The sequence below is a fragment of the Variovorax sp. GW821-FHT09D05 genome (genome assembly GCF_059416325.1).
In genome coordinates this window covers 166533-220461 of the sequence record NZ_JBWKOZ010000002.1, presented here as the reverse complement: position 1 = coordinate 220461, position 53929 = coordinate 166533, and the positions used below count along the sequence as shown (strand labels likewise).

The following is a 53929-nucleotide window of genomic DNA, read 5'->3' as shown; positions in this document are numbered from 1 at the left end:
CCCGTTCGGACGCCCCGGCACCCAGCCCCAGCGCGGACCCACGCGAGCCCAACGGCCGTAGTGGAAGGGCGCGAAGCCCCACGGCGCGGCGTCGACCCAGGTCAGCCCCCAAGGCGCGACATTGACCCACTGGCCGTCGCGGTACGGCGCCCAGTCGGCATCGACGTTGCGCGGGAACCAGACGTCGCCATAGGTGGCGTCGCTTTGCCAGTCGCCGTAGTTGTCGAGCTGCTGGTAGCCGACCACCTCGCGCGACACATAGCGCGCGGAGACCGACTGGTCTTCGAGGCGGTTGCGCTCGACCACCCAGGCTTCAAAACCGCCGGTCTGCTGCGGCGCCCCGCCCACGGCCGAAAGGTCGCGGCCCGACACGGTGAGCTGCTGCCGCGCGCCCAGCGATTGAGATTGGCCGTTGTCGCCGTAGAGCGTGACGCGGCCCGAGGCCACGGCCACCCAGGTGGTGCCGGCGGCTGGATCGGATGCGATGCGGTATTCGCCCGGCTCGTCGATCACCACCGCGAGGTTGCCAGTGTCGACCTCGACGCGCTGGCCCGCCAGCTCGTCGCGCACGCGCAGCTGGAGGTTGCCCTGGTTCGAGGTGATGCGCGCCGTGTCGTCGTCGAGTTCGGAAAACTCCACATGCGTCTGCCCGTCGAGCCGCAGTGCCGCCGAGCCGATGTACAGCTCGGCCCGCGCGTTGCGGTCGGTCCAGAGGCGGTCACCGGTGGTGATGGGGCGGTTGGGCTGCGCGTCGTACCAGCTGTCTTCGCCGGCAGGCGCGAAGCTCACCGTGCCCTGCTGGAAGTTGAGGCGGGCGACGCGGCCCGGCGGGTCTTGCTGCGCGCTGGCCGCGAGGCCGACGCACAGCAGCGCCAGGCCGAGCAGCCATCGGCGCGGGGCGGAAAGCATGGAAATGGCGGGTTGGCTCATGGCGTTGTTCTCTGATCCTCGGGACGATGCGAAAGCGCTGTGTTTGTAACGCGCGAGAATCCGCTGCCGCTGTCACCGCCTGCCCACTGCTTGGTGAAGCGCGCGTGCAATCGGCAACCGGCTGTAAGGAGGGATACCCATGAAAAACCAGAAAAACGCATGCCCCACGAGCGTCGCGCGCTCCCGAAACAATAGCGTGACTGCGCTGTGCCTGGTGGCCGTAGCAACCCTTGCGGCCATTCCCGCGACCGCCATTGCCCAGCTGGCGCGCAAGCCGTCTTACTACCAGCAGCAGAACCAGCCGCAGCCCGAAGGCCCGGCCGCGCAGCTCGTGCCGCGCCCTTCGGTGCCCTCGTCGCTGCCCGCGCTGCGCAGCCAGGGCGACTTCGACCAGATGGCGCGCGTCTATGACGCCGGCACGCCCATGCAGCTCGCGCACGTTCTGTTCGCCATCGACCGGCAGGCCAGGCCGGCGCGCATGTACTACATCGACACGCCGCGCTATCAACTGCACGTGCGCTTCCTGCGCGACACCCGGCTGGTGCCGAGCACCGCCAAGCGCGAGATCGACCGCAACTACCTCGTGCCCGACCGCCGCTTCCTGTTCGGCACGCTGAGCTGGCAGCAGAACATCGGCACCTTCACCTACGAGTTCTGGGAAGGCGACCGGCTCACCGCGCCGCTGCTGCGGCAGGCCGACGCGCAGGTCAAGGCCAGCTTCTTCGCGCCCGTGAAGTTCAAGACCAACTCCACGCTGCACGAGCGCGTGGCGAAGGAAGCCGGCATCGACTCCGTGAGTCAGGAGGCGCTGATCCGCGAGCAGCCTTTTCTGCCGATGAACCTGGGCACCGCCACCGGCCGCGTGCGCATCGTGGATGATGAATCGGGCATCAACGCGCTGCTGCCCGACGACATCGCCGTGTTGCGCCAGGTGCCGATCAGCCTGCCGCCGGTGGCGGGCGTGCTGACCGAGCGGCCCTCGACTGCGCTCTCGCACGTCAACCTGCTGGCCAAGGGCTGGGGCATTCCGAACGCCTATGTGCGCGACGCCGCCACGGTGCTGAAGGCGCACGCGGGCCAATGGGTCGCGTTGAAGGTGGCTGCCTCGGGCTACCAGGTGCGCCGCCTCACGCCTGAAGAGATCGCGGCGCTGCCACCGCGCGCCGTGCGCACAGCGTCCACCGGCGCCACGCCCGGCAGTGCGCGCGCCGTCAAGCCCGACCTGCGCGAAACCCGCCTGCTGCCGCTGGCGTCACTGCGCGCGCGCAACAACGCGCAGTGCGGCACCAAGGCCGCGAACCTCGGTGCCATGCTGGCCGCGCACATTCCGGGCACCTCGGTGCCCGACGGCTTCTGCATTCCGTTCGCGTACTACGACCGCTTCATGCGCGCCAACGGCCTGGCCGAGCGCATCGCGCGCATGCAGCGGCAGCCCGGCTTCGCGAGCGATCCGAAGCTGCGCCAGAAGGCGCTGGCGCAGTTGCGCGACGAGATCGTGCAATGGCCCGTCGATGCCGCCATCGCGGCGGCATGGCGCGCCGCGTGGCAGTCGCAACTCGGCGGTAGTGGCGTGTTCGTGCGCAGCTCGTCCAACTCCGAAGACCTGCCCGGCTTCAGCGGCGCGGGGCTCTACACCACGGTGCCCAACGTCAAGACCGGCGACGCGCTCGAAGTTGCGGTGAAGAAGGTCTGGGCCTCGGTCTTCAACCCCGAAGCCTGGGAAGCCCGCAGCGCCGCGGGTTTCGGCGCAGAGTCGGTGCTGATGGGCGTGTTCGTGCAGACCGCCATCGACTCGACCAACGCCGGCGTGATGATCACGCGCGACCCATTCGACGCGGGGCATCCGCACGTCACCTACATCTCGGCCAAGCGCGGCATCGGCATCCGCGTGGTCGAAGGGCAGCGCGTGGCGGAGCAGGTGATGTATTCGAGCTGGTCGAAGGCGATCCAGGTGCTGAGCCGCTCGGCCGAAGAAACCTCGTTACAGCTCGACAAGGAAGGCGGCGTGAAGGAAGTGCCGGTGGAAGCTGGACGCAACGTGCTGACGGATGAGCTGGTGGTGCGCCTGGCGAACGTGGGCGCTGCGGTGAAGCGAACGTTCAACGCGGTCGATCAGGACATCGAGTGGGCCACCGTGGGCGACCGCATCGTGCTGCTGCAGGCGCGGCCGTATGTGGAGCGGCGGCGCTGAGCCAGCGTCGCGCAGGCTCTGGTCGCCGCCGCCCACCGGCGTCGGCCTTCAACCGTACAGATACTGCGGCAGCCAAAGCGTCAGCCCCGGCCAGATGTACATGAACACCATGCACAGGATCACGATCAGCATGTACGGCATCATCCCCGCGAAGATCTGGTTGATCGTCACGTGCGGTGGCGACACTCCCTTCAGGTAGAAGGCCGACATCGCCACCGGCGGCGAGAGGAATGCCGCCTGCAGGTTCACGAACACCAGCACGCCGAACAGCAACGGGTCGATCTGGAAGTGCGCGAGCAGCGGCAGGAAGATGGGCACGAAGATCACGATGATCTCGGTCCACTCCAGCGGCCAGCCCAGCACGAAGATGATCGCCTGCGACAGCAGCAGAAACTGCAGCGGCGTGAGGTTCATGCCCATCACCCACTCTTCGATGATGCGCTGGCCGCCCAGCAGCGCGAACACCGCCGAGAACAGCGCCGAGCCCACGAACAGCCAGCAGACCATCGAGGTGGTCTTGAGCGTGAGGAACACGGCCTCCTTGGTCTTCTTGAAGTCGAGCGTGCCGGCTTGCCAGGCCATGAGAAAGGCGCCGGCCGCGCCGACCGCGGCCGACTCGGTGGCGGTGGTGATGCCGAACAAGATCACGCCCAGCACCACCAGCGTCAGCGTGGCCAGCGGCATTACCGACGACACCAGCATGCGCAGGATCTCGAATTGCTCCGCGTCCATGCGCCAGTAGTACCAGGAGAGCAGTGCGAGCGTGAAGAGGCTGGCCAGCAGGAAGCCTGTGTAGAAGGCTTCGGGCACTGCGGCGGTCTTCGGTGCATCGACGGCTTCGCCTAGTTGTTGCAGGCCACCTTCCGCAGCAGGCGGCGCTGAAGGGGCTTCGCTGCCGGGTGGTTCTTCGACGCCGCCGGGAGGCTCCTGCAGGCCGCCTTCCGATGCGGACTCTTTCGGCTCGTCGGACGTGGGGGGCTCGGCGAGCCCGGTACCGGAGGCCTCGGGCGATGCAGCAGCGGCCGGGGCTTCGGCCTTCTGTGTCGCCTGTTGCTCCGCGACCGTCGGTGCGTTGTTGTCCTTCTGCGAGTAGATCGTCACGTACCACCACACCGAGCCCAGCGTCGCAACTGCGAGCGCCAGCGGCACCAGCGCATTCAGCAGGCTGCGCAGCAGCAGCCACCAGGTGATGCGCACGCTTTCCGCCGCGCCGCGCATGGCACGCGCGGGCGACACCACGGCCGCGAACAGCGCCGGCAGCATGCGCGGCGAATAGCTCGCCGCAATGTGCGCAACCCACGGCGTGACCGGCGCGCGCTGCTGGTCTGGCGGCAGCTTGGGCGCCACCTTCGGCTGCAGCACGGCCCAGCCGATCACGTAGAGCAGGTAGAGAAATGCGAGGAAGAAGCCCGGGAACATGGCGGCCGCATAGAGCTTGACCACCGACTGCCCGGCCACTGCCGCGTACACGATGATCATCACCGAGGGCGGAATGAGAATGCCGAGCGTGCCGCCGGCGGTGATCACGCCAGCCGCGAGCCGCGTGTCGTAGCCCGCGTTGAGCATCGGCCGCATCGCGATCACGCCCATCAGCACCACCACCGCGCCGACCAGGCCGCTGGCGATGCCCCAGAAGGTGCAGACGATCAGCGTGGTCACCGCGAGAGAGCCGGGTACGCGACGGAATGCGAGCTGCACGCTGTGGAACATCTTGTCCACCAGCGCGCCGCGCTCCATCACGTAGCCCATCAGCACGAACAGCGGTATCGAGAGCAGCGTCTCGTTGGTCATGGCGCCGAAGGCGCGCTGCACCATCAGGTCGAAGACCTTGTTGTCGAGCCAGGGCGAGGCGGGGTCGTAGAAGGCGATGAAGCCGAAGAACATGCCCAGCCCCATCAGCGTGAACGCCGTGGGAAAGCCGAGCATGATCACGACCACGATCAGCCCAAGCATCAGGAGGCCGAGTGCGGGTTCGCTCATGCCGCACCTCCAGTCGTGTCGCTCTTGCGCTGCTGCGCGGCCTGCTCGATGGCCTTGGCCTTGTCGATCACCTCGCGCTTGTCGGCTTCATCGACGTAGCTGCTGCCGGCGAGCTGCTCGCCGACCACGTCCATTTCTTCCGCGTCTTTCAGGCGGGGTGTCCACACGCCGGTCTTCAGGCACAGCGCGCAGCGCACCATCTCCGCGATGCCCTGCAGCAGCAGCACCGCGCCGGCCACGGGAATCACGAACTTGAACGGGTACACCGGGATCGGGTCGGCGTTGAAGGTCTGCTCATGCATTGCCAGCGATTCGCCGAAGTAGGTCCAGCCCGACCATGTGAGCGCCACCACGCCGGGCAGGAAGAAGAGCGCGAACAGCACGAGATCGAGCGCGGCCTGCGTGCGCGGCTTCATGCTGCCGTAGAAGAAGTCGCCGCGCACATGGCCGGCCTGTGAGAGCGTGTAGGCGCCGCCCATCATGAAGAGCGTGCCGTAGAGCATGTTGTTGGCGTCGAAGATCCAGGCGGTGGGCGCGTTGAGCGCATAGCGCTTGAACACCTCGCCGCACACCAGCAGCATCAGCGCCACGATGAGCCACGAGAAGGTCTTGCCCACGACCATGCTGAACCGGTCGACGGTGTGGAGGAAGCGTTGGATGGTCATGAAGGCACGGGAAAACAGCAAAGCACGCATCGGAAAGCCAGCCATCCGGAGCGTTCCGTATGGCCGGCGCGAACTGTCACCGAGAGATTCTTCAGGCCTTCTTTTTACTGAAGTAGTGGTTGTAGGCCATCTTGAAATCGACGCCGTAGTCGTTCTGCCACTGCAGCGCACGCTCTGCGAACACGCGCTGCGACTCCAGCACCTTCTTGAACAGCGGGTTCTCCTCGGCCTTCTTCGTCACGGTCTTGTCCCAGGCCGCGAGCTGCGCGCGCAGCACCGCGTCGGGCGTCTTGTAGAACTTGATGCCGGCCTTCTTCATGTCGGCGTAGTCCTGCGAGTTGCGCTGCACCGCCTTCCAACTCATGTCGGCGCTCGCGGCCTGCACCGCGTAGTCGATGATCGAGCGCAGCTCCTGCGACAGCGCGCTGTACTTGCCCTTGTTGAACAGCACCTCGAACTGCTCGCCCGACTGGTGGAAGCTCTGCAGCATGCAGTTCTTCACCACGTCGGGGAAGCCCAGCGTGCGGTCGCTCGACGCGTTGTTGAACTCGGCCGCGTCGATCAGCCCGCGGTCCAGCGCGGGCACGATCTCGCCGCCGGGCAGCGGGTTCACCGCCGTGCCCATCTCGGTGAACATGTCGACCGCCAGCCCGACGGTGCGGAACTTCAGGCCCTTCATGTCCTCGACCTTGGCCACCGGCTTCTTGAACCAGCCCAGCGGCTGCGTGGGCATCGGGCCGTAGAGGTACGACACCACTTCCATGTTCAGGCTCTTGTAGATCTCGTCGAGCAGCGCCTTGCCGCCGCCGTAGTTGTGCCAGGCCAGCACGGTGTTGGCATCCATGCCGAAGCCCGGGCCCGAGCCCCACAGCGCGAGCGCCGAGTTCTTGCCGTAGTGGTAGGCCACCACGCCATGGCCGCCGTCGAGCGTGCCCTTGTTCACCGCCTCCAGCAGCTGGAAGGCGGGCACCACGGCGCCCGAGGGCAGCACTTCGATCTTGAGGCGCCCGCCAGCCATGTCATTGACCTTCTTGGCGAAGTCGTTGGCGTACTCGTGGAAGATGTCCTTGGCGGGCCAGGTGCTCTGGAAGCGCAAGGATGTGGTCTGGGCCACGCTGACCATCGGCACCGACATGGCGCCTGCGGCCACGGCTGCACCCTTGAGGAGGTTGCGGCGGCGGGGTGATTTGCTGTCTGTCATGTTGTCTCTCTCCAAAACAAGTTCTGATGACGAAGAAACCCTGCCCGCCCCTTGGAGTTATGTTTGGCAGGTCCAAGCCGCATCTTTGGCGCGCAGGAAAACGTGACAAACAGGGTTTTCACGAACTGGTGAAAAATTCCACCATCCGGCGAGGGCATCGGGCAACGTAAAGACGGCCGCTGCCTGGGAAGTAACCCTATTCATTTGAAGGACGCAGAGAAATGACTGAACCAGTTGGGGAAAAAGGCTATGCCGGCGACGTGACGCCCGAGCAGGCCGCGCAGTGGATGGCCGGCGGCGAGGCCGTGCTGGTCGACGTGCGCACCGACGCCGAACGCGAATGGGTCGGCTACGTACCCGGCGCCGTGCCTTTGGCCTGGAAGCAATGGCCGGGCATGGCGATGAACGCCGCCTTCGACGACGGCATTCGCGCCGCGGCCGAAGGTGGCAAGAAAAAGCTGGTGCTGCTGTGCCGCAGCGGCGTGCGCTCCATCTCCGCCGCCAAGCGCGCGACGGAGCTGGGTGTTGAGGCCTACAACATCCTTGAAGGCTTCGAGGGGAACCCGGACGAGCAGGGGCATCGTGGGCAGATTGGCGGCTGGCGCAAGCGTGGGCTGCCTTGGAAGCAGAACTAGGGATTCCTTTTCGGGGCGCGCTCACGCCGACGGGGTACCTTGCTCCGCGAATGTCCCCCGGCCTTCGGCCTCCTCCTTTATTTCGCTGCGCAAGGCACCCCATCGGCGTGAGCGTTCAGAGCACTGGTTGATCGGCCAGCACCGCAGCCGCGCCCATGTGCGAATGGCACCGGGTGCTCCCCGTAGCGAAATAAAGGAGGAGGCCGAAGGCCGGGGGACATTCGCGGAGGGGAGTACCCGGTGTCATTCGCACGCACCCCGGAAAGAAACAAAAAAGGCCCACCGAAATCGGTAGGCCTTTTGCCGATCGAAGAACGAAAGATCAGCTCAGCGCAGGAATGCGCAACTTCTGCCCCGGATAGATCTTGTCCGGGTGCGTCAGCATCGGCTTGTTGGCCTCGAAGATCGCGTTGTACTTGTTGGCATCGCCGTAGTACTTCTTCGAGATGGCCGACAGCGTGTCGCCCCGTACCACGTCGTGGTACTGCGCGGGCGGCGCGGCCGGAGCGACGAGGTTGTTCTCGACACTTGTCACATTGGCAACGTTGCCAGCGGCCAGCGAGGCTTTCTCGCTGGCTTCCTGCGAGGGCGCCTGGCCGGCAAGAGTGACCACGCCGCTGCTGGCCGTGTAGGTCACCTCGAGGCCCGTTAGGCCCAGGTTCTGCGTCTCGATGTAGGTCTTGATGGCGGCTGCTGCCGCCGCATTGGCGTCGGGCGTGGCGGCTTGCGCCGACGATCCGCCGAACAGTTTCTCGCCCGCCTCCTTGATGAAACTCAGCAATCCCATGGCTTTCTCCTTGTGCGGTGGTGGATGGAATTGGCGAATGTAGCGGCGGAACACCGAGGGCCGGCGTAGGCCCACGCCGCGTGTGTCAGCGACGCGCCAGCAGGAATAGACACAAAGTCGCAATAATCCCGCGCATGTCATCCCCCTTCCTCGCCATCGACATCGGCAACACCCGCCTCAAATGGGCGCTCTACGACTCGGCCCGCCCCGGCGCCGCGTTGCAGGCGCAGGGCGCCGAATTCCTCGACCACATCGAACGGCTGGCCGACGGCCCCTGGGCCGACCTGCCTTCGCCCGGCTCCATGCTGGGCTGCGTGGTGGCTGGCGACGCGGTGCGGCGGCGCGCCGAAGAACAGATCGTCGAGCGCTTCGACTGCACTCCCCGCTGGGTGATGCCCAGCGCTGGCGAGGCCGGCATCGTCAACGGCTACGACCATCCCACGCGCCTGGGTGCCGACCGCTTCGTGGCGATGATCGGCGCGCGCCACCGCATGCTGGCCGAGAGACCGGGGCAGCCGCCGCGGCCGATGGTGGTGGTGCTGATCGGCACGGCCGTGACCGTCGAGGCGATCGACACCGAAGGCAAGTTCCTCGGCGGCCTGATCCTGCCGGGCCACGGCATCATGCTGCGTGCGCTGGAGTCGGGCACGGCGGGGCTGCACGTGCCCACCGGCGAGGTGCGCGAATTTCCCACCAACACCAGCGACGCGCTCACCAGCGGCGGCACCTACGCCATTGCCGGCGCGGTCGAACGCATGGTGCAGCACGTGCGCTCGCACTGCGGCATGGAGCCGGCCTGCTATATGACCGGCGGCGCGGGCTGGAAGATGGCGCCCGTCATGAACGGGCACTTCGAGCTGGTCGAGAGCCTGATCATGGACGGGCTCCTGGTCATTGCCCGCGAGCGGGCATCGGCCTGAGGCTCAGGGGCGCATCAGCGCCTCGGCCATCGCCTGGAACGCGGGCAGCGTCAGCGGATCGTTCGCGCCGTTGGCGGCCACCGGGTGCGCCGCATAGCGAACGATCACCATCTCGGCCTTCGGGTCCACGTAGATGCTCTGGCCGTGGATGCCGCGCGCCATGTATGCACCGTGCGGGTTGTGCGAGACCCACCACATGTCGCGGTACGACCAGCCCTTGAGCAGCGGATAGCCGGCCTTCACGAACTTCGCCGGGTCGCCGCCGCGCTGGATGTCTTCCACCACCGCCTTCGGAATGGCCTGCTGCCCGTTGGGGGCACGGCCGCCGTTGCGCATGGTCTCGCCGAAGCGCGCGAGGTCGCGCAGCACGGTGTTGAGGCCACCGCCGCCCGACTCGGTGCCGATGCGGTCGACCATGAAGTAGGCGTCCTGCTCGGCGCCGATGCGGCGCCAGATTTTCTCGCTCAGCAGATCGGCCAGCGACTGGTTGCTGGCGCGGCGCACGATCCAGGCCAGCACCTCGGCGTTGACGGTCTTGTAGGCGAACGCGTCACCGTGCTCGCCTTCCTTCTTCAGCGTGACCAGGAATTCGTAGAACGACTTGGGGCCGGTGTAGTTCTGGCCCTGGGTGAGCATGCCGCCGGCACGGGCGTAGTCCCAGATCTCGGCCTTGGGGTCGGCGTAGTTCTCGGAGTAGTGCACGCCCACGGTCATGTCCATCACCTGGCGCACGGTGGCGTCGCCGTAGGCGGTGTCCTTGAGCTCGGGGATGTACTTGGTGACCGGCGCGGCCGGGTCGAGCTTGCCCTCGTCAGCGAGGATGGCCGCCAGCGTGCCCACGAAGGACTTGGTGACCGACATCGCGATGTGCGGACGCTCGGCCGTGAGCGCGCCGAAGTACTTCTCGTAGACCACCTTGCCGCGGTGCAGCACCAGGATGCCGTCGGTGTAGGTGCCGGAGATCATCTGGGCGAAGTTGAGCGTCTGGTCGCTGCCCAGGGGTTTGAACGTGACGGCCTCGATCTGGACCGGCGAGGTGCCCGACGGCAGCGGGCTGGCCGCGCCGCTGCCGCGCCACACGTTGGCGGTGGGCACCGTCTCGCGCACGTGCGAGAAGCTCCAGCGCGTGCGCGGAAACACGCCGCCGGCCGGGTTGTCGAAGGTGATGAGCTTGTCGGGCGCTGGCGGAAAGCCCTTCATCCAGCCCAGCGCATCGACCGAGGTGGCCGCGGGGTCTGGCAGCGCGGGGGGCGTGGGCGTCTGGGCGGAGGTTGTGTTCACGGCGAGCAGGGTGAAGGCGGCGGCAAGCGCCGTGCGAATGAAGAGGGACATGTTGTTGTTCTGGATGAAGAAGGGGATCAACGGCCGCTGAACCGCGCCGGGCGGCGCTCGATGAAGGAGCGCACACCCTCGGCGGCATCCTCGCTGTTCGACAGGCGCTTCTGCGTCTCGATGAACTCCGACACCGCTGCCAGCGGCCCCTGCTCGACCGCCTTGATCACATTGAGCCGCGTGGACACGACCGCCAGCGGTGCCTGTGCCGCGATGCGCTGCGCAATGGCCAGCGCCGCGTCGAGCTCCTGCCCGGCCGGCACCACCTTCTGCACGAAGTTGAGGCGATAGGCCTCGGCGCTGTCGAACTCGTCCGCCGTGAGCAGATGCAGCATCGCGTTGCCCACGCCCGCGCGCTCGGCCATGCGCAGCGTGGCGCCGCCCGTGGCCATGATGCCGCGCTGCACTTCCATCTGCGAGAAGCGGCAGTTGTCGGCCGCCACCACGATGTCGGCGCCCAGCATCAGCTCGATGCCCACCGTGAAGCAGATGCCCTTCACCGCCACCACCATCGGCTTGGTGCGGCGGCGGTAGTCGGGCAGGCCGAAGTCGTGCGGCTCCACCATGCCGGCAGGAATGGCCTTCTCGCCGCGCTTCATGTACTCGGTGACCGCCGGCAGGTCGAGGCCCGCCGTGAAGTGGTCGCCGAAGGCATGCAGCACGCCCACGCGCAGGTTCGGGTCGTCGTCGAGCCGGGTGTAGGCCTCGGCCAGCTGCTTGAACATCGGCGGCGTCCAGCCGTTGCGCTTGGCGGGGCGGTTGATGCCGATCAGCAGCACGTGGTCGAGCACCTGGGTGTCGATGCAGCCTTCTGCCGGTGGGGTGGTGGGGGTCGCAGTCATCGGTCTTGTCTACGTGTTGTTGTTATGGCTGCGCGGCTCAGTACGTGTACACGCCGCGGCCGGTCTTGCGGCCGAGCTGGCCGGCTGCCACCATTTCCTTCAGCAGCGGGCAGGGGCGGTACTTGGAATCGCCGAACTGCTCCAGGTACACCTCCATCACGGCCAGGCACACGTCCAGGCCGATCATGTCGGCCAGTGCCAGCGGGCCGATGGGCTGGTTGCAGCCCAGCTTCATGCCGGCATCGATGTCTTCCGCCGTGGCGATGCCCTCGGCCAGCACGAAGAAGGCCTCGTTGATCATCGGCACCAGGATGCGGTTGACCACGAAGCCCGGCGCGTTCTTCACCGTGATCGGCGACTTGCCGAGCGTTTCGGCCAGTGCCTTCACCGCGTCGTGCGTGGCGTCGCTCGTGAGGTAGCCGCGAATCAGCTCCACCAGCGCCATCATCGGCACCGGGTTGAAGAAGTGCATGCCGATGAAGCGGTCGGGGCGCGAGGTGGCGGCCGCCAGTTGCGTGATCGAGATCGACGAGGTGTTCGACGCGATGATCACCTCGGGCGCCAGCATGTCGTCGACCTGCTTGAGGATCTTGAGCTTGAGCGCGTGGTTCTCGGTGGCGGCCTCGATCACCAGCTGCGCGCTCTTCAGGTCTTCGTAGTTGGTCGAGCCCTGGATCAGCGCCAGCGCGGCGGTCTTCTGCTCGGTGGTGAGCTTTTCTTTCTTGATCAGGCGGTCGAGGCTGCCCGACACGGTGGCCAGGCCCTTGTCGACCGCCGCCTGGGCGATGTCGACCATCACCACCTTCACGCCGGCCACAGCGCAGGCCTGCGCGATGCCGTTGCCCATCGTTCCGGCACCGATGATGCCGACAGTCTGGATAGCCATGAGAGAACTCCTTGAAGAAAACAAAAAGGGGGTGCGCGCAGCTGGCGCCACGGCAAAACATCGATTGTGAAGCAGCCCCGCGGCCGCGCCGTTGCCGTGTGCGACACCGGCGGCCCGCCGGTGGCTTACAGTGCGGCGGTTGCTTTTCCCTGCTCGTTTTCCCGCTCTTTTCGACCCTCCGACCATGACCACCCTCGGCACCCCCCTTTCCCCCTCTGCAACCCGCGTGATGCTCCTGGGCTCCGGCGAACTAGGCAAGGAGGTGCTGATCGCCCTGCAGCGCCTCGGCGTCGAGACCATTGCCGTCGACCGCTACGAGAACGCCCCCGGCCAGCAGGTGGCGCACCACGCGCGCACCATCACCATGAGCGACCCCGAGCAGCTGAAAGCGCTGATCGAGGCCGAGAAGCCCATGCTGGTGGTGCCAGAGATCGAGGCCATCGCCACGCCCATGCTGCAGCAGCTCGAAGACGCCGGCGTGGTGCGCGTGATTCCCACGGCCCGCGCCGCCCGCCTGACGATGGACCGAGAAGGCATCCGCCGCCTGGCCGCCGAGACGCTGGGCGTGCCGACCAGCCCCTACAAGTTCTGCGACTCGCTGGCCGAGCTGCAGGCGGCCATCGACGGCGCGGACGGGAAAGGTATTGGCTACCCCTGCATCGTCAAGCCCGTGATGAGCAGCTCCGGCAAGGGCCAGAGCAAGATCGACGGCCCCGCCGACGTGCAGAAGGCCTGGGACTACGCCATGGCCGGCGGCCGCGTGAGCCATGGCCGCGTGATCGTCGAGGGCTTCATCGACTTCGACTACGAGATCACGCTGCTGACCGTGCGCGCCAAGGACGCCGCCGGCGCCGTGGAAACGAAGTTCTGCGACCCCATCGGCCACGTGCAGGTGAGCGGCGACTACGTGGAAAGCTGGCAGCCGCACCCCATGGCGCCCGCCGCGCTGCAGAAGGCGCAGCAGATCGCACAGGCCGTGACGGCCGACCTGGGCGGCCAGGGCCTCTTCGGCGTCGAGCTGTTCGTGAAGGGCGACGAGGTCTGGTTCAGCGAAGTCAGCCCGCGCCCGCACGACACCGGGATGGTCACCATGGCCACGCAGTGGCAGAACGAGTTCGAGCTGCATGCGCGCGCCATCCTCGGCCTGCCGGTCGACACCACGCTCAAGAGCCCGGGTGCCAGCGCGGTGATCTACGGCGGCGTGGATGCCACCGGCATCGCCTTCGACGGCGTGGCCGAGGCGCTGCAGGTGCCTGGCAGTGACATCCGCCTGTTCGGCAAGCCCGAGAGCTTCCTGAAGCGCCGCATGGGCGTGGCGCTGGTGCACGCGGCCGACACCGACACGGCCCGCAAGCTCGCCAAGGAAGCCGCCTCGCGCGTGAAGCCGCGCAAGGCATAGCCAGTTTTCGCAAGCCGCGCCGCAACGGCGCGGGCATGGTCGAGTGGTTCCACCGGAGACACCATGCTGCACCCCCAGGCTCGCGCCTTGCTCGACTTCATCGAGGCGCGCGGCATTCCGCCGACGCACACCCTGTCGCCCGCCGACGCGCGGACCTTCTACCGTGAACGCCGCGTCGCCACGCAGCCGCTGCCGGCCGAAGTGGCCGAGGTGCGCGACCTGGCCGCCGACGGCCCGCACGGCACCATCCCGGTGCGGCTCTACCGGCCGCTCGGCTCTGGCGCAGGCCCGCTGCCGGTGCTGGTGTACTACCACGGCGGTGGCTGGGTCATCGGCGATCTCGATACGCACGACGTGCTGTGCCGCGAGCTGGCCAACGGCGCGGGCTGCGCTGTCGTCGCGGTCGACTACCGCATGGGCCCGGAGCACCGCTTTCCCGCCGCCGTCGACGACGTGCTGGCCGCTACCCGGTGGGTGCGCCGCGAGGCCGCGGCGCTGGGGCTCGATGCGAGCCGGCTCGCAGTCGGCGGCGACAGCGCCGGTGGCAACCTCGCGGCGGTGGTGTCGATCGCTGCGCGCGATGCCGGCGACCTGCCCATTGCCTTCCAGTTGCTGATCTACCCGGCCACCGACATGCGGCGCGGCCATGCCTCGCACCAGACGAACGGCCAGGGCTACCTGCTGACGGCAGACACCATCCGCTACTTCCACGACCACTACATCACCGACCCGGCGCACGACCTCGACTGGCGTGCCTCGCCGCTGTTGCACACCGACCTGTCGAAGCTGCCGCCCGCACTGGTGCTCACGGCCGGCTACGACCCGCTGCGCGACGAAGGGCTGGCCTATGCGGAGGCGCTCACGGCCGCGGGCAACCGCGCCATGTACGTGTGCTTCGAGCGCCAGATCCATGGCTTCGTGCCCATGGGCAAGGTGCTCGACGAGGCCAACACGGCAGTAGCGCTTTGCGCCGCCGAACTGCGCCGCGCACTGGCACCGGCCTAGGGAAAGTCCCCGCGCAAATCGATATCGCGCGGGCGGCTCGCGCCGCTACGATCCAGCCAACAAAGACGCCACCCCGCAGTGGCAGTCCACCGATGCAGGAGACAAACACCATGCAGCGAACGAGGACGACGCCGCCCGAGCGCGGCGCCGCACGGCAGGGGCAACGCCTGATGTGGCTCACGCCGCATCGCGTGTTCTATGCCGGCCTGCTCGGCGCGGCCGCCGAGCGCACGATGGGTGGGCACGGCGTGTACGTGTCGCCCGCCGGCGCGCCGCCCAACCGCATCCGCATCGGCGGCGGGGCGTGGATGACCGGTGAATTCATCGTGGTGCCGCCGCATGTGCTGCACCAGGTGGAGAGTGCGCATCCGCTGATCTTCAACCTGCTGATCGAGTCGGAGTCGGTCGATCCCGCGCGCATGCCGGCCTTCTTGCAGCACTGCGGCCCGGTCGAGGCACCGGCCTTCGTGCAGCGCTTGCGAGAGGCCCATGCGCACCTGCTGGCGGCCTCGGCGCGCGGCATGAGCTTCGAGGGCTTCGACTTCGATGCGATGTTCTTCGGCGAAGCGCTGGCGCCGCGCGCGCTCGATGCGCGCATCCGCAAGGTGGCCGACGCCATCAACGCCGACCCCGCGACGCCGATGTCGGCCGAGGAGTGCGCCGCCTCGGTGCACCTGTCTTTCTCGCGCTTCCTGCACTTGTTCAAGCAGGAAACGGGCATGGCCTTTCGCGCCTTCCGCGCATGGAAGCGTGCGCGCAGCCTGCTGCGCTACGTGCAACAGGGCAGCACGCTGACCGACATCGCGCTCGACACCGGCTACCCCGACTCGACGCACTTCAGCCACTCGATCCGCCAGGTCTACGGCCTCAAGCCCAGCGACATCGTGGCCGGCTCACGCCGCCTCGCGCTGCATGACGCGGCCGGCGGCTTCAGGCAGTAGGCGCGGCGCAGGGGCCCCATGCAGATCCTTCAACTCCTGCTGTCGGGCATTGCGCAAGGTTGCATCTACGGCCTGATCGCGCTGGGCTTCGTGCTGATCTACAAGGCCACCGAGACGGTGAGCTTCGCGCAGGGCGACCTGATGATGCTCGGTGCCTTCGGCGCGTTCGCGGGCATGTCGCTGTTCGGCATGCCGTTCTGGCTCGCGGCGATCTTCGCGGTGGTGGCGATGGCGGCCTTCGGTGTGCTGCTCGAACTGGTGGTGATACGGCCCATCCTCGGGCAGCCGCAGTTCTCCATCGTGATGCTGACCATCGGCATCGCCTACGTGGCGCGGGGGCTCATCACCATGGTGCCGGGCATCGGCACCGAAACCCACACGCTGGCCGTGCCCTACAAGGACCAGATCTGGAAGCTGGGCGAGCTGGTGGTCAACCTGGAGCAGCTGGCGATCATCATCGCCACGGCCATCCTGTGCGGGCTGCTGTTCGCGATGTTCCGCTACAGCAAGCTGGGCATCGCGATGCAGGCCTCGTCGCAGAACCAGCTGGCGGCCTACTACATGGGCATTCCGGTGAAGCGGCTCAACGGGCTGGTGTGGGGGCTCGCGGCGGCGGTCGCGGCCATTGCGGGCATGCTGCTGGCACCCATCACCTTCGTGCACGCGAACATGGGCTTCATCGGGCTGAAGGCTTTTCCGGCGGCGGTGGTGGGGGGCTTCGGCAGCCTGCCGGGTGCCATCGTCGGCGGGCTGGTGATCGGCATCGTCGAGTCGTTCGCGGGCTTCTACCTGCCCGACGGTTTCAAGGACACAGCACCGTACATCGTGGTGCTGCTGATGCTCATGATCAAGCCGAACGGTCTGTTCGGCGAGAAGCTGCGCAAGAAGGTGTAAGTCTCATATGCGCTTCATCTTCAAGACCAGCTACGACCAGGACATCCGGCTCGCACGCCACGGTGGGCATGTGTTCTGGTATGGCTTGCTCATTGCGTTCCTCATCGTCGCGCCGTGGGTCATCGACGAGTACTGGCTGGCGCAGCTGACCTTCGTGCTGATCTACGGGATCGTCGGGTTGGGGTTGATGCTGCTGGCCGGCTTCACGGGGCAGTTTTCCATCGGGCATGCGGCGTTCCTCGGCACGGGTGCGTACACGCAGGGCGTGCTGACGAATCTCGGCGTGCCATTTCCGCTGGCGCTGGTGGCGGCTGCTGCGTTGTCGGCGGCGGTGGGCGTGGTGGTCGCGCTGCCAGCGTTGCGCGTGAAGGGCATCTACCTCGGCATTGCGACGCTGTCGTTCGGCTTCATCGTCGAGGAAGTGTTCGCGCGGTGGGAGAGCGTGACGGGCGGCAATGCGGGGCTGCACGTGAAGTCGCCGCAGCTCTTCGGCTGGTCGCTGGGCTCGGGCGACGGGTTCTACTTTCTGTGCCTGGTGGTGGCGGTGCTGAGCACGCTGGGCATCCTGAACCTGCTGCGCTCGCCGACGGGGCGGGCCTTCGTCGCGATTCGTGATTCGGAAATTTCGGCGCAGAGCATGGGCATTCACCTCGCGCGCTACAAGACGATGTCGTTCGCGATCTCGGCCGCGCTCGCGGGGCTGGGCGGGGCGTTGTATGCGCACAAGCTCAGCTTCATCTCGCCGGACCAGTTCAGCATCCTGCAGTCCATCGACCTGCTGCTGATGGTGGTGATCGGCGGGCTCGGTTCGGTGCACGGCGCGTTCCTGGGGGCGATCTTCCTGATCGCGATGCCGCAGCTGATCTCCATTGGCAAGGACTGGCTGCCGGCGGTCATCGGCCAGGCGCCGGGGTTGCAGGGTCTGGTGTATGGCGTGGTGCTGATCGCCTTCGTGCTGTTCGAGCCGCTGGGGCTGTACGGACGCTGGCTGAAGATCCGCACCTGGCTGCAGCTGTTTCCGTTCTACCGCAGGGGGCTGTTCAAGCGGCAGAAGTCGTTCACCAAGTCGGACCGGTTGCGATGAACGGCGACATTCTTCTCTCCGCGAAAGAGCTGAGCGTGCGCTTCGGCGGTGTGCTCGCGGTCAACAAGGTGAGCTTCGACGTGCGGCGTGGTGAGGTGTTCACGCTGATCGGCCCGAACGGTGCGGGCAAGACGACGGTGTTCAACCTGATCAGCCGCATCTACACGCCGACCACGGGCGAGATCACGTGGCATGGAGAGGAGGGCGGCCCGATTGCGCTGACGCAGCAGGCGCCGCATGCGATTGCTGCGCTGGGCATCGCGCGTACTTTCCAGAACATCGAGTTGTTCGAGCATGCGACGGTGTTGCACAACCTGCTGATCGGTCGCCACACGCACCGGCAGACGGGGTTCTGGAGCGAGGTGTTCTTCACGCCCGCCACGCGGCGAGCAGAGATTGCTGCGCGCGAGAAGGCGGAGCAGGTGATCGAGCTGCTGGATCTTCAGCATCACCGCGATTCGATGGTGGCGGGGCTGCCCTACGGCGTTCGCAAGGTGGTGGAGCTGGCGCGTGCGTTGTGCACGGAGCCGAAGTTGCTGCTGCTCGATGAGCCGTCTTCAGGCCTCAATGTTGAAGAGACTGCGGATATGGCGTTCTGGATTCAGGACATTCAGCATGAGCTGGGGGTGTCTGTCTTGATGGTCGAGCATGACATGTCGCTTGTTTCCAAAGTGTCTGATCGCGTGCTCGCTATGAACATGGGCGAAGTGCTGGCTACTGGGTCGCCTCGCGAGGTGCAGGCGGATTCGCGTGTTGTCGAGGCTTATCTTGGGACTGTGGATGACGTGAGCAGTTTGAGGAGGGCGGCGGCATGAGTGCTTCGTTCGCTACCTCCTTGGGGGCGCCCGGTATGCGGTGCGGCGCGGTCGCCCCCACCATGCCGGCCCTTCGGGCTCCCTTGCGGTGCTCGCCTTCCGCGGGGTCCCGCCCAAACTCGCTTCGCTCAAACAAGGGCGGGCCCTTGTCCGCGGAAAGCTGCGCTCCTCAGCGGCACAGAGGGGGCGCCCACACCGCACCGCACACCGGGCTTCGGCAAGGAGCCCATGCATGAGCGACGCAGTACTCCAACTCCTGAACGTGGAAAGCGCCTACGGCCCCATCAAGGCGATAAGAGGCGTGAGCCTGAAAGTCCGTCAGGGCGAAATAGCGACGGTGCTCGGCTCCAACGGCGCGGGCAAGACAACGATCCTCAAGACCATCTCCGGAATCATCGACCCCCGCAAGGGCAGCATCGAATTCCAGGGCAAGGACATCACCGCCAAGGACCCGGCCTACATCGTCCAGCAGGGACTGAGCCATGTGCCCGAGGGGCGCGAGGTGTTTCCGCTGCTGTCGGTGAAGGACAACCTGCTGATGGGCGCCTACACCCGCAAGGACCGCGACGGCGTGGCGCGCGACATGGAGACGGTCTACACCTACTTCCCCATCCTGCGCGAACGGGCCACGCAGGACGCGGGCCTGCTGTCGGGTGGCCAGCAACAGATGCTGGCCATCTCGCGCGCGATCATGGCCGCGCCGCATCTCATTCTTCTGGACGAGCCCAGCCTTGGCCTGAGCCCGAAGCTGACGAAGGAGATCTTCGAGATCGTCGTGCGCATCAATCGCGAACGCGGCACCACGATCTTGCTGGTCGAGCAGAACGCCAACATGGCGCTCAACGCGGCCGACCATGGCTACGTGCTCGAGAACGGCCGCATCGTGATGGAAGACTCCTGCGAACGCCTGAGGGAGAAGGAAGACATCAAGGAGTTCTACCTCGGCGTGAAAGATGACGGCGTGCGCGGCGAGCGGCGCTGGAAAAAGAAAAAGACCTGGAGGTAGCCACCATGCAAGGACTCTGGGAACTCAACACATTCGAACCCCGGCTCGACATCGTCGTGCCCGGCGACACCATTCCCGCGATGTTCTGGAATGCCGTGAAGCAGCGCGGCGACAACATCTGGATGCGGCAGAAGGAGCTGGGCATCTGGCGCAGCTGGAGCTGGCACCAGACGGCCGACGCGGTGCGCGAGATCGCGGCCGGGCTGCAGGCCATTGGCTTTGCGCCGGGCGAGTGCGCGTCGATTTTGTCGAACACCGTCATCGAATGGGTGCTCGCCGACCTGGCTGTGCTCAGCTGCGGTGGTGTGTCCAACGGCATCTATCCGACCGACGCGGCTTCGCAGGTGCACTATCTTTGCGAAGACTCGCGCACCACCGTGCTTTTCGTTGAAGACGACGAGCAACTCGACAAGGCGCTCGAAGTGCGCGCCGGCCTGCCGGGCCTGCGCTGCGTGATCGTGTTCGACATGGAAGGCCTGCGCGACCTCGACGATGCGGCGGTGATGAGCCTCGACGCGCTGCGCACCCTCGGCCGCGCGCACCTGGCCGCAGACCCGCAGGCCGTCGAGCGCACGGTGGCCGCCTGCCGGCCCGAAGACCTCGCCATCCTCGTCTACACCTCGGGCACCACCGGCAAGCCCAAGGGCGCGATGCACAGCCATGCGGGGCTCGTTTACACCGCGCGCGGCTACAACACGCTCATCGCGCAGGACGAGAGGGACGAGCGCATGTGCTTCCTGCCGCTGTGCCACATCGCAGAGCGCATGGGCGGCGAGTACTTCGCGATGTATACCGGCTCGATCCTCAACTTTGTCGAGAACCCCGAGACGGTGCCCGAGAACGTGCGCGAGATCGCGCCCACCGTGTTCACGGCAGTGCCGCGCGTGTGGGAGAAGTTCTATTCGGGCGTGATGATCGCGCTGAAGGAGGCCAGCCCGCTGCAGCAGGCCGCCTACAAGTGGAGCATTGGCGTGGGCGAGGAGATCGCCAATCGCGTGCTGGCGGGCGAAGACGTCGGCCCGGTGCTGAAGTTCAAGTTCAGGCTGGCGCGCGTGCTGGCGCTGGACAACGCGCGCAAGCTCATCGGCATTCACCGGTCGCGCTTCCTGGTGACGGGCGCGGCGCCCATTTCGCCCGAGCTGGTCAAGTGGTACCTCGCGCTCGGCGTGCCGATGCTGGAGGTGTGGGGCATGACGGAGTCGTGCGGCGCTTCTACCGCCGTGCCGGCCACGCGCATCAAGCCGGGCTCGATCGGGCCGGCCACGGGCTACAACGAGGTGCGCATCGACGCTGCCACCAGCGAAATCCTGGTGCGCGGCCCCAATGTCTTCATGGGTTACCTCAACCTGCCCGAGAAGACCGCCGAGACCATCGACGCCGAAGGCTGGCTGCACACCGGCGACGTGGGCGTGATGGACGAGGACGGGTATTTCCGCATCACCGACCGGATGAAAGACATCATCATCACGGCGGGTGGGAAGAACGTGACGCCGAGCGAGCTGGAGAACGAGCTCAAGTTCAGCCTCTACATCACCGATGCCGTGGTCATCGGCGACAAGAAGCCCTACCTCACGGTGATCGTCATGATCGACCAGGAGAACGTCGAGAAGTTTGCGCAGGACCACGACGTGCCGTTCAGCAACTACGAGAGCCTGACGCGCACGAAGGAAGTGCAGGATTTGATCCAGGGCGAGATCGATCGCGTCAACGCCAGGTTTGCGCGCGTCGAGCAGATCAAGAAGTTCTTTCTGCTTGAAACGCAGCTCAGCGCCGAGGACGAGGAGCTCACGCCCACGATGAAGCTCAAGCGCAAGCTGGTGCAGACCAAGTACGCCGAGCGCATAGAAGCCATGTACCGGTGATTCGTTTTTTTCGTCAACCCGAGGAGACAACCGCATGAAGCTCAAGACACTGACGACGCTGGCCGTGCTGGGCCTGATCGCGACGCTTGCGTCCGCTCAGCAGCAGGGCGTGAGCAAGGACGAGATCCGCATCGGCACCATCCAGGACCTGTCGGGTCCGCTCGCGGGCTTCGGCAAGCAGGCGCGCAACGGCATGCAGCTGCGGGTGGACGAGCTCAACGAGCAAGGCAGCCTCAACGGCCGCAAGCTCAAGCTGTTCGTCGAAGACTCGGGATACGACCCGAAGAAGGCGGTGCTGGCTGCACAGAAGCTGGTGAACCAGGAAAAGATCTTCATCATGGCCGGCCACATCGGCACGGCGCAGAACATGGCGGCGATGCCGGTGCAGTTCGACAAGAACGTCGTCAACTTCATGCCCATTACCGCGGCGCGCGAAATGTACGAGCCGCTGAACCGGCTGAAGTATTCGTTCGCGGCCACCTACTACGACCAGATCCGCCTGGCCCTGCCGAAGATGATCAAGGACAAGGGCGCCAAGAAGGTCTGCACCATCTACCAGGACGACGAGTTCGGGCTCGAGGTGCAGCGCGGCGCAGAGGCGGGCCTGAAGGCCGCGGGCATGGAGCTGGCCGAGAAAACCTCGTTCAAGCGCGGCGCCACCGACTTCAGCTCGCAGGTCGCGAAGATGAAGGCAGCCAACTGCGACCTCGTGGTGCTCGGCACCATCATCCGCGAGACCATCGGCACCGTGGGCGAGTCGCGCAAGACCGGCTTCAACCCGACCTTCCTGGGTTCGAGCGCGTCCTACACCGACCTGATCCACAAGCTGGGCGGCAAGGCGATGGACGGCGTCTACGCCACCATGACGGTGCAGAACCCCTACACGGACGAGCAGTCGCAGCCGCTGCGCTTCTGGGCCAACAAATACAAGACCAAGTTCAACGAAGACCCGACGGTGTTCTCGGTGTACGGTTACGTGATCATCGATTCGTTCATCAAGGCGGCGACCAAGGCCGGCCCGAACCTCACGACCGACAGCTTCATCAAGGCCATGGACAGCATGACCTTCGAGCCCGACATGTTCGGCAGCCCCAAGAGCAGCTACACGGCCACCAAGCGCCTGGGCAACGACCAGTCACGCCTGTCGCAGATCAAAGACGGCAAGTGGGTCGTGGTTTCGGACTATGTGACACCATGACGGGACCATGCCCAATTACTGGTTGATGAAATCCGAGCCCGACGAGGTCTCGATCGACGATGCACTCGCCGCACCCGGCGCCACTGTGGCGTGGACCGGCGTGCGCAACTATCAGGCACGCAACTTCATGCGCGACGGCATGAAGGTCGGCGACGGCGTGCTGTTCTATCACTCGAGCTGCCCGGAGCCGGGCATTGCCGGCATTGCGCGAGTGGCCTCGGGCATCAAGGCCGATCCGACGCAGTTCGACGCGAAGTCGCCCTACTACGACGCAGGCTCGAAGAAGGACGACCCGCGCTGGCTGCTGGTCGACGTGCAGGCGGTGCGCAAGACGCGGCTGCTGGCGTTGCCAGAGCTGCGCGCAAAGCCCGAATTGGCCGAGCTGATCGTGCTGCGCAAGGGCAACCGGCTGTCGATCACGCCGGTGGAGCCGGCGCACTGGAAGATCATCGAGAAGATGCTGGCCTGACGGCTCAGCCGATCTTGTTCAGGATCGGGAACAGCTTGCCCAGGCCGTCGGCCATCACCTCGACCGCGAGCGCGGCGAGGATCAGCCCCATCAGCCGCGTCATGATGTTGATGCCGGTCTTGCCGAGCACGCGCGCGATCGGCTGCGCGAGCGAGAAGGCCAGGGCGGTTGCCAGCGCCACCACCACGCCATAGCCCACCAGAATTGCAAGCTCCCACAGGTGCTGCGCCTTGTCGGCGTAGATGACCACGGTGGAGATGGTGGCCGGGCCGGTGAGTAGCGGAATGGTGAGCGGCACCACCGCGATCGACGCGCCCATCGACGCCTTCACCTCGGTCGCGCGCAGCTCCTCGACGTTGGTCTTGCTCTCGGCCGGCTGGGCGTTGAGCATCGACAGAGAGCTCATGAGCAGCAGCAGGCCGCCACCGACCTGGAAGCTCGCGATGGAAATGCCGAAGAAGGACAGCAGCTGCAGGCCCAGCAGCGCGCTCACCGCGATGACCACGAACGCGCTGAAGGCCGACATGCGCACCGTGTGGCGGCGCTGCGCGTCGCTGTAGCCCTGCGTGTAGTGGATGAAGAAGGGCACGATGGCCAGCGGGTTGACGATGGCCACCAGCGTCACCAGCGGCTTGATCAGGTCCATGGAAGTGCTCATGGTCAGCGGCCTCCAGTGACGTCGAGCAGGGCCATGGTGGTGTAGCTGGCCTCCGGCGAGAGCAGCCACAGGATGGCGCCGGCGATCTCGTCGGCGCTGCCGGTGCGCTGCATGGGCACGGTGGGCGCGAGGTCGAAGGCGCGGTCGGGCATGCCGCCGGAGGCGTGGATCTCGGTGTCGATCAGGCCGGGGCGCACCGCGTTGACGCGGATGCCTTCGGCGGCCACTTCCTTGGCCAGGCCGATGGTGAAGGTGTCGATGGCGCCCTTGCTGGCGGCGTAGTCGACGTACTGGTCGGGCGAACCCAGCCGCGCAGCGCCGCTGGAAATGTTGACGATGGCGCCACCCGTGCCGCCGTACTTGGTGCTCATGCGCCGCACGGCCTCGCGCGCGCAGATGAAGCTGCCGATCACGTTGATGCGGAACATGCGCTCCAGCCGCGCCACGCTCATGTCGGCGACGCGCGCCTGCACGTCGACCACGCCGGCGTTGTTGACCAGCGCCGTGAGACGGCCGAACCTTGCGTCGACCTTCTGGAACATGGCTAGCACCTGCGCCTCGTCGCCCACATCGGCCTGCACCGCCATGGCGGCGCCGCCGTTTGCGCGGATGGTGCGCACCACCTCGTCGGCGGCCAGCGAATTGCTGGCGTAGTTGACGGCCACCGCATAGCCGCGCTGCGCGGCGAGCAGGGCGGTGGCGGCGCCGATGCCGCGGCCGCCGCCCGTGATCAAGAGCACCTGGTCCAAAACCTACCTCCTGCAGAGAAACTGCGTGTCAGTTAAAACCGTCGGCTTGGATTACATCATTGGGGCACGCGCATGAGCACCAGCAAGACGATTGACTACTACTTTGCGCCACAGAGCCCGTGGACCTATCTGGGGCATTCCCGCTTTGCGGCGATTGCTGCGGCCGCGGGCGCCACGGTGCGCGTGCGGCCTATCGACATGGGCAGCGTGTTTCCTGTGTCCGGCGGGTTGCCGCTGGGCAAGCGCGCGCCGCAGCGGCAGGCCTACCGGCTGGTCGACCTCGCGCGCTATTCGAGCTATCTCGGCCTGCCGCTGAACGTCAAGCCGAAGTTCTTCCCGGTGGCCAGCGACGACGCGGCGCGGGTCATCATCGCGGTCGACATGCATGACGGCACCGAGGCTGCCATGCGCATGTGCGAGGCGGTGTTCGCGGCCGTGTGGGTGCAGGAGCGCAACATCGGCGACCCGAAGGTGCTCGATTCGCTGATCGTCGAGTGCGGGCTGTCGCCCAAGCGTGGCGAGCAGTCGCTGAGCCAGGCGGTCCAGGAGCGCTACGAGGCCTACACGCAGGAGGCCATCGACATTCAGGTGTTCGGTGCGCCCAGCTACGTGATCGACGGCGAAATTTTCTGGGGGCAGGACCGTCTCGACTTCGTCGAACGGGCGCTGCGCCCATAACCCGGCACTTACTTATTTGCCATCAAGGAGCAAGACAACATGGGTCAATTCATCGATCTCAAGGCCAAGGACGGCTTCACCTTCCCCGCCTACGTGGCCGAACCGGCGGGCAAGCCGCGCGGCGCGGTGGTCGTGGTGCAGGAAATCTTCGGCGTGAACTCGCACATCCGCTCGGTGGCCGACGGCTATGCGGCCGAGGGCTACCTGGCCGTGGCGCCGTCGACCTTCCAGCGCGTCAAGCCGGACGTGGAACTGGGCTACTCGGACGACGACATGAAGAACGGCTTCGGCCTGAAGACCGCTGTCGAGGCGCTGCCGGTGCCGGGCGTGCTGCAGGACATCGAAGCGTCGATCGCCTACGCGTCGAAGGCTGGCAAGGTCGGCATCGTGGGCTACTGCTGGGGCGGCCTGCTGGTGTGGCGCTCGGCGGCGCTGCTGCCGGGCCTGGCTGCAGCCGCGCCTTACTACGGCGGCGGCATGACCTCGCCGGAAGAAACGGCGCGCCAGCCCAAGGTGCCGGTGCTCGCGCACTTCGGCAACCAGGATCACTGGATTCCGCTGGACACCATCGAGTCGTTCAAGAAGGCGCACCCGGAGGTGGAAGTGCATGTGTATCCGGTCGGCCACGGTTTCAACTGCGACCAGCGCGGCTCGTACAACGCCGACGCGGCCAAGCTGGCGCGCGAGCGCACGCTGGCGTTCTTCGCGAAGCATCTCGCCTGAGCCTGCGTTCGTCCTCCAATGAAAAAACCCGGCACTGCCGGGTTTTTTCATTTCATGAATGGCTCGGCTTGCGTGCCGTGGCGCCCGGGCCGACCCGGGTCTGAAGGAAGTCGAGCAGCGCGCGCAGTGCGGCGCTGTTGTGACGCCGCTGCAGGTAGGCGGCCGACAGCCACACGTCCTTGCGCGCGTAATCCTGCAGCACGGGCACCAGTTCGCCGTGGTCGAGGTGCGATTGCACGAGGATCGACGGCAGGTAGATCACGCCGAAGCCATGCATGGCCACGCGGATCAGCGGCGCGCCTTCGGTGCAGTCCATGCGGCTTTTCACCGGTACGTCGATCGGCGTGCCGTTGTCGTCGAAGCGCCACGCCGGCTGCTGGCCCTGCGCCGAGAACGTGAGCGCGTCGTGGCCCGACAGGTCGCGCGGATGCTCGGGCTTGCCGTGCTTCTTCCAGTAGACCGGCGAGGCGCAGACCACCATGTTCATGAGCCGCAGCTTGCGCACGATCAGGTTCGCGTCCTCGATGGGGCCGCTGCGCAGTTCGACGTCGATGCCTTCCTCGGCGAGGTCGACGGCCCGGTTGGTCAGCTGCAGGCTGATCGTCACGTCGGGGTAGTAGCGCATGAAGTCGGCCAGCAGGTTCGGAAACTCGCCGCTGCCCATGCCGTGCGGGGCCGAGATGCGCAGCCGCCCGCCGGGCTGGCTGGCGCGGTCCTGCAGCTCGGACTGGGTCAGTTCGACCATCTCTAGCATCGGGGTGCTGCGGTCCAGCAGCAGCTGGCCGGCATCGGTGAGGCTCACGGAACGGGTGGAGCGGTTGAGAAGGCGCACGCCGAAGCGGGTTTCCAGCTCGGCCACATACTTGCTGACAGTGGCCTTCGACATGTCGAGCCTCTTGGCTGCCTGGGAAAAGCTGCCGTGCGAGGCGACTTCCCGGAAGGTTCTGATCAGATCGAGACTGTCCATGTGAATGAGTCCATTGTTTCCGTTTTGGGAACGCGATGGTTCGATTCTCCCGGGTTTTTCCTAACCAGCTTGGGCGACACTTCGGTTACTCGCCGACGTCGCCAGCCCGGTTGGACCGTTGGAAGGAACTGAAATGAAGACCCCGAACATCATTGCCGCTGCCGTCCTGTTGTTGCTCGCAGCCTCCGGCGTGCAGGCGCAGGGCTTCGAGCCGGTGCAGCCGCTCGAGGCCGTCACCAGCCGCAGCGATGTGGTGGCCGGCGCCGATGCTGCGGCGCGCGGTGGCAATGTCTACGGCGACGTCGTGGCGGCGCCGCTGGTCTCGCGGCCGAGTTCGCTCGACCGGGCGTCGGTCCGCGCCCAGGCCGTGGCTGCCGCCCACGCGCCGAACCAGAACCTGGACCGCCGCGCCTTCGTCAACAGCGAAGTGCAGCCGCAGTTCCAAGCCTCGCAGCGATAAGCCGGAAGTCTTCTCCTGCAAGGCCGGGCCGGTGCAAACCGGGCCCGGCTTTTTTCTGCTGGCATGCCTTGATGTCGGCATTGTTTCAATAGAGGAAACACCGTGTCTCTGAACAGAGTGTTTTGGCATGGCAGTTCGCCCGGAAACTCGCCGCACAGGCAAGCGAACCAGCAAGCCTGGTGGACGAACCATCCAACGAACATCCTAGGAGAACTGAATATGAAGACCTCGCAAATCCTCGCCGCTGCCGCCCTGACCCTGCTGGCTGCCGTTGGCGCCCAAGCCGAAACGTACCAAGGCGTGAACACCGCCGTCTCGACCAAGAGCCGTGACGAAGTCAACGCCGAAGCCGTGCGCGCCGCATCGGCTCCGAACCAGAACGTGACCCGCGGTTCGCGCGGCCCGGAAACGGTCGCCGTGTCGAAGGACCGCGCAATCGTCCAAGCCGAAGCCGTTCGCACCTCCTACGCTCCCGACCAGAACGTGACTGGCGGCTCGCGCGTCAACAGCCGCGTCATCTCGACCATGCAAAACCCGATGGACGCTCGCGTTCAGGCCGAGCAGGGTTCGGGCGCTGTCGCCAAGTAATTGAAGCGGTCCCTCGGGGCCGTCGAAATGCAAAAGGGCCACGCGAAAGCGTGGCCCTTTTTCTTTGGTTGGCGATCCCGGGATCAGCGCGTACGCGCGAGATAGCGCTTGCGCCAGAAGATCAGCACCAGCACCACCGCGATGACCAGCATCGACGTCATCGCGATCCAGAAGCCGTCTGCCTTGTGCACCAGCGGGATGAATTCGAAGTTCATGCCGAAGATGCCCGCGATGAGGTTCAGCGGCAGGAACACGGCGGTGAGCACCGTCAGCACCCGCATGATGTCGTTGGCGCGGTGGCCCTGGACGCTGAAGTGCATCTGCACTGCAGTCTCGGCGTTCTGCTCCAGCCGGTGCACGTGGTGCACCACGCGCTCGATGTGCTCGAGCACGTCGCGGCTGCGGATCATGATGAGTTCACGCTCGCGCTGCTCCGTCTCGCCCTTGGGCACGGGGAGCGTCTCGAGCGAGTCGATCCAGTCCTGCATGGCGGCGCGCTGGTCTTCGCAGATCTCGTCCAGGTGATGCAGCGATTGGCGTGCCTCCATCAGCGCACCCCAGTTGGTGAAGCGGCTGCGCGGGTCGATCAGCTCGGTCTGCCAGTGATCGAGCTGCTTGGTGAGTTCGCGCCGCAGGTCGAGGTAGCCGTCGACGATCTGGTTGATGACGCGCAGCATCAGGTCCGAAGGGCTGGTCGGCAGGCGGGCCGAGGTGGCGCGCACGTCGAGCGCAGGGGCGCCGCGGTCGTCGGGCGAGGCGGCCGCCAGCAGGCGCGTGGCGAAGGCGTCGCGCACCGCGCCGTCTTCCGGGTGCACCGACAGCAGCACGCGGTCGAACACCGTAAAGCCCACCGGGCGGGTGTCGACGCGGCGCAGCACGGGCGGGCCGCTGCGGGGCAGGGGCGGGGCCTCGCTGCCATTGCCCTTGCCGTTGCCCAGCGCCGCCTGGCCCTGTCCGTTGGCCAGTCGCCGGAACACCAGCACGTCGTATTGCGAGGTGTAGTCGTAGTGGGAGGGCAACTGGTCGTTGAGCAGGTCGGCCACGTGCAGGTCGACCAGTTGCGTGAGGCACAGCGTCTGCAGGATCTGCTGCACCTCGGCCAGCGAGGCCCGGAATTCCTCGCGTGTGAGCGAGATCCAGAGGTAGCCTCCGGTGCCGCACGCTCCCGGTACGGTCAGCGGCGCCAGCGCGGCGTGCTCGCTGACCTGCGAGCGGGTGATTTCGAAGATGCGCATGCCGTGCTGGTGCGCCGTTATTTCTGCAGCAGCCGCGCGGCGTCGAGCGCGAAATAGGTCAGCACGCCATCGGCGCCGGCGCGCTTGAAGGCCAGCAGGCCTTCGAGCACCACGGCGTCGTGGTCGAGCCAGCCGTTCTGGGCGGCGGCCTTGAGCATCGCGTATTCGCCGCTCACCTGGTAGGCGAAGGTCGGAACATGGAACTGGTCCTTCACGCGGCGCACGATGTCGAGGTAGGGCATGCCGGGCTTCACCATCACCATGTCGGCGCCTTCGGCGATGTCGATGGCGACTTCGCGCAGGGCCTCGTCGCTGTTGCCAGGGTCCATCTGGTAGACCTTCTTGTTGCTCTTGCCGAGCGTGGCGGCCGAGCCCACGGCGTCGCGGAAGGGGCCGTAGAAGGCGCTGGCGTACTTGGCGCTGTAGGCCATGATGCGCGTGTGAATGTCGCCGTGGGCTTCGAGCGCGGTGCGGATGGCGCCGATGCGGCCGTCCATCATGTCACTCGGCGCCACAATGTCCACGCCGGCCTGCGATTGTGTGAGCGCCTGCTTCACAAGCACTTCGACGGTCGCGTCGTTGAGGATGTAGCCGGTGTCGTCGAGCAGGCCGTCCTGGCCGTGGCTGGTGTAGGGGTCGAGGGCAACGTCGGTCATCACGCCCAGCTCGGGGAAGCGCGCCTTGAGGGCGGCCACCACGCGGGGAATCAGCCCGTCGGGGTTGAAGGCTTCGCGGCCATCGGGCGTCTTGAGGCTGGCGTCGATCACTGGGAACAGCGCCATCACCGGGATGCCGGCCGCCACGCACCGCTCGGCCACGGGCAGCAATTGGTCGAGGCTCAGGCGGTCCACGCCGGGCATCGAGGGGACGGCATCGCGACGTTTCTCGCCTTCCTGAACGAACACCGGGTAGATCAGGTCATTGACCGTCAGCGCGTGTTCTCGTACCAGATTGCGGGTGAAAGCGTCGCGGCGCAGGCGCCGCGGCCGCCCGGCGGGGAACATGGCCAGAGGGGAAGATGATGACGTCATATATACAAAATTGTGCCTGAAGCGATCTTTCACAGACCTTCTCTCCGAGTGTCCAGTTGTCTGACAACTACGGAAATTCGTAGAACCAAGGTACTCAAATTTTTGCTTCAAATGTCAAAGAAAGTGCCTCAGTCGCTTGAAACCTTGTTTCGTCTTTGTTAAATTCTGAAGCGGGCGGCTTGCCGCTCCCCGCTTTTCCTCCCTGAGCGGGTGCCTTGATGTGTGACAGCAAAAGGGCTTCCCAGCCCGACGTGAAGACGTCGGGCTTTTTTTTGCCCGTCGTACAGGGGCATCGCCGCAAAAGAGGGGTCGGCGAGAGGGGCGCCACTAAACTGCCGCCATGCTCTGGGTCAAATCTCTTCACATCGTCTTCATTGCAAGCTGGTTCGCGGGGTTGTTCTACCTACCCCGGATCTTCGTCAATCTGGCGATGGTGCCGCCCGAGTCGGTGGCCGAGCGGGAGCGGCTGCTGTTGATGGCACGCAAGCTCATGCGATTCACGACTTTCCTGGCGGTTCCCGCGCTCGGCTTCGGCCTGTGGCTCTGGCTGGGTTATGGCATCGGGCGCGGCCCGGGCAACGGGTGGATGCACGCCAAGCTGGCGCTGGTGCTGGTGGCCATCGGCTATCACCACGGCTGCGGCGTGCTGCTGCGCCGTTTCGTGGCGGGCGAGAACCGGCGCAACGACCGCTGGTTCCGCTGGTTCAACGAGCTGCCGGTGCTGCTGCTGCTGGGCATCGTGATCCTGGTGGTCGTCAAGCCGTTCTGAGCCCGGTGCACACGGTGGAGAGGCCGCACAAGTCCGCCGCGCTCCCCCTGGCGCTCGCGTACGCGGCGCTGATCGTCTACGCCAGTCTCTATCCGTTCGCCGACTGGCGCGACCAGGGGATCGCGCCGTGGGCCTACTTGTCGGCGCCCTGGCCCAAGTACTGGACGGGCTTCGATTTCGCTATCAACGTGGTGGGCTACGTGCCCTTCGGCTTCCTGTGCGCCCTGGCGGTGCTGCGTACGCGCCCGGCCACCAGCGTCTGGCATGCGGTGCTGCGCGCCACCGTGGCGGGAGCGGCAATCTCGTTCGCCATGGAGACGCTGCAGAGCTACCTGCCCGCGCGCATTCCCTCCAACGTGGACCTGGGGTTCAACACGGCGGGTGCGGTCCTTGGTGCCGTGCTGGCGGCGGGGCTGGAGCGGCTGGGTGCGGTTGCGCACTGGAGCCGCGCGCGTTCGCAGTGGTTCACCGAGGACTCGCGCGGCGCGCTGGTGCTGCTCGCGCTGTGGCCTTTTGCGCTGCTGTTCCCGGCGGCCGTCACCTTCGGGCTGGGGCAGGTGTTCGAGCGGCTCGAAGTGGCGATCTCCGAATGGCTGCTCGACACACCCTTCATCGACTGGCTGCCGCTGCGGCAGTTCGAGCTCGAGCCGCTGGTGCCGGCGGTGGAACTGCTGTGCGTGATGCTCGGCGCGCTGGTGCCGTGCCTGCTGGGCTATCTGGTGGCGCGCTCCGTGGTCCAGCGCGCGGTGCTGCTGCCGCTGACGCTGCTGGCCGGCATCGCGGCCTCGGCGCTGTCGGCGGCATTGAGCTATGGGCCCGAGCACGCATGGGCGTGGCTGGGCCTGCCTGTGCAGGTCGGCATGGCCGCGGCGTTCTTTGCTGGTGTGCTGTTGCTGTTCGCGCCGCGCCGCTTGTGTGCGGCGCTGCTGCTGGTGGGGCTCGTGCTGCAGCTGAGCTTGCTGAACCAGGCGCCCGAGAGCGCGTACTTCGCGCAGACGCTGGCTACCTGGGAGCAGGGGCGCTTCATCCGCTTCCATGGGCTGGCGCAGTGGCTGGGCTGGACCTGGCCCTTCGCGGTGCTGGCGTATGTGGTGGTCGCTCTGTCGCGCCGAGGCCGGCCCAATGCCGCTGCGACGGCCTGAACGTTTGAAGGTATCGACACGGGGCCAAGGGGCGGTCACTAAAATCTGCCGATGCCCAGTTCCTCCCCCGCCGCGCCGTCCGGCTATTACGGCCGCCACATCTTCTTCTGCCTCAACGAGCGCAAGAACGGCGAAGACTCCTGCTCCATGCACAACGCGCAGGAAGGCTTCGACCGCTGCAAGGCGAAGGTCAAGGAAGCGGGGCTATCCGGGCCCGGCAAGGTGCGCGTCAACAAGGCCGGCTGCCTCGACCGCTGCGCCGGCGGGCCGGTGGCGGTGGTGTACCCCGAGGCCGTCTGGTACACCTTCGTCGATGGCGATGACATCGACGAGATCGTCGAGTCGCACCTGAAGAACGGCCAGGTCGTCGAGCGGCTGCTGCTGCCTCCCGATGTCGGACGCTGAACTTTTCCGCCGACCCTCCGCTCGTACCTTGCGCCAATGAATTCCCAGACCGAAAAGATCAGCCTCCAGGGCGCCGCCGGCGCAATCGAGGTTCAACGCGACCAGCCTGCCGGCACCCCGCGCGGTATCGCAGTAATCGCCCATCCGCATCCGCTGTTCGGCGGCACGATGGACAACAAGGTGGTGCAGACGCTGGCACGCGCATTCGTCGCCAGCGGGTGGACCACGGTGCGCTTCAACTTCCGCGGCGTGGGCGCCAGCGAAGGCGTGCACGACGAAGGGCGTGGCGAGCTGGAAGACATGCTGAATGTCGTCGGCCAGCTCGCGCCCGAGGGGCCGCTGGCGATCGCCGGATTTTCCTTCGGCGCGTTCGTTGCGACCGGTGCCGCCGCAAAGCTCTGGACCGAACGCGACATCCGCCAGATCGTGCTGGTAGGTACGGCCGCCGCGCGCAACACCGTGGCCACGCTGCCGGCCGAGGCGCACGAGCGCATGCTGGTGGTTCATGGCGAAGCCGACGACACCGTGCCGCTGTCCGCCGTGATGGACTGGGCGCGGCCGCAGTCACTTCCTGTCACAGTCGTCCCCGGGGGCGGCCACTTCTTTCACGGACAATTGCCGCTGCTCAAAAGTCTCGTGGTCCGCCATCTGCGCGCGGACATCGCTTGAAAGCCTCGCAGGCTTGTTTTCGTCTCTTTCCAAACTCCCCATGAATCGTTTTCTTGGCGCGCTCCGCGCGCTGGTCTTTACCGCCGCCGCATCCGTCAGCCTGATCGCCGCCGCCCAGGTGCCGGCTCCGCCTGAAATCGCCGCGCGCAGCTACCTGCTGCTCGACGTGACCGCGAACCAGATCCTGGCCCAGAAGGACATCGACAGCCCGGTCGAGCCGGCTTCGCTCACGAAGCTGATGTCCGCCTACCTGGTGTTCGATGCGCTGCGCACCAAGAAGATCACGCTGACCCAGACGCTGCCGGTCAGCCCGCGCGCCTGGAAGATGCCCGGTTCGCGCATGTTCATCGACCCCAAGATGCAGGTGCCGGTGGAAGACCTGATCAAGGGCCTGATCGTGCAGTCGGGCAACGACGCCACGGTGGCGCTGGCCGAAGGCGTGGGCGGCACGGTCGAGCACTTCGTCGAGATGATGAATGCCCAGGCCAAGGCGCTGGGCATGAAGAACACGAGCTACAAGAACCCCGAAGGCCTGACGGCGCCCGGCCACACCACCACGGCCCGCGACCTGAGCATTCTGGCGACCCGCCTGGTGCGCGACTTCCCCGAGGAAGCCAAGTACTATGCGATCAAGAAGTACCGCTACCCGGGCACCCCGTCGACCAACGACACCAATCGCAATCTGCTGCTGTTCCGCGACCCGACCGTCGACGGCCTGAAGACCGGGCACACCGAGGCGGCCGGCTACTGCATGATCGCTACCGCCAAGCGCGATTTCCCCAACCTGACCGGCGGCCGCCGCCTGCTGTCGATCGTGCTGGGAACCACGGGCGAGACCGTGCGCGCCAATGAGTCGCAGAAGCTGCTGAACTGGGGTTACACGGCCTACGACGCCGTTCGCCTGTTCGACGCCGGCCAGCCGGCCGCCACTCCGGCCGTCTGGAAGGGCAAGGCGAACACGCTGAAGCTGGGCCGCCCGGAAGCCATCGTGGTCGCGGTGCCGGCCGGTACCGCCAGCAAGATCAAGACCCAGGTGTCGCGCCCCGATCCGCTGGTGGCGCCGTTCACCAAGTACCAGGCCGTCGGCTCGCTCAAGGTCACCCTGGACGACCAGCCGGTCGCCGACGTGCCCCTGGTCGCCCTGGAAGCCGTCGAGCAGGCAGGGATATTCGGCCGCGCATGGGATGCCGTGCGACTCTGGATCAAGTAAGTCCGCAGGGGTGACAAGGCGGTTGGCAGCTCTCCGCTGCGGCTGACCTTGCCGTTTCAGACTCGTTTGCTATACTCGTGGGCTTTTCGGAAATTTCCGAAGGGTTTCACGTTTTCGTTATTCCCGGCTTCCTTGCCTTGCGTCACGTCAAGGACCAAGGGCGGTTTTGCAACCAGGGCCGGGTTGTTTTGGGACTAATTCATTCATGCCAACCATCAATCAACTGGTGCGTCAGGGTCGAACGGTCGAAAAGATCAATTCGAAGAGCCCTGCCATGCAGAACTCGCCGCAACGTCGCGGTGTCTGCACCCGCGTCTACACCACGACGCCCAAGAAGCCCAACTCGGCGCTTCGTAAAGTTGCCAAGGTCCGTCTGACCAATGGCTTCGAAGTCATCTCCTACATCGGCGGCGAAGGCCACAACCTGCAGGAACACAGCGTCGTGCTGGTTCGCGGCGGTCGTGTCAAGGACTTGCCCGGTGTGCGTTACCACATCGTGCGCGGTTCGCTCGACCTGCAAGGCGTGAAAGACCGCAAGCAGTCGCGTTCCAAGTACGGCGCGAAGCGTCCCAAGAAGGCTTAAGCCTTCCTGTCGTCAAAAAACAAACGGTGTTCGGTTGCCTTGGCGGGCACATCGAACGAAGTGACCCACTGTCGGGTCGAGTAAGTGAGAGTCCTGACTGGCTCTCGCGGTGCCGGAAACGGTGCCAACTGAAGCAAAGAGGTTAGAAAAATGCCACGTCGTCGCGAAGTCCCCAAACGTGAAATCCTGCCGGATCCCAAGTACGGCAATGTCGAGCTGTCCAAATTCATGAACGTGATCATGGAAGGCGGCAAGAAGGCGATCGCCGAGCGCATCATTTACGGTGCTCTCGACTTCATCGAAAAGAAGAACCCGGACAAGGACCCCCTCGAAGCTTTCACCGTTGCCATCAACAACGTGAAGCCGATGGTCGAAGTGAAGTCGCGCCGCGTTGGCGGTGCGAACTATCAAGTGCCGGTCGAAGTCCGTCCTGTCCGTCGCCTCGCCCTGTCGATGCGCTGGATCAAGGAAGCTGCCCGCAAGCGCGGTGAAAAGTCGATGGCCCTGCGTCTGGCCAACGAACTGATGGAAGCTACGGAAGGCCGTGGCGGCGCCATGAAGAAGCGCGACGAAGTGCACCGCATGGCAGAAGCCAACCGGGCGTTCAGCCACTTCCGCTTCTAAAAATCAAACTTCGCTTGGGCGTTGGGTGCTGAGTGTCGGGCGTTGTGCCCGTGCTCGGGGCCCAGCGCTCAACGCATTTCAACCCGAAAGTAAATCATGTCCCGCAAGACCCCCATCGAGCGCTACCGCAACATCGGCATCTCCGCGCACATCGACGCTGGCAAGACCACGACGACCGAACGTATCCTGTTCTACACCGGTGTGAACCACAAGATCGGTGAAGTGCACGACGGCGCCGCCACGATGGACTGGATGGAGCAAGAGCAAGAGCGCGGTATCACGATCACGTCCGCTGCCACCACCTGCTTCTGGAAGGGCATGGCTGGCAAGTTCGACGAACACCGCATCAACATCATCGACACCCCCGGCCACGTGGACTTCACCATTGAAGTCGAGCGCTCGATGCGCGTGCTGGACGGCGCTGTCATGGTGTACGACGCCGTCGGCGGCGTGCAGCCCCAGTCGGAAACCGTCTGGCGCCAGGCCAACAAGTACAAGGTTCCGCGTCTCGCGTTCGTCAACAAGATGGACCGCACCGGCGCCGACTTCCTGCGCGTGCGCCAGATGATGGTGGACCGCCTGAAGGCCAACCCCGTCGTGATCCAGATCCCGATCGGTGCCGAAGAGCACTTCCAGGGCATCGTCGACCTCGTGAAGATGAAGGCGATCATCTGGGACGAAGACAAGGGCGTGACGTTCCAGTACGGCGAGATCCCCGCCAACCTGGTCGATGTCTGCAACGAATACCGCGAAAAGCTCGTCGAAGCGGCTGCCGAAGCCAGCGAAGAGCTGATGAACAAGTACCTCGAAGGCGGCGAGCTGAGCGAGGAAGAAATCAAGAAGGCCATTCGCCAACGCACCATCGCTGGCGAAATCCAGCCGATGCTGTGCGGCTCGGCCTTCAAGAACAAGGGCGTGCAAGCCATGCTCGACGCCGTCGTCGAATACATGCCCGCGCCGACCGACATTCCCCCGGTCAACGGCCTGGACGAAGACGAAGCGCCTGTCATCCGCAAGGCTGACGACAACGAGAAGTTCTCGGCCCTGGCATTCAAGCTGATGACCGACCCGTTCGTGGGCCAGTTGACCTTCGTGCGCGTCTACTCCGGCGTGCTGACCAAGGGCGACAGCGTCTACAACCCGGTTCGCGGCAAGAAGGAACGTATCGGCCGTATCGTGCAGATGCACGCCAACAACCGCGAAGAAGTCAACGAAATCCGCGCTGGCGACATCGCTGCCTGCGTGGGCCTGAAGGAAGTCACCACGGGCGAAACCCTGTGCGACCCGACGGCGATCGTGACGCTCGAGCGCATGGTGTTCCCGGAATCGGTGATCTCGCAGGCCGTCGAGCCGAAGACCAAGGCCGACCAGGAAAAGATGGGCATCGCCCTGCAACGCCTGGCTCAGGAAGATCCTTCGTTCCGCGTCAAGACCGACGAAGAATCGGGCCAGACCATCATCGCCGGCATGGGCGAGCTCCACCTTGAAATCATCGTGGACCGCATGAAGCGCGAATTCGGCGTGGAAGCCAACGTGGGCAAGCCGCAAGTGGCTTACCGCGAAACGATCCGCAAGACCGTCGAAGAAGCCGAAGGCAAGTTCGTTCGCCAGTCGGGCGGCAAGGGCCAGTACGGTCACGTCATCCTGAAGCTCGAGCCGCAAGAGGCTGGCAAGGGCTTCGAATTCGTCGACGCCATCAAGGGCGGTGTGGTTCCTCGCGAATACATCCCCGCGGTGGAAAAGGGCGTCGTGGAAGCGCTGACGCAAGGCGTGCTGGCGGGCTACCCCGTCGTGGACGTCAAGGTCACGCTGCACTTCGGTTCGTACCACGACGTGGACTCGAACGAAATGGCGTTCAAGATGGCCGCGATCTTCGGCTTCAAGGAAGGCGCCCGCAAGGCCAACCCCGTGATCCTCGAGCCGATGATGGCCGTGGAAGTCGAAACGCCTGAAGACTACGCCGGCAACGTGATGGGCGACCTGTCGTCCCGCCGCGGCATGGTGCAGGGCATGGACGACATGGTCGGTGGCGGCAAGGCCATCAAGGCCGAAGTGCCGCTGTCGGAAATGTTCGGCTACTCGACCACGCTGCGCTCGATGTCGCAAGGCCGCGCAACGTACACGATGGAGTTCAAGCACTACGCCGAAGCTCCCCGTAACGTCGCCGAAGCCATCGTGGCCGCCCGCGCCAAGTAAGTATTCAATTTCGAATCTGTCTGCGACCGTGTGCCCCTCGCTGCCCGTGGCGAGGGAACCAGCAATGCGGTGCAGACATAAAACCCAATCACGGGCACTGCTCTTTCAAGGATTGAAAAATGGCAAAAGGTAAATTCACCCGCACCAAGCCGCACGTGAACGTGGGCACGATTGGTCACGTTGACCACGGCAAGACGACGCTGACGGCTGCGATCGCGACGGTTCTGTCGGCCAAGTTCGGCGGCGAAGCCAAGGCCTACGACCAGATCGACGCTGCGCCTGAAGAAAAGGCCCGCGGCATCACGATCAACACCGCGCACGTCGAGTACGAAACGGCCAACCGCCACTACGCACACGTCGACTGCCCCGGCCACGCCGACTACGTGAAGAACATGATCACCGGCGCTGCCCAGATGGACGGCGCCATCCTGGTGTGCTCGGCCGCTGACGGCCCGATGCCCCAGACCCGTGAACACATCCTGCTGGCTCGCCAGGTGGGCGTGGGCTACATCATCGTGTTCCTGAACAAGTGCGACATGGTCGACGACAAGGAACTGCTCGAGCTGGTCGAAATGGAAGTTCGCGAACTCCTCGACAAGTACGAATTCCCCGGCGACGACACCCCGATCATCCATGGCTCGGCCAAGCTCGCCCTGGAAGGCGACAAGGGCGAACTGGGCGAAGGCGCCATCATGAAGCTGGCCGAAGCCCTGGACACGTACATCCCGACGCCCGAGCGCGCCGTGGACGGCACGTTCCTGATGCCCGTGGAAGACGTGTTCTCGATCTCGGGTCGCGGCACGGTGGTGACCGGCGCTGTCGAGCGCGGTGTGATCAAGGTTGGTGAAGAAATCGAAATCGTGGGCATCCGCCCGACGGTCAAGACCACCTGCACCGGCGTGGAAATGTTCCGCAAGCTGCTGGACCAAGGCCAGGCTGGCGACAACGTCGGCGTGCTGCTGCGCGGCACGAAGCGCGAAGAAGTCGAGCGCGGCCAAGTGCTGTGCAAGCCCGGCTCGATCAAGCCGCACACGCACTTCACCGCCGAGGTGTACGTTCTGTCGAAGGACGAAGGCGGCCGTCACACGCCGTTCTTCAACAACTACCGTCCGCAGTTCTACTTCCGCACGACGGACGTGACCGGCGCGATCGAGCTGCCCAAGGACAAGGAAATGGTCATGCCTGGCGACAACGTCAGCATCACCGTCAAGCTGATCAACCCGATCGCGATGGAAGAAGGCCTGCGCTTCGCCATCCGTGAAGGCGGCCGTACCGTGGGTTCGGGCGTCGTGGCCAAGATCCTCGACATCTAAGCCGGACGCAAAGGAATCACCATGGCTACCAAGCAAAAAATCCGCATCCGCCTGAAGGCATTCGACTACAAGCTGATCGACCAGTCGGCAGCCGAGATCGTCGACACCGCCAAGCGCACCGGCGCGATCGTCAAGGGCCCCGTGCCCCTGCCGACCCGCATGAAGCGTTTCGACATCCTGCGTTCGCCGCACGTCAACAAGACGTCGCGCGACCAGCTGGAAATCCGCACGCACCAGCGCCTGATGGACATCGTCGACCCGACCGACAAGACCGTGGACGCGCTGATGAAGCTCGACCTGCCGGCCGGCGTGGACGTCGAGATCAAGCTGCAGTAATCCGTTCGACCTCGCGTCGCGGTTATTTGCGAAGCCCGCCTGCAGAAATGCAGGCGGGCTTTGTGCTTTATGTCGCGCAGATGTGGCATCCTCGCCGGACGACAGCCTCCCTCCATCGAGGCGTCGGACAGCTGAAACGAGGGCAGCACAGCTATGAGACAAAGCATCTCTTTTGCGTCGGGTTTGGTGGCTTGCATCGCGGCGGCGTTGCTGACCGCATGTGGCGGCGGTGGGGGAGGAGGCGGTGGCGGCATTCCCTTGCTGCCCGTGCTTCCGACGACGCCAGTTGCCCTGAGTGGCACGGCCACTTACGAGTCGGTACCCAATCCCAGTGGCCGCCTCGTGTATTCCGATATCTCGGTCAAACCGGTGCGTGGTGCTTTTGTCGAAGTACTCGACGCCACCAGTGGCAGCCAACTGGCCACGACTTCCACCGATGACAACGGCGCCTACTCGGCGAGCGTTCCGTCAAACGCGAACGTCGTTGTCCGCGTGCGCGCTCAACTGACCCGCACTGGCGCGCTTCCGAGTTGGGACGTCACCGTGCGTGATAACACGCAGTCGAACGCGATCTATTCCATGCAGTCGTCGGCATTCTCCACCGGCACCGCGGCGCTCACCCGCGACCTGCGCGCCGGCAGCGGATGGGGCGGATCGAGCTACACCAGCCAGCGTGTGTCCGGGCCGTTCGCCGTGATGGACACGGTCTACACCGCGATGCAGAAAGTGCTGTCGGTGGCTCCGGCGACGGCGTTTCCGTCGCTGAAGGTGTTCTGGAGTGTCAACAACACCAACTCCGGCGGCAGCATCGCGCTGGGCCAGATTGGCACCACGTTCTTCATCGGAAGGAGTTCGGGTGCCGAAATCTACGTGCTCGGCAAGGAAGATGTGGATACCGACGAATTCGACGCGCCCGTGATCGCGCACGAATGGGGGCACTACTACCAGGCCTCCTTCAGCCGCGACGATTCGCCGGGCGGCGCGCACTCCACGAGTGAACTCATTGACCGCCGCCTCGCTTTCTCCGAAGGATGGGGCAACGGCTGGTCGGGCATTGCGTTGGGGCGCAGCAACTATGTCGATTCGGGTGGCCCTGGCCAGGCCCAGGGCGGCAGCCTCGATCTCACGCAGGGGCCGGCGACCAACCGAGGATGGTTCCGCGAATCCTCGATTCAGTCGATCTTCTGGAATCTGAATCAGCAGGTCGGTTTCAAGCCGATCCACGACACGATGACGGGGGCGCTATTCAGGAGCGGTGCGCCGGTCACGTCGATTCATCCGTTCGCCGTGGCATTCAACGCGACAGCGCAGGGCAGTGCATCCACGCTGGCCGCGTTGCTCACGGGGCAGAGCATCACGGTCAATGATGCCTACGGCGCGGGGGAGGGCAATGATGGCGGCGTGTCGATCGCGTTGCCGATGTACAAGCAGGCAGTGGTCGGTACGGCCACTTCGGCCTGTGTGACGAACGCTGCGGATCCTCAGCGTGACGGAAACAAGCTCGGAAGCTTCGCGTACCTGCGTTTCACGGCGCCCACCAACCGTGGTTACCAGTTCACGATCTCCCCGCCGGGGGGCGCTAATCCCAACTACGCAATCTATCGAGGTGGCGTGGTGAGCCGAAACACCAGTTCGGTCAACCTGTCGGCTGGCGACTATGTTCTGGTTGTCAACGATCTCAACAATTCCGCCACCAGCACCTGCTTCGGCGTGATCATTCAGTAGCAGCGAGGAAGGCCGCCATGAACCTCCGTTCCAGTTCGACGATTGCCGCTGTGGTATGCTTGACGCTAGCCGCCGCGTCGGCGCCGGTCTTTGCAGATGGCGTGCCGGCGCCCCGCACCGCGAAGCACGCAGCCTCGTCCCGCAATGCTGCGCCTATGACGGTCGCGGCACGCAAGCCCAACGATTCCGGTGTCGTGATCCAGTTCAGGGTAGAGGGCACGCCCCAGGTCGGCCGGCCGGTTTCTGTCGTTCTGCAGTTCGACGGCGTGAGCGATCCGGCAGGTGCCACCGCACGCCTGACGACCGATGCCGGCCTGACCCTGACCACAAGCAGCAGCCTGGCCCTTCCCGCCGGCCAGCGTACGACCGCCACCGCCACGGTGACGAGCGACCGCGAAGGTCTCGCCTATCTGAACGTCTTTGTTATGCAGAACGGCGCCATGAGCATCGTCGCCATCCCCGTGCAGACCGGCTCGGCCGCCCCGGCCATGAAGGCTGCAGGCGAGATGAAGTCGTCCGCGGAAGGCGAAAAAATCATCTCACTGCCGGCCAAAGAGCCGAAATAAGCCGCGAAAGACCCCGGAAACGGGGCTTCGGCGCCCTCAAAACGGCCACAACTGCAGTGCTTGCGCGGAGCCCGCATCGCGGGCTATAATCGTTGGCTCTGCCCTTGCTGCGTCTGCATTGGGTGTCGTTCTGGCAGAGATTTATCAACCTTCTTGCGCTGTCGGGGAAGCCCGGCAAACGCTGTCGCCAATTGAAGTGGCAGCGGCGTAGGGAGTTTCCATTTTTGGAGAAAACAAATGAGTCTGAGCAACTCCCTCGGGTTGCTGGGCCGCAAGGTGGGGATGATGCGTCTCTTCACCGATGACGGGGACGCAGTTCCTGTCACGGTGGTGGATGTGTCCAACAACCGTGTGACCCAGATCAAGTCCCAAGAGACCGATGGCTACGTCGCCCTGCAGGTGACGTTCGGTTCGCGCAAAGCATCGCGCGTGACCAAGCCCGAAGCCGGCCACCTCGCCAAGGCAGGTGTCGAAGCAGGCGAAATCATCCAGGAATTCCGCGTTACCGCCGATACCGCTGGTCAGCACAAGGCTGGCGGCGTGATTGCTGTGACGAGCGTCTTCTCCGTGGGCCAGAAGGTGGACGTGCAAGGCACTTCCATCGGCAAGGGCTACGCTGGCACGATCAAGCGTCACAACATGAGCTCGCAACGCGCGTCGCACGGTAACAGCCGTTCGCACAACGTTCCCGGCTCGATCGGTATGGCACAAGACCCCGGTCGCGTGTTCCCCGGCAAGCGCATGACGGGCCACCTCGGCGACGTCACCCGCACGACGCAAAACCTCGACGTGTTCCGCATCGACGAAGCACGTCAACTGCTGCTCATCAAGGGCGCGATTCCGGGTTCGAAGGGTGGCTTCGTCACCGTGCGTCCCGCCGTCAAGGCCAAGCCGCAAGCGGCCCAAGGAGCGAAGTAATGGAACTCGAACTCCTGAACGAACAAGGCCAGGCCGCGTCGAAGTACGACGCCCCCGAGACCGTGTTCGGCCGTGACTACAACGAAGACCTGGTTCACCAGATCGTCGTTGCATTCCAGGCCAACGCACGCCAAGGCACGCGCGCCCAGAAGGACCGCGAACAGGTCAAGCACTCGACCAAGAAGCCTTTCAAGCAAAAGGGAACGGGCCGCGCCCGTGCCGGTATGACGTCCTCGCCGCTGTGGCGCGGGGGTGGCCGGATTTTCCCGAACATGCCTGACGAAAACTTCTCGCAGAAGATCAACAAGAAGATGTATCGCGCCGGCATGGCGTCCATCTTCTCGCAGCTGGCTCGCGAAGGCCGTCTGGCCGTGGTCGATTCGATCAAGGTCGACTCGCCCAAGACCAAGCCGCTGGCAGCCCGTTTCAAGGCGATGAATCTCGAGTCCGTGCTCGTGATCGCCGAAGAAGTCGACGAAAACCTGTACCTTGCCTCGCGCAATCTGGTCAACGTTCTCGTGGTCGAACCCCGCTACGCCGATCCGGTGTCGCTGGTTCACTACAAGAAGGTGCTGGTCACCAAGGGTGCCGTCGACAAGCTCAAGGAGATGTTCGCATGAGCCGCGTGAACCCTACCGCCGCTGAACGTACGTTCGAAGAAGGCCGCCTGATGGCGGTGCTGGTCGCCCCGATCGTGTCCGAAAAGGCAACGATGGTCGGCGAGAAGTCGAACGCTGTCACTTTCAAGGTGCTGCAAGACGCCACCAAGCCCGAGATCAAGGCCGCTGTCGAACTGATGTTCAAGGTCGAAGTCCAGGGCGTGTCGGTGCTCAACACCAAGGGCAAGACCAAGCGCTTTGGCAAGTCCATCGGCCGCCGCGACAACGTTCGCAAGGCCTATGTGACGCTGAAGGCCGGTCAAGAGCTCAACCTCGTCGGGGAAGGCGCTTAATCATGGCCGTCATCAAGATGAAACCCACTTCGCCGGGCCAACGCGGCGCGGTGAAGATCTCGCGTGACCACCTGTTCAAGGGTGCTCCTCACGCAGCCCTGCTGGAACCCCAGTTCCAGAAGGCCGGCCGTAACAACAACGGTCACATCACGATCCGTCACCGTGGCGGTGGTTCCAAGCACCACTACCGCGTTGTCGACTTCGTGCGCAACAAGGACGGCATCCCGGCCAAGGTCGAACGCATCGAGTACGACCCGAACCGCACCGCCCACATCGCTCTGGTCTGCTACGCCGACGGCGAGCGCCGCTACATCATCGCCCCGCGCGGTCTTGAAGCCGGTGCAACGCTGCTGTCGGGCGCCGAAGCCCCGATCCGCGCCGGCAACACCCTGCCGATCCGCAACATCCCGGTCGGCTCGACGATCCACTGCATCGAACTGCAACCCGGCAAGGGCGCGCAGATCGCACGTTCGGCCGGTACGTCGGCCACGCTGCTGGCCCGTGAAGGCGTTTACGCCCAGGTCCGCATGCGTTCGGGCGAAGTCCGCCGCATTCACATCGAATGCCGCGCGACGATCGGCGAAGTTGCCAACGAAGAGCACAGCCTGCGCCAGCTCGGCAAGGCAGGCGCCAAGCGCTGGAAGGGTATTCGCCCGACCGTTCGCGGCGTCGTGATGAACCCGGTCGACCACCCGCACGGTGGCGGCGAAGGCAAGACTGGCGAAGGCCGCCATCCTGTCGACCCATGGGGCAATCTGACCAAGGGCTATCGCACCCGTAACAACAAGCGCACGCAGGTCTTCATCGTGTCGCGTCGCAAGAAGTAAGGGATAGCCAATGACTCGCTCTCTCAAAAAGGGTCCTTTCGTCGACCACCACCTCGTGGCCAAGGCCGACAAGGCCGTGACGACCAAGGACAAGAAGCCGATCAAGACCTGGTCGCGCCGCTCGATGGTCCTGCCCGAATTCATCGGTCTGACCATCGCTGTGCACAACGGCAAGCAACACGTGCCCGTGTACATCACCGACCAGATGGTCGGCCACAAGCTCGGCGAATTTGCGCTCACGCGCACGTTCAAGGGGCACCCCGCGGACAAAAAAGTCCAGAAGAAATAAGGAACGACCATGTCTGAAACACGTGCAGTCCTCCGCGGTGTCCGCCTGTCGGTCGACAAGGGCCGTCTGGTCGCGGATCTCATCCGCGGCAAGAAGGTCGATCAAGCGCTCAACGTTCTGCAGTTCACGCAGAAAAAGGCCGCTGTGATCATCAAGAAGGTGCTCGAGTCGGCAATTGCCAACGCCGAGCACAACGACGGTGCCGACATCGACGAGCTGAAGGTCAAGACCATCTACGTCGAGCAAGGTGCAACGCTCAAGCGCTTCACGGCGCGGGCCAAGGGTCGCGGCAATCGCATCAGCAAGCCCACGTGCCATGTGTACGTGACGGTTGGCAACTAAGAAGGCCTGGAAGAAATATGGGACAGAAAATCCACCCAACCGGGTTCCGCCTTGCGGTCACCCGTAACTGGTCCAGCCGTTGGTACGCAAGCGACCGCGATTTCGCGGGCATGCTGGCCGAAGACATCAAGGTTCGCGAATACCTGAAGAAGAAGCTGAAGAACGCTTCGGTCTCGCGCGTCATGATCGAGCGTCCCGCCAAGAACGCACGCATCACGATCTACTCGGCACGTCCGGGCGTCGTGATCGGCAAGAAGGGCGAAGACATCGAGAACCTCAAGCGCGAACTGGGCAAGCAGCTCGGCGTGCCGGTTGCGGTCAACATCGAAGAAGTGCGCAAGCCCGAAATCGATGCGCAGCTGATCGCCGACAGCATCACGCAGCAGCTCGAAAAGCGGATCATGTTCCGCCGCGCCATGAAGCGCGCCATGCAAAACGCCATGCGTCTGGGTGCCCTGGGCATCAAGATCATGTCGGCTGGCCGCCTGAACGGCATCGAAATCGCACGTACCGAGTGGTACCGCGAAGGCCGCGTGCCGCTTCACACTCTGCGCGCCGACATCGACTACGGCACCTCGGAAGCCAAGACCACCTACGGCGTCATCGGCGTCAAGGTCTGGGTCTACAAGGGCGACACGCTGGGTCGTAACGACCTGCCGGCCGTCGAAACGCCGCGTCCTGAAGAAGAACGTCGTCCGCGCGGTCCGCGCCGTGATGGCCGCCCTGGTGGCGACCGTCCGGGCAGCGACCGTCGTGGTCCCGGCCCGCGTGCCGGTGCCCGTGGCCCGATCGGTGGCAACACCGCCCCGGCCGATGGCAGCGACAAGCCCGCAGAAGCAACCGGCGGTGCCGGTGCAGACTCGAAACCCGCCGTTAAGCGCGTCCGCAAAGCCGCGCCCGCTGCAGCAGCGGACGGTGCCAAGACCGAGTAATCGGTCGCTCCCGGGCACGCAAGTGCCTGGGGCCCTCACGGAGTAACAAAACATGCTGCAACCTGCACGCAGAAAGTTCCGCAAGGAACAAAAGGGCCGCAACACCGGCATCGCAACCACGGGTAACTCGGTTGCGTTCGGTGACTTCGGTCTCAAATGCACCGACCGCGGCCGCCTCACGGCGCGCCAGATCGAAGCCGCTCGTCGCGCGATTTCGCGTCACGTGAAGCGCGGTGGTCGTATCTGGATCCGCGTGTTCCCGGACAAGCCAATCTCTACCAAGCCCGCTGAAGTGCGGATGGGTAACGGTAAGGGCAACCCCGAGTACTACGTCGCTGAAATCCAGCCTGGCAAGATCGTGTTCGAGATCGTCGGCGTGCCCGAAGAACTCGCCCGCGAAGCGTTCCGCCTGGCCGCCGCCAAGCTTCCGCTGCGTACGACGTTCGTCGCTCGCCAGCTCGGCGCCTGAGAGGAGAACATCCATGGCAACACGTAAGAAAAAAGAAACCGCGGCTCCGGCCAAGGTGACGAAGGCCGCAACCCTGCGCACGAAGGACGTCGCAGGCCTGCAAGCCGAAATCAAGGATCTGCAGAAGGCCCATTTCGGCCTGCGCATGCAGAAAGCCACGCAACAGCTGTCGAACACCTCGACGCTGCGCGTCACGCGTCGCGACATCGCACGCGCCAAGACCATTCTTGCTCAGAAGCAGCAAGAAACCCCCGCCGCCAAGTAAGGAGTGAACATGACGGAAGCTAAAAAATCCCTCAAGCGCACCTTGATCGGCAAGGTGGTCAGCGACAAGCGTGCCAAGACCGTGACCGTGCTGGTCGAGCGCCGTGTGAAGCACGAGCTCTACGGCAAGATCGTGGCCAAGACGAGCAAGTACCACGCCCATGACGAAAAGGGCGAGTACAAGCTGGGCGACACCATCGAGATCACGGAAAGCCGTCCGATCTCGAAGACCAAGAACTGGGTCGTGACCCGTCTGGTCGAGAAGGCCGTTCTGGTCTGATCATCCCCGGCTCGATACAGCCCATCTAGAAACGGCCCACAATGTGGGCCGTTTTTCTTTTTCAGGAGCACATTCAATGATCAAAGTCGGCGACACCCTTCCTTCGGCCACCCTGCAGGAATATTCCGAGGTCGAGGGCGAAGGCTGCAGCATCGGCCCGAACGCCGTGGACGTGAGCAAGGCTTCGGCGGGCAAGACCATCGCGCTGTTCGCGTTGCCCGGTGCCTTCACGCCCACCTGCTCGGCCAAGCATGTGCCGGGCTACGTGCAGCACTTCGACGACTTCAAGGCCGCCGGCGTGGACGAGATCTGGTGCGTGAGCGTGAACGACGCCTTCGTGATGGGCGCCTGGGCGCGCGACCAGAAGACCGGCGCCAAGGTGCGCATGCTGGCCGACGGCAGCGCCGATTTCGCCAAGGCCACTGGCCTCACGCTCGACCTGACCGGGCGTGGCATGGGCCTTCGCAGCAACCGCTATTCGATGCTCGTGAAGGACGGCAAGGTCGCGACGCTGAACGTCGAGGCACCGGGCAAGTTCGAAGTCAGCGACGCCGACACGCTGCTGGCCCAGGCCCGCGGCTGATCGGGCGCTTCGGTCAGAGATCTACTTTGAGGTAGTGGGCCCCGGCGACGGGGTTGTGATAGTAGGGCGGCACCTCCGCGAAGCCCAGGTCTTCGTAGAGGGCCCGCGCCGACTCCATGTCGTCGAGAGTGTCGAGCAGCACGCAGCCGTATCCCGCGCTGCGTGCGGCATCGATGATCGCCTCGGCCAGTTGACGGCCCAGGCCAAGGCCGCGGAACCCGGGGCGTACGTACAGGCGCTTCATTTCCGCGGCGTTTGCGTAGTCCGCGCTGTCGAGCGGCCGCAGCGCGCAGCACCCCGCCACATGCGCCAGCGTGCCGTCGGCACGTTGCAGCGTCGGCGCCTGGCGCCCGGCGTCTTCCGACACATTGACCGGATCGACCAGCGCCAACAACAGCGTGCCGCGTGGCTCGGCGTATTCGCCCGGCAGCTGCGCCAGCTCGCTGTCGAAATCCTGAAAGTCCAGATCGATGCCCAGCGAACCCGCGTAGTCGCTGAAGATCGCGCGCGCGGCCTCGATCTCGTGCGCCTCTTCGGGCGTGAGCAGCACGACAGCCGGCATCGCCGACAGTGGCAGGGGGCGTGACACAGAGAAGCTCATACGCGCAACGAAGAAACCCAATAAGCCACGCCCGCGCACAGCGCGAACAACACCAGCGCAAGCCAGCGCGAGGCCGCGTCGTCGCGGCTTGGCGCTACCTGCCCGCTCTCTGCGGAAACCAGCTTGTCGCCCGTCACCATCGGCCGCACCAGGCGATGCCGCTTGACGAGCACGTAGAACAACACCGCCAGCACATGCAGGCTCACAAGTGCGATCACGGCCCACTTGCCCTGCGCCTTGTGCCAACCCGTGGCCAGGCTCACGACCTCGCCCGAGACGAAACGAGTGAGCGGCCCCGACGCCGAGATTTCGTCGTCCGCCATCAGCCCGGTAGCGACCTGCAACGCCAGGATCGCCAGCACCGCAAACACTGACAGCGCGCCCAGCGGCGTGTGCCCGATCAGATGGTCCGGATGGGCCCGTCCGCGCAGGTACGCCACGACCGACCCCGGCCCGTAGACGAAGGCCGCAAAGCGCGACCAGCGCCCGCCGACGAAGCCCCAGAGCAGCCGGAACAGCAGCAGCGAAAGCACCGTGTACCCAAGGCGGAAGTGCCATTCCATGACGCCGCCCAGGCCGGTGCAGATCATGCCGATGACGGCGATGGCCAGCGCCCAGTGGAAAAGGCGCGTCGGCAGGTCCCAGACCCGCGTGCGGGCACCGGGGCCGGAGGCCGCGCGAAAGGCGGCCACGGAGGAGTCGGTCATCGAAGAAGGCGCCAAGGGGGCGCAATGCTGCGGAAGGCGCAGATTAGCAAAGTCCGGGCCTCCGTCTGCTTCGGGTTGTTGCTATGCGCTGGACACGGGCCGCCCCTACACTCGCCGGCAGTGCCGCATTCGACGGCGCTTTCCCCACAACGAGGACCCACGATGACCAGACTAGCTTCGTTCGCCCTTGCAGCCGCCTGCGCTGCCATGTCTCTTCCCGCCGCCGCCCAGTTTGCCAAGCCCGAGGACTCCATCAAGTACCGCCAGAGCGCGCTGTTCGTGATGAGCCAGCATTTCGCTCGCCTCGGCGCCATGGCCAACGGCCGTGCGCCCTACGACGCCAGCGTTGCCGCGGCCAATGCCGAAGTGGTCGCCGACATGGCGAAGCTGCCCTGGGCCGGCTTTGGTGCCGGCACCGAGGGCGGCAAGGCCAAGCCCGAAGTCTGGAAGGAAGACGCCAAGTTCAAGGAGCGCCAGCAGAAGCTGATGGAAGAAACCGGCAAGCTGGTGACCGCTGCCAAGGCCGGCAACCTCGACGCGCTCAAGGCCCAGTTCGGCCCGACTGCCGCGAGCTGCAAGGCCTGCCACGACAGCTTCCGCAACCAATAAGCAAGCCGCTTCGCCAAAACAAAAGGCGCTCTTTCGGAGCGCCTTTTCGTTGGGAAGACCGGAGATCAGGCTTCGGCCAGCAGCTTTTCGATCAATTTGTGCAGTTCGGCGAAGTCCGGCTCGCCCACATAGCGCTTCACGATCTCGCCGCGCTTGTTGACCAGATAGGTGGTCGGCGTGAGTTTCACGTCGCCCCAGGCCTGCGCCACGCTGCCGGTGTTGTCGATCGCCACCTTGAACGGCAGCTTGCGCGTCTGGGCGAAATTGACGACGTAGCTCGGCGGGTCGTAGCTCATGGCCACGGCCAGCGTGTCGTAGCCCTGCGCCTTGTATTTGTCATAGGTGGCGATGACCTTGGGCATCTCGCCGACGCAGGTCACGCAGCTTGTGGCCCAGAAGTTGACCAGAGTGACCTTGCCCTTCAGGTCCGCCGTGCTCTTTTGCGTGCCGTCGAGCAGCACGAAGGTCGAGGCCGGCGCGGCAGTGGCGCCGGAGCCGAGGTACACGCCCACGCCGGTGGCCAATGCGATGACGACGGCGGCAGCGGCGATGTATTTTTTCATGGCTTCAAGCAAGAGAAGGGCGGCGCGATTTTAGTTCCGCGTGCCGGATCGTGCTGGCGGCGTTCCGGTGGTCCTCGCGCAGTTCGATAATCGCTGCCCCATGCCGTCGTCGCCCGCTTTCTCTTCTTCCTGGCTGGCGCTGGCCGCGGCAGCCCTGCTCGCAGCCTGCAGCCCTACTTTCAACTGGCGCGAAGTGCCGGTCGCCGAATCGGGCCTGATCGCGCTGCTGCCCTGCAAGCCGGACCGCGCAAGCCGCGCCCTGCCGCTGGGCGCCGAATCGGTGCAGGTCGACATGGCGGGTTGCGAAGCCGGCGGCGCGACCTTCGCCATCGCGCATGCCTCCGCCAAAGGCCCCGAACAGGCCGAGGCCTGGCTCAACGCATGGCGCGCTGCCACGCGCGGCCAGCTGGGGGAAGCGCAGCAGATGACGCAAGCCCCCGCCAGCGTGCAGCGCGCGACCGCCACACCCGCCCCGTTGCGGCTCGATGCCCAGCCAAAGCAGCAGGGCGCCGCGCCGGTACAGGTGCTCTGGTTCGCCCAGTCGCAAAAAGACGGCACCGTGGCGCTTTACCAAGCCACCGTGCTGGGCAAGCCTTCCTCGGCCGAAGCGTCGAAGACATTCTTCGAGGGCCTGCGGCTTCCGTGAACGATCGCACCATTCGCTATTGTTTTGATAGTGCCTCCCGCGACAGGTGTGGACACACGGCTGTCTCATTTCGCGCGGCGTTGTCTGTTTTTCGGGGCTGCTGCGTTATGTCGTATATCTACTTCCCCTGGGCGCCCCCGCATAATCGACGAGTCGTCCTCCGTCCCGCATGAACAGCATCCTCATCATCGCCCACTCACCGTTCGCACACGCGCTGCGGCAGTGCGCGCTGCATGTGTTTCCCGATTGCGAGCAGGCCATCGTCGCGCTCGACGTGCTGCCCAACGTGTCGCCCGAAGAAACGCTGGCGGCCGCGCGCATCACCCTTGCGCAGCAGCTGCACACGCCGCGCTCGCAGGTGCTGGTGCTGGCAGACGTGTTCGGCGCCACGCCCTGCAACGTGGCGCAGAAGCTGGTGGACGGCGTCCGGTCGCGGCTGGTGGCGGGGGTCAATCTTCCGATGCTGCTGCGCGCCGTCACCTACCGGCATGAGCCTCTGGAGACGCTGGTGCAGCGCGCCCTCGCGGGCGGCACCGCGGGCGTCATGCAGGTGGCGGTGGCGGCTCCCCAGAATCAGGCAAAAAGAAAGCACAGTGATCAAGAAATCCGTGACCATCAGCAATAAGCTGGGCCTGCACGCACGCGCATCGGCCAAGCTGACCAAGCTCGCAGGCAGCTTTCCCTGCGAGGTGTGGCTCTCCCGCGGCGACCGTCGCATCAATGCCAAGAGCATCATGGGCGTGATGATGCTGGCCGCCGGCATCGGCTCGACCGTCGAGCTCGAGACCAACGGTGCGCAGGAAGAAGAAGCGATGAACGCCATCGTCCAGCTCATGGACGACAAGTTCGGCGAAGGCGAGTAAGGACCGTCCCATGACCTTCGCAGTCCACGGCCTCCCTGTTGCCCGTGGCATTGCCATCGGGCGCGCAGTGATGGTGGTGTCGAGCCGCATCGACGTGGCCCACTACTTCATCAAGCCCGAAGAGATCGAGACCGAGATCGACCGTGTGCGCACCGCGCGCAACGCGGTGGCCGACGAGCTCGCCAAGCTGCAGGCCAACGTCGCGCTGATGGGCCCCAACGACGCGCCGCACGAACTCGCGGCGCTGCTCGAGGTGCACCAGATGCTGCTGCAGGACGAGGCCTTGAGCGGCGGCGTCAAGCACTGGATCAGCGAGCGGCTCTACAACGCCGAATGGGCGCTGACCACGCAGCTCGAAATCATCGCGCGCCAGTTCGACGAGATGGAGGACGAGTACCTGCGCGAGCGCAAGGCCGACCTCGAACAGGTGGTCGAGCGCCTGCTGCACCGCATGAAGGGCACGGCCGCCGTGCTGGCGCCGAGCCCGCCGCGCCGCAAGCGCGCCGCCGCCTCGGACGACGACAACGACGACCCCACCGCGGGCGACGGCATCGACGTGCCGCTGGTGCTCATCGCGCACGACCTCTCGCCGGCCGACATGCTGCAGTTCAAGAAGAGCGTGTTCGCCGGCTTCGTCACCGACGTCGGCGGGCGCACCTCGCACACTGCCATCGTCGCGCGCAGCATGGACATTCCGGCCGTGGTCGGCGCGCGCACCGCGAGCCAGCTGGTGCGCCAGGACGACTGGGTCATCATCGACGGCGACGCCGGCGTGGTGATCGTCGATCCGTCTCCGATCATCCTGGCCGAGTACGGCTTCAAGCAGCGCCAGGGCGATCTCGAGCGCGGCCGGCTCGCGCGGCTGCGCCACAAGCCGGCCATCACGCTCGACGGCCAGCGCGTCGAGCTGCTCGCCAACATCGAGATGCCCGAAGACACCGTGGGCGCCGTCAAGGCCGGCGCCGTGGGCGTGGGCCTGTTCCGCAGCGAATTCCTCTTCATGGGCCGCGAGTCGACCACGCGCCAGACCCGCCTGCCCGACGAAGAAGAGCAGTACCAGGCCTACAAGCGCGCGGTCGAGGGCATGCAGGGCATGCCCGTCACCATCCGCACCATCGACGTGGGGGCAGACAAGCCGCTCGACAGCAAGTCGGCCAACAAGCAGGAGCACCTGAACCCCGCGCTCGGCCTGCGCGCCATTCGCTGGAGCCTGGCCGACCCGGCGATGTTCCTCACGCAGCTGCGCGCCATCCTGCGCGCGGCTGCGCACGGCGAGATCCACCTGCTGATCCCCATGCTCGCGCACGCGAGCGAGATCCGCCAGACGCTGTCGCTGATCGACTTCGCGCGCACCGAGCTCGACAACCGCGGCGCGGTGCACGGCCCGGTGAAGCTCGGCGCCATGATCGAGATTCCCGCAGCGGCGCTCACGCTGCGCATCTTCCTGAAGCACTTCGACTTCCTGTCGATCGGCACCAACGACCTGATCCAGTACACGCTGGCCATCGACCGCGCCGACGAATCGGTGGCGCACCTCTACGACCCTGCGCACCCGGCGGTGCTGCGCCTGGTGGCCGACACCATTGCCGAGTGCCGTCGCCAGGGCAAGGGCGTGGCCGTGTGCGGCGAGATGGCGGGCGACGTGGCCTTCACGCGCCTGCTGCTGGGCCTGGGTCTGCGCAGCTTCTCGATGCACCCCTCGCGCATTCTTGCGGTCAAGCAGGAAGTGCTGCGCGCCGACACCAGCAAGCTCGAGGCATGGGCCAAGAGCGTGCTCGAGTCCGACGACCCTGCCGCCGTGATGGCGGGTTGAGCGTACTTTTCACTCACCCCGGCGGGTGAGTGAAAAGAAACGATACACGCCGAAACTGCGGCGAAAGGACTTGCGGGAACCCTGCAAGCACGATCAGGCCTCCTCTTCCAACCCTGAAAGAAAGGCCTGCATCATGAAATCTCTCTCCCTGACCCAGATCATTGCCGTCGGCTCGTTCGCCATGCTCGCAGCAGCCGGCGCCAAGGCTGAAAGCTACGAGGGCGTGCAGCCCTCCGTGTCAGCCAAGAGCCGCGCCGACGTCAGCGCCGAAGCCGTGAGCACTGCATCGGCACCCAACCAGAACGTGGTGCGCGGTTCGCGCGGCGCCGAGACCATGGCCGTGTCGACCGAGCGCGGTCGCATCGTCGCCGAAGCCGTGCGCGCCACCGCTGCGCCCGACCAGAACGTGTCGGCCAGCTCGCGCGTGAACAGCCAGGTCATCTCGACGATGCAGAACCCCGTCGACGCGCGCGCCTCGGCTGCCAACGCCAAGAGCAGCCGCCTGTAAGCCGTCTGGTTCGCCTCCACGCGTGTCGCAATAAAACGAAACACGCCGCAACCGCAGCGAGAGGACTTGGCCCGGTGCAGATCGCACCATGGAG

62 protein-coding genes (1 of these 62 running past the window's edge) are annotated in these 53929 nt (G+C 65.4%); 46 read left to right on the top strand and 16 right to left on the bottom strand.

What is annotated here, in order from left to right:
- Window positions 1-930 carry the beginning of a DUF6600 domain-containing protein gene (locus AC07O3_RS05615; RefSeq protein WP_495338791.1) on the bottom strand. Its footprint begins 1047 nt before the window's first position, so 930 of the gene's 1977 nt are visible here — the first part of the coding sequence; the start codon lies at window positions 928-930; the stop codon falls past the left edge of the window.
- A 139-nt stretch (window positions 931-1069) separates the two neighbouring features.
- Here AC07O3_RS05615 and AC07O3_RS05610 point away from each other — a divergent pair, with 139 nt between their 5' ends.
- Complete coding sequence (locus AC07O3_RS05610) at window positions 1070-3121, top strand: PEP/pyruvate-binding domain-containing protein (RefSeq protein WP_495338790.1); 2052 nt, start codon at window positions 1070-1072, stop codon at window positions 3119-3121.
- A 48-nt stretch (window positions 3122-3169) separates the two neighbouring features.
- On the opposite strand, the gene AC07O3_RS05605 is transcribed toward AC07O3_RS05610, so the two are convergent.
- The 3 genes from AC07O3_RS05605 to AC07O3_RS05595 form a co-directional block, all read right to left on the bottom strand.
- Window positions 3170-5101, bottom strand: coding sequence for a TRAP transporter large permease (locus AC07O3_RS05605; RefSeq protein WP_495338789.1), 1932 nt, complete (start codon window positions 5099-5101; stop codon window positions 3170-3172).
- Complete coding sequence (locus AC07O3_RS05600) at window positions 5098-5766, bottom strand: TRAP transporter small permease subunit (protein ID WP_093058735.1); 669 nt, start codon at window positions 5764-5766, stop codon at window positions 5098-5100. Before AC07O3_RS05600 ends, AC07O3_RS05605 begins: the two co-directional genes overlap by 4 nt.
- 91 nt (window positions 5767-5857) lie before the next feature.
- Window positions 5858-6967, bottom strand: a complete 1110-nt coding sequence (locus AC07O3_RS05595; protein WP_495338788.1) for a TRAP transporter substrate-binding protein — start codon at window positions 6965-6967, stop codon at window positions 5858-5860.
- 221 nt (window positions 6968-7188) lie between these two features.
- Between AC07O3_RS05595 and AC07O3_RS05590 the strand changes: the two genes are divergently transcribed.
- The gene (locus AC07O3_RS05590) at window positions 7189-7602 is read left to right on the top strand and encodes a rhodanese-like domain-containing protein (protein WP_354336759.1); all 414 of its coding nucleotides are present in this window, start codon (window positions 7189-7191) and stop codon (window positions 7600-7602) included.
- Between the two features lie 322 nt (window positions 7603-7924).
- Here the strand turns inward: AC07O3_RS05590 and lysM are convergent, their stop codons facing one another.
- Window positions 7925-8389 carry a peptidoglycan-binding protein LysM gene (lysM, locus tag AC07O3_RS05585; protein WP_093058701.1) on the bottom strand — a complete coding sequence of 155 codons (465 nt, stop codon included), beginning with the start codon at window positions 8387-8389 and terminating at the stop codon, window positions 7925-7927.
- A gap of 134 nt (window positions 8390-8523) precedes the next feature.
- On the opposite strand from lysM, the gene AC07O3_RS05580 reads away from it, so the two are divergent.
- Window positions 8524-9309, top strand: a complete 786-nt coding sequence (locus AC07O3_RS05580) for a type III pantothenate kinase (RefSeq protein ID WP_093058702.1) — start codon at window positions 8524-8526, stop codon at window positions 9307-9309.
- Between the two features lie 3 nt (window positions 9310-9312).
- Here the strand turns inward: AC07O3_RS05580 and AC07O3_RS05575 are convergent, their stop codons facing one another.
- Genes AC07O3_RS05575 through AC07O3_RS05565 form a run of 3 tightly spaced genes read right to left on the bottom strand, consistent with a single transcriptional unit; the run spans window position 9313 to window position 12369 of the window.
- On the bottom strand, window positions 9313-10641 hold the full coding sequence (locus tag AC07O3_RS05575) for a serine hydrolase domain-containing protein (protein ID WP_495338787.1): 1329 nt from the start codon (window positions 10639-10641) through the stop codon (window positions 9313-9315).
- Window positions 10642-10667: 26 nt separating this feature from the next.
- Window positions 10668-11483: a crotonase/enoyl-CoA hydratase family protein gene (locus tag AC07O3_RS05570; RefSeq protein WP_495338786.1), complete on the bottom strand. Its 816-nt coding sequence runs from the start codon at window positions 11481-11483 to the stop codon at window positions 10668-10670.
- A gap of 37 nt (window positions 11484-11520) precedes the next feature.
- Window positions 11521-12369 (bottom strand): 3-hydroxybutyryl-CoA dehydrogenase, encoded by an 849-nt coding sequence (locus tag AC07O3_RS05565; protein WP_093058704.1) that lies wholly within the window; start codon window positions 12367-12369, stop codon window positions 11521-11523.
- A 184-nt stretch (window positions 12370-12553) separates the two neighbouring features.
- Here AC07O3_RS05565 and purT point away from each other — a divergent pair, with 184 nt between their 5' ends.
- From purT to AC07O3_RS05515, 10 genes are all read left to right on the top strand, one after another.
- Complete coding sequence (gene purT, locus AC07O3_RS05560; protein WP_495338785.1) at window positions 12554-13768, top strand: formate-dependent phosphoribosylglycinamide formyltransferase; 1215 nt, start codon at window positions 12554-12556, stop codon at window positions 13766-13768.
- A gap of 63 nt (window positions 13769-13831) precedes the next feature.
- A complete protein-coding gene (gene lipP1 / locus AC07O3_RS05555; protein WP_093058706.1) occupies window positions 13832-14773 on the top strand; it encodes a LipP1 family hormone-sensitive lipase in 942 nt (313 codons plus the stop codon).
- Between the two features lie 110 nt (window positions 14774-14883).
- The gene (locus tag AC07O3_RS05550; RefSeq protein WP_495338784.1) at window positions 14884-15714 is read left to right on the top strand and encodes a helix-turn-helix domain-containing protein; all 831 of its coding nucleotides are present in this window, start codon (window positions 14884-14886) and stop codon (window positions 15712-15714) included.
- Window positions 15715-15732: 18 nt separating this feature from the next.
- Window positions 15733-16608, top strand: coding sequence for a branched-chain amino acid ABC transporter permease (locus AC07O3_RS05545; RefSeq protein ID WP_093058707.1), 876 nt, complete (start codon window positions 15733-15735; stop codon window positions 16606-16608).
- A gap of 7 nt (window positions 16609-16615) precedes the next feature.
- Window positions 16616-17692 (top strand): branched-chain amino acid ABC transporter permease, encoded by a 1077-nt coding sequence (locus AC07O3_RS05540; protein WP_093058708.1) that lies wholly within the window; start codon window positions 16616-16618, stop codon window positions 17690-17692.
- A complete protein-coding gene (locus AC07O3_RS05535; protein ID WP_354336764.1) occupies window positions 17689-18507 on the top strand; it encodes an ABC transporter ATP-binding protein in 819 nt (272 codons plus the stop codon). The genes AC07O3_RS05540 and AC07O3_RS05535 overlap by 4 nt, the downstream gene beginning before the upstream one ends.
- Before the next feature lie 232 nt (window positions 18508-18739).
- On the top strand, window positions 18740-19513 hold the full coding sequence (locus tag AC07O3_RS05530) for an ABC transporter ATP-binding protein (RefSeq protein WP_093058710.1): 774 nt from the start codon (window positions 18740-18742) through the stop codon (window positions 19511-19513).
- 5 nt (window positions 19514-19518) lie between these two features.
- Entirely contained in the window at window positions 19519-21375 is a 1857-nt protein-coding gene (locus tag AC07O3_RS05525) for an AMP-dependent synthetase/ligase (protein ID WP_093058711.1), read from the top strand.
- Between the two features lie 34 nt (window positions 21376-21409).
- Window positions 21410-22573, top strand: a complete 1164-nt coding sequence (locus AC07O3_RS05520) for an ABC transporter substrate-binding protein (protein WP_093058712.1) — start codon at window positions 21410-21412, stop codon at window positions 22571-22573.
- 7 nt (window positions 22574-22580) lie between these two features.
- Entirely contained in the window at window positions 22581-23042 is a 462-nt protein-coding gene (locus AC07O3_RS05515) for an EVE domain-containing protein (protein ID WP_495338783.1), read from the top strand.
- A gap of 4 nt (window positions 23043-23046) precedes the next feature.
- Here AC07O3_RS05515 and AC07O3_RS05510 read toward each other — a convergent pair whose 3' ends face one another.
- The gene (locus AC07O3_RS05510; RefSeq protein WP_093058714.1) at window positions 23047-23700 is read right to left on the bottom strand and encodes a MarC family protein; all 654 of its coding nucleotides are present in this window, start codon (window positions 23698-23700) and stop codon (window positions 23047-23049) included.
- A 2-nt stretch (window positions 23701-23702) separates the two neighbouring features.
- Window positions 23703-24449 (bottom strand): SDR family oxidoreductase, encoded by a 747-nt coding sequence (locus AC07O3_RS05505; protein WP_097197776.1) that lies wholly within the window; start codon window positions 24447-24449, stop codon window positions 23703-23705.
- Between the two features lie 72 nt (window positions 24450-24521).
- On the opposite strand from AC07O3_RS05505, the gene AC07O3_RS05500 reads away from it, so the two are divergent.
- Window positions 24522-25127 carry a 2-hydroxychromene-2-carboxylate isomerase gene (locus tag AC07O3_RS05500; protein ID WP_093058716.1) on the top strand — a complete coding sequence of 202 codons (606 nt, stop codon included), beginning with the start codon at window positions 24522-24524 and terminating at the stop codon, window positions 25125-25127.
- A gap of 39 nt (window positions 25128-25166) precedes the next feature.
- Window positions 25167-25850 carry a dienelactone hydrolase family protein gene (locus tag AC07O3_RS05495; protein WP_495338782.1) on the top strand — a complete coding sequence of 228 codons (684 nt, stop codon included), beginning with the start codon at window positions 25167-25169 and terminating at the stop codon, window positions 25848-25850.
- A 52-nt stretch (window positions 25851-25902) separates the two neighbouring features.
- Here the strand turns inward: AC07O3_RS05495 and AC07O3_RS05490 are convergent, their stop codons facing one another.
- Complete coding sequence (locus AC07O3_RS05490; protein ID WP_093180130.1) at window positions 25903-26817, bottom strand: LysR family transcriptional regulator; 915 nt, start codon at window positions 26815-26817, stop codon at window positions 25903-25905.
- A 133-nt stretch (window positions 26818-26950) separates the two neighbouring features.
- On the opposite strand from AC07O3_RS05490, the gene AC07O3_RS05485 reads away from it, so the two are divergent.
- Both AC07O3_RS05485 and AC07O3_RS05480 read left to right on the top strand, forming a co-directional pair.
- Window positions 26951-27277, top strand: coding sequence for an alpha/beta hydrolase (locus AC07O3_RS05485; RefSeq protein ID WP_495338781.1), 327 nt, complete (start codon window positions 26951-26953; stop codon window positions 27275-27277).
- A gap of 219 nt (window positions 27278-27496) precedes the next feature.
- The gene (locus AC07O3_RS05480; protein WP_093058720.1) at window positions 27497-27865 is read left to right on the top strand and encodes a DUF4148 domain-containing protein; all 369 of its coding nucleotides are present in this window, start codon (window positions 27497-27499) and stop codon (window positions 27863-27865) included.
- 83 nt (window positions 27866-27948) lie between these two features.
- Here the strand turns inward: AC07O3_RS05480 and AC07O3_RS05475 are convergent, their stop codons facing one another.
- Both AC07O3_RS05475 and hemB read right to left on the bottom strand, forming a co-directional pair.
- Complete coding sequence (locus AC07O3_RS05475) at window positions 27949-29100, bottom strand: magnesium transporter CorA family protein (RefSeq protein WP_495338780.1); 1152 nt, start codon at window positions 29098-29100, stop codon at window positions 27949-27951.
- A gap of 17 nt (window positions 29101-29117) precedes the next feature.
- Entirely contained in the window at window positions 29118-30131 is a 1014-nt protein-coding gene (gene hemB / locus AC07O3_RS05470; protein ID WP_495338779.1) for a porphobilinogen synthase, read from the bottom strand.
- Window positions 30132-30471: 340 nt separating this feature from the next.
- Between hemB and AC07O3_RS05465 the strand changes: the two genes are divergently transcribed.
- From AC07O3_RS05465 to AC07O3_RS05355, 23 genes are all read left to right on the top strand, one after another.
- Complete coding sequence (locus AC07O3_RS05465; protein ID WP_056522085.1) at window positions 30472-30900, top strand: CopD family protein; 429 nt, start codon at window positions 30472-30474, stop codon at window positions 30898-30900.
- A 14-nt stretch (window positions 30901-30914) separates the two neighbouring features.
- Window positions 30915-32042: a VanZ family protein gene (locus tag AC07O3_RS05460; protein WP_495338778.1), complete on the top strand. Its 1128-nt coding sequence runs from the start codon at window positions 30915-30917 to the stop codon at window positions 32040-32042.
- Window positions 32043-32093: 51 nt separating this feature from the next.
- Window positions 32094-32447 (top strand): (2Fe-2S) ferredoxin domain-containing protein, encoded by a 354-nt coding sequence (locus tag AC07O3_RS05455; protein WP_093058724.1) that lies wholly within the window; start codon window positions 32094-32096, stop codon window positions 32445-32447.
- Between the two features lie 36 nt (window positions 32448-32483).
- On the top strand, window positions 32484-33116 hold the full coding sequence (locus tag AC07O3_RS05450) for an alpha/beta hydrolase (protein ID WP_093058725.1): 633 nt from the start codon (window positions 32484-32486) through the stop codon (window positions 33114-33116).
- A 40-nt stretch (window positions 33117-33156) separates the two neighbouring features.
- Entirely contained in the window at window positions 33157-34326 is a 1170-nt protein-coding gene (locus AC07O3_RS05445; RefSeq protein WP_093058726.1) for a D-alanyl-D-alanine carboxypeptidase family protein, read from the top strand.
- A 205-nt stretch (window positions 34327-34531) separates the two neighbouring features.
- Window positions 34532-34909 carry a 30S ribosomal protein S12 gene (gene rpsL / locus AC07O3_RS05440; RefSeq protein WP_013543948.1) on the top strand — a complete coding sequence of 126 codons (378 nt, stop codon included), beginning with the start codon at window positions 34532-34534 and terminating at the stop codon, window positions 34907-34909.
- Between the two features lie 150 nt (window positions 34910-35059).
- Window positions 35060-35533, top strand: coding sequence for a 30S ribosomal protein S7 (gene rpsG / locus AC07O3_RS05435; protein WP_013543947.1), 474 nt, complete (start codon window positions 35060-35062; stop codon window positions 35531-35533).
- Window positions 35534-35629: 96 nt separating this feature from the next.
- Window positions 35630-37729 (top strand): elongation factor G, encoded by a 2100-nt coding sequence (gene fusA / locus AC07O3_RS05430; RefSeq protein WP_093058727.1) that lies wholly within the window; start codon window positions 35630-35632, stop codon window positions 37727-37729.
- Window positions 37730-37848: 119 nt separating this feature from the next.
- Complete coding sequence (gene tuf, locus AC07O3_RS05425) at window positions 37849-39042, top strand: elongation factor Tu (protein WP_093060175.1); 1194 nt, start codon at window positions 37849-37851, stop codon at window positions 39040-39042.
- A gap of 21 nt (window positions 39043-39063) precedes the next feature.
- Window positions 39064-39378, top strand: a complete 315-nt coding sequence (rpsJ, locus tag AC07O3_RS05420; protein WP_007838118.1) for a 30S ribosomal protein S10 — start codon at window positions 39064-39066, stop codon at window positions 39376-39378.
- 153 nt (window positions 39379-39531) lie between these two features.
- A complete protein-coding gene (locus AC07O3_RS05415) occupies window positions 39532-41103 on the top strand; it encodes a hypothetical protein (protein WP_093057776.1) in 1572 nt (523 codons plus the stop codon).
- A gap of 17 nt (window positions 41104-41120) precedes the next feature.
- On the top strand, window positions 41121-41669 hold the full coding sequence (locus AC07O3_RS05410; protein ID WP_495338777.1) for a hypothetical protein: 549 nt from the start codon (window positions 41121-41123) through the stop codon (window positions 41667-41669).
- Between the two features lie 237 nt (window positions 41670-41906).
- Window positions 41907-42587, top strand: coding sequence for a 50S ribosomal protein L3 (gene rplC, locus AC07O3_RS05405; RefSeq protein WP_093057774.1), 681 nt, complete (start codon window positions 41907-41909; stop codon window positions 42585-42587).
- On the top strand, window positions 42587-43207 hold the full coding sequence (rplD, locus tag AC07O3_RS05400) for a 50S ribosomal protein L4 (protein WP_019657681.1): 621 nt from the start codon (window positions 42587-42589) through the stop codon (window positions 43205-43207). Before rplC ends, rplD begins: the two co-directional genes overlap by 1 nt.
- A complete protein-coding gene (gene rplW / locus AC07O3_RS05395; RefSeq protein ID WP_093057773.1) occupies window positions 43204-43539 on the top strand; it encodes a 50S ribosomal protein L23 in 336 nt (111 codons plus the stop codon). Before rplD ends, rplW begins: the two co-directional genes overlap by 4 nt.
- Before the next feature lie 2 nt (window positions 43540-43541).
- Entirely contained in the window at window positions 43542-44366 is an 825-nt protein-coding gene (gene rplB / locus AC07O3_RS05390) for a 50S ribosomal protein L2 (RefSeq protein ID WP_093057772.1), read from the top strand.
- A gap of 10 nt (window positions 44367-44376) precedes the next feature.
- Window positions 44377-44655 (top strand): 30S ribosomal protein S19, encoded by a 279-nt coding sequence (gene rpsS, locus AC07O3_RS05385; RefSeq protein WP_007838132.1) that lies wholly within the window; start codon window positions 44377-44379, stop codon window positions 44653-44655.
- A 9-nt stretch (window positions 44656-44664) separates the two neighbouring features.
- The gene (gene rplV / locus AC07O3_RS05380) at window positions 44665-44997 is read left to right on the top strand and encodes a 50S ribosomal protein L22 (RefSeq protein WP_007838134.1); all 333 of its coding nucleotides are present in this window, start codon (window positions 44665-44667) and stop codon (window positions 44995-44997) included.
- Between the two features lie 17 nt (window positions 44998-45014).
- Complete coding sequence (gene rpsC / locus AC07O3_RS05375) at window positions 45015-45929, top strand: 30S ribosomal protein S3 (RefSeq protein ID WP_093057771.1); 915 nt, start codon at window positions 45015-45017, stop codon at window positions 45927-45929.
- Between the two features lie 52 nt (window positions 45930-45981).
- The gene (gene rplP, locus AC07O3_RS05370; protein WP_007838137.1) at window positions 45982-46398 is read left to right on the top strand and encodes a 50S ribosomal protein L16; all 417 of its coding nucleotides are present in this window, start codon (window positions 45982-45984) and stop codon (window positions 46396-46398) included.
- 55 nt (window positions 46399-46453) lie between these two features.
- Window positions 46454-46663: a 50S ribosomal protein L29 gene (gene rpmC, locus AC07O3_RS05365; RefSeq protein WP_056589463.1), complete on the top strand. Its 210-nt coding sequence runs from the start codon at window positions 46454-46456 to the stop codon at window positions 46661-46663.
- A gap of 9 nt (window positions 46664-46672) precedes the next feature.
- Entirely contained in the window at window positions 46673-46942 is a 270-nt protein-coding gene (gene rpsQ, locus AC07O3_RS05360; RefSeq protein WP_015867662.1) for a 30S ribosomal protein S17, read from the top strand.
- A 76-nt stretch (window positions 46943-47018) separates the two neighbouring features.
- Window positions 47019-47525, top strand: coding sequence for a peroxiredoxin (locus AC07O3_RS05355; RefSeq protein ID WP_093079077.1), 507 nt, complete (start codon window positions 47019-47021; stop codon window positions 47523-47525).
- Window positions 47526-47538: 13 nt separating this feature from the next.
- Here AC07O3_RS05355 and AC07O3_RS05350 read toward each other — a convergent pair whose 3' ends face one another.
- Window positions 47539-48126, bottom strand: a complete 588-nt coding sequence (locus tag AC07O3_RS05350) for a GNAT family N-acetyltransferase (protein WP_093057769.1) — start codon at window positions 48124-48126, stop codon at window positions 47539-47541.
- On the bottom strand, window positions 48123-48833 hold the full coding sequence (locus AC07O3_RS05345) for a cytochrome b/b6 domain-containing protein (RefSeq protein WP_495338776.1): 711 nt from the start codon (window positions 48831-48833) through the stop codon (window positions 48123-48125). Before AC07O3_RS05345 ends, AC07O3_RS05350 begins: the two co-directional genes overlap by 4 nt.
- A 162-nt stretch (window positions 48834-48995) precedes the next feature.
- Here AC07O3_RS05345 and AC07O3_RS05340 point away from each other — a divergent pair, with 162 nt between their 5' ends.
- The gene (locus AC07O3_RS05340; protein ID WP_093057767.1) at window positions 48996-49442 is read left to right on the top strand and encodes a c-type cytochrome; all 447 of its coding nucleotides are present in this window, start codon (window positions 48996-48998) and stop codon (window positions 49440-49442) included.
- 65 nt (window positions 49443-49507) lie between these two features.
- Here AC07O3_RS05340 and AC07O3_RS05335 read toward each other — a convergent pair whose 3' ends face one another.
- Window positions 49508-50005: a TlpA disulfide reductase family protein gene (locus AC07O3_RS05335; protein WP_093057766.1), complete on the bottom strand. Its 498-nt coding sequence runs from the start codon at window positions 50003-50005 to the stop codon at window positions 49508-49510.
- A 100-nt stretch (window positions 50006-50105) separates the two neighbouring features.
- Between AC07O3_RS05335 and AC07O3_RS05330 the strand changes: the two genes are divergently transcribed.
- The 5 genes from AC07O3_RS05330 to AC07O3_RS05310 all read left to right on the top strand — a co-directional run bounded on the left by AC07O3_RS05330 (window position 50106) and on the right by AC07O3_RS05310 (window position 53835).
- On the top strand, window positions 50106-50651 hold the full coding sequence (locus AC07O3_RS05330; protein WP_426390641.1) for a hypothetical protein: 546 nt from the start codon (window positions 50106-50108) through the stop codon (window positions 50649-50651).
- A gap of 169 nt (window positions 50652-50820) precedes the next feature.
- The gene (locus AC07O3_RS05325) at window positions 50821-51276 is read left to right on the top strand and encodes a PTS sugar transporter subunit IIA (RefSeq protein WP_093057764.1); all 456 of its coding nucleotides are present in this window, start codon (window positions 50821-50823) and stop codon (window positions 51274-51276) included.
- Entirely contained in the window at window positions 51245-51514 is a 270-nt protein-coding gene (locus AC07O3_RS05320) for an HPr family phosphocarrier protein (protein WP_093057763.1), read from the top strand. The genes AC07O3_RS05325 and AC07O3_RS05320 overlap by 32 nt, the downstream gene beginning before the upstream one ends.
- Before the next feature lie 10 nt (window positions 51515-51524).
- The gene (ptsP, locus tag AC07O3_RS05315; RefSeq protein WP_093057762.1) at window positions 51525-53327 is read left to right on the top strand and encodes a phosphoenolpyruvate--protein phosphotransferase; all 1803 of its coding nucleotides are present in this window, start codon (window positions 51525-51527) and stop codon (window positions 53325-53327) included.
- Window positions 53328-53460: 133 nt separating this feature from the next.
- Complete coding sequence (locus AC07O3_RS05310) at window positions 53461-53835, top strand: DUF4148 domain-containing protein (RefSeq protein ID WP_495338775.1); 375 nt, start codon at window positions 53461-53463, stop codon at window positions 53833-53835.
- Window positions 53836-53929: the final 94 nt, after the last annotated feature.

Excerpts from the sequence above, each read along its gene's own strand:
- AC07O3_RS05610 (WP_495338790.1), top strand. The coding sequence starts at position 1,070 with ATGAAAAACCAGAAAAACGCATGCCCCACGAGCGTCGCGCGCTCCCGA.
- AC07O3_RS05605 (WP_495338789.1), bottom strand. The coding sequence starts at position 5,101 with ATGAGCGAACCCGCACTCGGCCTCCTGATGCTTGGGCTGATCGTGGTC.
- AC07O3_RS05600 (WP_093058735.1), bottom strand. The coding sequence starts at position 5,766 with ATGACCATCCAACGCTTCCTCCACACCGTCGACCGGTTCAGCATGGTC.
- AC07O3_RS05595 (WP_495338788.1), bottom strand. The coding sequence starts at position 6,967 with ATGACAGACAGCAAATCACCCCGCCGCCGCAACCTCCTCAAGGGTGCA.
- AC07O3_RS05590 (WP_354336759.1), top strand. The coding sequence starts at position 7,189 with ATGACTGAACCAGTTGGGGAAAAAGGCTATGCCGGCGACGTGACGCCC.
- lysM (WP_093058701.1), bottom strand. The coding sequence starts at position 8,389 with ATGGGATTGCTGAGTTTCATCAAGGAGGCGGGCGAGAAACTGTTCGGC.
- AC07O3_RS05580 (WP_093058702.1), top strand. The coding sequence starts at position 8,524 with ATGTCATCCCCCTTCCTCGCCATCGACATCGGCAACACCCGCCTCAAA.
- AC07O3_RS05575 (WP_495338787.1), bottom strand. The coding sequence starts at position 10,641 with ATGTCCCTCTTCATTCGCACGGCGCTTGCCGCCGCCTTCACCCTGCTC.
- AC07O3_RS05570 (WP_495338786.1), bottom strand. The coding sequence starts at position 11,483 with ATGACTGCGACCCCCACCACCCCACCGGCAGAAGGCTGCATCGACACC.
- AC07O3_RS05565 (WP_093058704.1), bottom strand. The coding sequence starts at position 12,369 with ATGGCTATCCAGACTGTCGGCATCATCGGTGCCGGAACGATGGGCAAC.
- purT (WP_495338785.1), top strand. The coding sequence starts at position 12,554 with ATGACCACCCTCGGCACCCCCCTTTCCCCCTCTGCAACCCGCGTGATG.
- lipP1 (WP_093058706.1), top strand. The coding sequence starts at position 13,832 with ATGCTGCACCCCCAGGCTCGCGCCTTGCTCGACTTCATCGAGGCGCGC.
- AC07O3_RS05550 (WP_495338784.1), top strand. The coding sequence starts at position 14,884 with ATGCAGCGAACGAGGACGACGCCGCCCGAGCGCGGCGCCGCACGGCAG.
- AC07O3_RS05545 (WP_093058707.1), top strand. The coding sequence starts at position 15,733 with ATGCAGATCCTTCAACTCCTGCTGTCGGGCATTGCGCAAGGTTGCATC.
- AC07O3_RS05540 (WP_093058708.1), top strand. The coding sequence starts at position 16,616 with ATGCGCTTCATCTTCAAGACCAGCTACGACCAGGACATCCGGCTCGCA.
- AC07O3_RS05535 (WP_354336764.1), top strand. The coding sequence starts at position 17,689 with ATGAACGGCGACATTCTTCTCTCCGCGAAAGAGCTGAGCGTGCGCTTC.
- AC07O3_RS05530 (WP_093058710.1), top strand. The coding sequence starts at position 18,740 with ATGAGCGACGCAGTACTCCAACTCCTGAACGTGGAAAGCGCCTACGGC.
- AC07O3_RS05525 (WP_093058711.1), top strand. The coding sequence starts at position 19,519 with ATGCAAGGACTCTGGGAACTCAACACATTCGAACCCCGGCTCGACATC.
- AC07O3_RS05520 (WP_093058712.1), top strand. The coding sequence starts at position 21,410 with ATGAAGCTCAAGACACTGACGACGCTGGCCGTGCTGGGCCTGATCGCG.
- AC07O3_RS05515 (WP_495338783.1), top strand. The coding sequence starts at position 22,581 with ATGCCCAATTACTGGTTGATGAAATCCGAGCCCGACGAGGTCTCGATC.
- AC07O3_RS05510 (WP_093058714.1), bottom strand. The coding sequence starts at position 23,700 with ATGAGCACTTCCATGGACCTGATCAAGCCGCTGGTGACGCTGGTGGCC.
- AC07O3_RS05500 (WP_093058716.1), top strand. The coding sequence starts at position 24,522 with ATGAGCACCAGCAAGACGATTGACTACTACTTTGCGCCACAGAGCCCG.
- AC07O3_RS05495 (WP_495338782.1), top strand. The coding sequence starts at position 25,167 with ATGGGTCAATTCATCGATCTCAAGGCCAAGGACGGCTTCACCTTCCCC.
- AC07O3_RS05490 (WP_093180130.1), bottom strand. The coding sequence starts at position 26,817 with ATGGACAGTCTCGATCTGATCAGAACCTTCCGGGAAGTCGCCTCGCAC.
- AC07O3_RS05485 (WP_495338781.1), top strand. The coding sequence starts at position 26,951 with ATGAAGACCCCGAACATCATTGCCGCTGCCGTCCTGTTGTTGCTCGCA.
- AC07O3_RS05480 (WP_093058720.1), top strand. The coding sequence starts at position 27,497 with ATGAAGACCTCGCAAATCCTCGCCGCTGCCGCCCTGACCCTGCTGGCT.
- AC07O3_RS05475 (WP_495338780.1), bottom strand. The coding sequence starts at position 29,100 with ATGCGCATCTTCGAAATCACCCGCTCGCAGGTCAGCGAGCACGCCGCG.
- hemB (WP_495338779.1), bottom strand. The coding sequence starts at position 30,131 with ATGACGTCATCATCTTCCCCTCTGGCCATGTTCCCCGCCGGGCGGCCG.
- AC07O3_RS05465 (WP_056522085.1), top strand. The coding sequence starts at position 30,472 with ATGCTCTGGGTCAAATCTCTTCACATCGTCTTCATTGCAAGCTGGTTC.
- AC07O3_RS05455 (WP_093058724.1), top strand. The coding sequence starts at position 32,094 with ATGCCCAGTTCCTCCCCCGCCGCGCCGTCCGGCTATTACGGCCGCCAC.
- AC07O3_RS05450 (WP_093058725.1), top strand. The coding sequence starts at position 32,484 with ATGAATTCCCAGACCGAAAAGATCAGCCTCCAGGGCGCCGCCGGCGCA.
- AC07O3_RS05445 (WP_093058726.1), top strand. The coding sequence starts at position 33,157 with ATGAATCGTTTTCTTGGCGCGCTCCGCGCGCTGGTCTTTACCGCCGCC.
- rpsL (WP_013543948.1), top strand. The coding sequence starts at position 34,532 with ATGCCAACCATCAATCAACTGGTGCGTCAGGGTCGAACGGTCGAAAAG.
- rpsG (WP_013543947.1), top strand. The coding sequence starts at position 35,060 with ATGCCACGTCGTCGCGAAGTCCCCAAACGTGAAATCCTGCCGGATCCC.
- fusA (WP_093058727.1), top strand. The coding sequence starts at position 35,630 with ATGTCCCGCAAGACCCCCATCGAGCGCTACCGCAACATCGGCATCTCC.
- tuf (WP_093060175.1), top strand. The coding sequence starts at position 37,849 with ATGGCAAAAGGTAAATTCACCCGCACCAAGCCGCACGTGAACGTGGGC.
- rpsJ (WP_007838118.1), top strand. The coding sequence starts at position 39,064 with ATGGCTACCAAGCAAAAAATCCGCATCCGCCTGAAGGCATTCGACTAC.
- AC07O3_RS05415 (WP_093057776.1), top strand. The coding sequence starts at position 39,532 with ATGAGACAAAGCATCTCTTTTGCGTCGGGTTTGGTGGCTTGCATCGCG.
- AC07O3_RS05410 (WP_495338777.1), top strand. The coding sequence starts at position 41,121 with ATGAACCTCCGTTCCAGTTCGACGATTGCCGCTGTGGTATGCTTGACG.
- rplC (WP_093057774.1), top strand. The coding sequence starts at position 41,907 with ATGAGTCTGAGCAACTCCCTCGGGTTGCTGGGCCGCAAGGTGGGGATG.
- rplD (WP_019657681.1), top strand. The coding sequence starts at position 42,587 with ATGGAACTCGAACTCCTGAACGAACAAGGCCAGGCCGCGTCGAAGTAC.
- rplW (WP_093057773.1), top strand. The coding sequence starts at position 43,204 with ATGAGCCGCGTGAACCCTACCGCCGCTGAACGTACGTTCGAAGAAGGC.
- rplB (WP_093057772.1), top strand. The coding sequence starts at position 43,542 with ATGGCCGTCATCAAGATGAAACCCACTTCGCCGGGCCAACGCGGCGCG.
- rpsS (WP_007838132.1), top strand. The coding sequence starts at position 44,377 with ATGACTCGCTCTCTCAAAAAGGGTCCTTTCGTCGACCACCACCTCGTG.
- rplV (WP_007838134.1), top strand. The coding sequence starts at position 44,665 with ATGTCTGAAACACGTGCAGTCCTCCGCGGTGTCCGCCTGTCGGTCGAC.
- rpsC (WP_093057771.1), top strand. The coding sequence starts at position 45,015 with ATGGGACAGAAAATCCACCCAACCGGGTTCCGCCTTGCGGTCACCCGT.
- rplP (WP_007838137.1), top strand. The coding sequence starts at position 45,982 with ATGCTGCAACCTGCACGCAGAAAGTTCCGCAAGGAACAAAAGGGCCGC.
- rpsQ (WP_015867662.1), top strand. The coding sequence starts at position 46,673 with ATGACGGAAGCTAAAAAATCCCTCAAGCGCACCTTGATCGGCAAGGTG.
- AC07O3_RS05355 (WP_093079077.1), top strand. The coding sequence starts at position 47,019 with ATGATCAAAGTCGGCGACACCCTTCCTTCGGCCACCCTGCAGGAATAT.
- AC07O3_RS05350 (WP_093057769.1), bottom strand. The coding sequence starts at position 48,126 with ATGAGCTTCTCTGTGTCACGCCCCCTGCCACTGTCGGCGATGCCGGCT.
- AC07O3_RS05345 (WP_495338776.1), bottom strand. The coding sequence starts at position 48,833 with ATGACCGACTCCTCCGTGGCCGCCTTTCGCGCGGCCTCCGGCCCCGGT.
- AC07O3_RS05340 (WP_093057767.1), top strand. The coding sequence starts at position 48,996 with ATGACCAGACTAGCTTCGTTCGCCCTTGCAGCCGCCTGCGCTGCCATG.
- AC07O3_RS05335 (WP_093057766.1), bottom strand. The coding sequence starts at position 50,005 with ATGAAAAAATACATCGCCGCTGCCGCCGTCGTCATCGCATTGGCCACC.
- AC07O3_RS05330 (WP_426390641.1), top strand. The coding sequence starts at position 50,106 with ATGCCGTCGTCGCCCGCTTTCTCTTCTTCCTGGCTGGCGCTGGCCGCG.
- AC07O3_RS05325 (WP_093057764.1), top strand. The coding sequence starts at position 50,821 with ATGAACAGCATCCTCATCATCGCCCACTCACCGTTCGCACACGCGCTG.
- ptsP (WP_093057762.1), top strand. The coding sequence starts at position 51,525 with ATGACCTTCGCAGTCCACGGCCTCCCTGTTGCCCGTGGCATTGCCATC.
- AC07O3_RS05310 (WP_495338775.1), top strand. The coding sequence starts at position 53,461 with ATGAAATCTCTCTCCCTGACCCAGATCATTGCCGTCGGCTCGTTCGCC.